This window comes from Rhizobium sp. UFLA01-1127, assembly GCF_059803845.1.
The window spans coordinates 1-46,316 of the sequence record NZ_JAUQTZ010000042.1; the positions used below are offsets into that span (position 1 = coordinate 1).

A 46,316-nucleotide genomic window follows, 5' to 3' on the forward strand; every position below is an offset into this window, starting at 1 on the left:
CTTGATCTCGTCGGTCGAAAAAAGATCGCGGTCGCCGGCCAGCGAGACCGCGCCACGAAGGCCAGAGGCATCATGGGTCGGCAAATAGATGAAACGCGTCATGCGAAAGCGTTCGAACAGAGCTACGACGAGCTGCGACTTGCTCTCCTCGCGATTGGGATTTGCCGCCACCTCATAAAGAAAGGGCAGCGTGGAACCGCGCAGACGCTGCAAGACGGGGCTGGTCGACAGCAGGCTTTCCTGATCGTAGATCGATAGAAGTTCGGCCGGCCAATTGTTGATCACCGAGTTGCTCTGCAGGTCGTGGGACGTGATCGGCGGCAGGTTGAGTACCATGAAGGCCCGGCAACGATAGACCTCCGTTACGCCCTTCATGAAGCGAAACACATCGAACTGCGTTTTAAGTCTGCTGATTTCCTCGATAAAATCCTCGCCACGAGGGGACATTCCCGCTTGTATCAATGCCGCCATCACCAGTCTTCTTTATGTAAAAGAGGGAGAAAATACGAAACTTCCGTCTCTTGCCCCTCACGATTATCGTACCGGCGCCGATACAAGGCGCTCGATAAAATATAATTTTTTCAAAATCGTGACCGCAATAACGCTCGTTACTATCATGTCCTCTCGCAACTCGCCGAATCCTGCAGGATTCCAATAATCACCGGGAGATAATGGCAGCTCTTGCGCATATCTCAACAGTAAAATTCCAGATGAACGAGCAATTTGGCCAAGGCCCGGCGCTGGCTTCAGAATCAAGGAGGCAGGCGGGTTTCGAAGAGCCGGCGCGAGAGATTTATCGGATCAACGCTTTGGCCCCATGCGATTGCGCATGTCCATCATGATCGAATCGGCCGCCGCAACCACCAACGGCGCCCATGCCTGCAACTTCTGGGGCGTGACGCGATAGGCCGGCCCGGTCACCGAGACGCCGGCCAGCATGTCACCATCATCCGAGCGGATCGGGGCGGCCACGCAGCATATGCCGCTTTCGTGCTCTTCGAGATCGAAGGCATGGCCCCGCGCCCTGATTGCAGCGATATCGGAGAGTAATTCGGCAGGACCGCGGAGTGTATGCTCGGTATAGAGGCGAAATTCGAAGCCCGAGATCCTCGCTGCAAGCTCTGCTTCGTCGAGCGCGGAGAGAGCGGCCTTGCCGACACCGGTGCAGTAGGCAGGGGATGCATTGCCGATCTGGGAATACATCCGCACGGACTGGCGGCCTTCCACCTTGTCGAGATAGATGACCTCAGCGCCGCGCAGGACGCCGAGATGGACGGTTTCACCGGTATATTCCTGCAGGCGATGCAAATGCGGTTCGGCAACGGCGCGAAACTCGTTGCGCGCCCAGCTGCGCGATGCGAATGTCAGGAGTCTGAGGCCGATCAGATAACGCCCATCGCGATCGACCTCCAGAAGCCCTTCTTCGACGAGGTGCGACAATTGCCGATGCAGCGTGCCCCGCGGCTGATCCGAGGACGTGAGAATGTCGGTGAAACGCATCGGACCGTCGGCGAGCGCTACGAGATCGAGCAGGGAGACGAGTTTTCCCAGCGTTCCGGTTTGCCGATCGCGGCGGACTTTATTTTTTCCGCCCTCTGAACCCATATCCTCGTTCATTCATTTCTCTCTGGCAGAGCGGCGCTAGAGCCGGATGGTTTTGGATCGAAGAAGTAGTGCATGATGTCGTGCGAAAACCGATCACACTTTTCGGCACCATGTTCTATCCTTGACACGACGAGACGGTAGTCCGATAATTCCATATAGTCAAATTATGTTCCAAATAATGGAACTTTCTATGAGTCCGGGAGGAGACACCTTGGCCGATATTCAGGCGCAATTTCCCGATCTGAAAGGCCGCACCGTCCTCGTCACCGGCGGCGGTTCCGGCATCGGTGCAAGCCTCGTGGAAGCCTTCGCGAAACAGGGCGCAAAGGTCGCCTTCATCGATATCGCCGAGGAGCCCAGCAAGGCATTGGCAGCTAAGCTTTCAGACCAATCGGCCCATCCCGTTACCTTTTACCATGCCGATCTGCGTGATGTCGGCGCGATCAAAAGCACTGTTGCGGCGATCGAGTCCGATCTCGGGGCGATCCGCGTGCTCATCAACAACGCGGCCTGGGACGACCGACACGATATCGATAGCACGACCGAAGAATATTGGGACAATAACCAGGCGATCAATCTGAAACAGGTCTTCTTCGTCTCGCAGGCGGCTGCACCCGGCATGCGGGCGGCCGGCGGCGGCGCGATCATCAATTTCTCCTCCATCGCTTTCAAGATGAATCCGCCGCTGCTGTCCTCCTACGCCAGCGCGAAGTCCGGCGTCATCGGGCTGACCAAGAGCTTTGCCGGGCGCTTCGGGCCTGAGAATATCCGCGTCAACGCCGTTCTGCCCGGCATGATCGTGACGCAGCGGCAGCTCGATCTGTGGCTAACCGAGGATGGCATGGACAAGATGATCGACCGGCAATGTCTGAAACGCGTGCTGAACGCCGACGATCTGGTCGGGCCGGTGCTGTTCCTGGCCTCGGACTGCTCGGGCGCTATGACTGGACAGGCCATCACTGTCGATGGCGGCATCTTCTGACCTTGAGATTTCTGACCTAAGACTTGGAGCATTTCTCATGACGAAACCCGCATATGTCGCGGTGGACTGGGGCACCAGCAGTTTCCGGCTGTGGCTGATCGGTGAAGACGGCAGTATTGTTTCGGAGCGCCGCAGCGGCGAAGGCATGACCACGGCCGCCCAAACCGGCTTCGCCAGGGTTCTGCAGACGCATCTCGACGCCGTATCGGCGCCGGATACCCTTCCCGTCATCGTCTGCGGTATGGCCGGAGCGCGCCAGGGCTGGGTGGAAGCCGGATATATCGATACGCCGACCTCGCTCGCCGCCATTCTGACGGCCGCCGTCACCGTGCCGGAACAGACGCGCGACGTTCGCATCCTGCCGGGTCTGGCGCAGCGCAGCCAGCAAGCGCCTGACGTCATGCGCGGCGAGGAAACGCAGTTGCTCGGCGCGATTGCCGCCGATGCCAAGGGCGAACAACTCGTCTGCATGCCAGGAACACATTCGAAATGGGTGCGCGTACTTGACGGCCAGGTGACGGGCTTCTCCACCTTCATGACCGGCGAGCTCTTCGATGTCATTACCAAGCACAGCATTCTGTCGCACGCCGTTGCCGGCGCTGCCGACATGCCCGCCGATGTGAAGGCATTCGAAGCCGCCCTCAAGGCGGCTCTGGACAAGCCGGCCCTCGTTACCAATCTGCTGTTCACGGCCCGCTCCGGCCAGCTTCTGAACGGGTTGACTGCGGCCGGCGCGCAGGCGCTGATATCAGGCACATTGATCGGCGCGGAAATCGCCGGCGCGCTTGCTTCTGCCGGGCAGAATGCGGCCATCACACTCGTCGCCTCCGGCCGCCTGCGGGCTCTCTACGAGGATGCGTTCCGCGCCCTATCCCTCACCTGCAAGACCATCGACGCCGATGCCGCCGTCCGCCGCGGACTTTCCGCCGCGGCCGAAGCGATCTGGTTCAAGAAAGAAGGCAAGAACTGATGACGACCCGCATCCCCTTCCCGCCCATGGAGCGCCCGCTCATTGCCATTCTTCGCGGCATCAAGCCGGAGGAAACGGCCGATATCGTCGGCGCGCTGATCGAGAACGGCTTCACGGCAATCGAGATCCCGCTGAATTCGCCGGATCCGTTCCGCTCCATCGAGATCGCTGCCAGGATGGCGCCGGCAAATTGCCTGATCGGCGCCGGCACCGTGCTGACGGTCGAAGACGTCGACAGGCTCGATGGCGCCGGCGGCAAGCTGCTGGTGACGCCGAATGTGGAGCCTGCGGTGATCAGCCGCGCGCGTGACAAAGGCATGGTGACGATGCCGGGCGTGTTTACCGCCACGGAAGCGCTTTCGGCCGCCCGTGCGGGTGCCACCGGCCTCAAATTCTTCCCCGCCGGTGTGCTCGGCGCTTCCGGCATTACAGCCATCCGCGCGGTGCTGCCGCCGGAACTTGTCGTCGCGGCGGTCGGCGGGGTTTCGGACCAGAATTTCGCCGACTACACCAAGGCAGGCATCCTCGCCTTCGGTCTCGGCACCAGCCTCTACAAGCCGGGAATGACGGCGGCCGAGGTTGCCGAACGCGCCAAGGTCACCATTTATGCCTATGATGCAGCCAGAGGAGCCTGATCTATGACGGATATTCATGATTTTCAGGGGAATATTCTCTGCAACACCTCGTCCGTCCTGGGAGAAGGCCCGACTTACGACCCGGATACGGACACCGTCTGGTGGTTCAATATCCTCGGCAAGGAACTGCACGAATTGCATCTGCCGTCCGGCAAGAAACAGGTTCACGAGCTGCCGATGATGGCAAGCGTGCTGGCCCGCGTCGATGCGGAACGGCAGATGCTCGCCACCGAACAGGGCCTGTTCCTTCGCGACGTCGCGACCGGCGAGCTGAGCTTCTATACGGCCATCGAAGCCGACAGGCCCGAGAACCGCTCCAATGACGGGCGCACGCATATTTCCGGATCGCTTTGGATCGGCACCATGGGCAAGCGCGCCGAGATGCAGGCAGGCGCGATCTATCATGTCGCCGGCGGCAAGGTCACCAAGATCTTCGATCAGATCAGCATCCCGAATTCCATCTGCTTCTCGCCCGACGGCACGATCGGATACTTCACCGACACCCGCGTCAGCCAGCTCATGCGCGTGCTCGTCGACCCCCAGACGGGGCTTCCGACCGGCGAGCCGATCGTCATGGTCGACAGCATGGAAGATCCCGGCGGCCTCGACGGCTCGGTCTGCGACGCGGACGGCTATATCTGGAACGCCCGCTGGGGCTCCGGCTTCGTCGACAAATACAGCCCGGACGGCCTGCGCATCGAGCGCTTTCGCGTGCCCGCCATGCAGCCTTCCTGCCCGGCCTTCATCGGCAAGAATGCGGACCGGCTGGCCGTGACGACCGCCTGGGAAGGGCTGGATGAGGAAGCCCGGTCCATGCAGCCGCAGGCCGGCGCTCTTCTGGAACTCGGCTTGACGGTGAAAGGCGTTTTCGACCCTCCATACAAGCTTTGATTGAATGCCGCCTTCAGACGACAGACGCTGAAGGCGGCATTGTTTTCGGCGGATAATGCAAGCTCGGAAGACATCCGGCCGCGCGGGAAATTGAAACCCGCATTGAATTGCCGTCGTTATCCCAGCAATCTTTCCGGTTGTTTCGCGAAGCGCTAATTCTCTGACTTCACGCGGCATTCCGTCATCTTCCGCGCCATGCGACGCGACTTTCTGCAACTTTTGACGGAACCAAAACCTACCTGAGCCATTGCTCCTACGACCGATACGATAACGGTCGGCACCACAAGGTTCCACTCGCGCTGGTAAGCATGCGCGTGTGATTAAGTGTGCCCATCAGAATGAAAGGTAGGTTCACGATGACTGGGAAACTCTTCACCTCCGTCGCCGCAGGCGCAATCTTCGCAACTGCATCCGTGCTTTCGCCCATGGCCTTCGCGCAGGCGCAGCAGCCGTCGAACGGGGGTACAGGCAACAACAATGCACCGCTGACGCAGTCTGCTCCGGCAACACCGGGCGCTGCGAAGCCGGATAATTCCACGCCCCAGAAAAACGCTCAGGCACCCGCCCCAGCGACGGGGTCGCAGCCATCCGGCGGCTATCTGACCATGCAGTCGGCCGATCAGATCAGCGCCAAGACCTATATGGGCCAATCGGTATATAACGGTCAGAACGAAAGCATCGGCAGCATTAACGACCTGATCCTGCAGAAGCAGGGCGGTGTTATCGCCGCAGTCGTCGGTGTCGGCGGCTTCCTTGGCATGGGTCAGAAGAATGTCGCCGTTCCCTTCGACAAGATCAGCGCCGCCCAGAATCCCCAGGATGGCACCATCAAGCTGACGACCACCGAGACGGCAGACGCGCTGAAGGCCGCGCCGGAGTTCAAGACGCTTGCGATGCAGGCGTCCGACAAGGCGGCAAGCTCGGCCGGCACATCGACCACGCCGGCAACGGACAGCACGACAACGTCGTCGACCAACAAATAAGCTATTGGTCAGGCGAAATGCAGAAGCTGCGGCCTTTACAGGCCGCGGCATTCGCGATTTCAAAATGACGGAGCGGTTCAGCTCTTCGTGGGGCCTGGGAGCCGCTCTATCTCGTTGTTTTCAGGTAATCCGCAGCGGAAAACCGCGCGCTTTTCCTGAAGGTAGCTAAGCGATCTCGCGTTCGTTGCCGGCTTCGAAATAGTGTGCCTGCAGATAGCGAAGCGTTGCAGCGCCATCTGCGGGTTTTCCGAAATAATACCCCTGTCCCATGGCGCAACCCAGCGCCTTCAGCTTCGCCGCTTCGGCACGTTCCTCGATGCCTTCCGCGACGACGCGTAGCTCCAGCCCCTCGCACATGGCGAGAACCGCCTTGATGATGTGCTCGGACGTCCGATCCGAATTCATGCGCGAGACGAAGGCGCGGTCGATCTTCACCTTGTCGAAACTGAACTCGCGCAGGCGCCCGAGACTGGATTGGCCAGTGCCGAAATCATCAAGGGAAATGCGAACGCCGGCCGCGCGCAGGTCCGCAATGATGCGCTGGGCAGTATCGGCCGAGCTCACGACCGCAGTTTCGGTGATTTCGAGTTCGAGACGATGCGGGTCCAGGCCGGCACGCGCGAGAATGGCGAGAACGCTGCTGCTGGTACCGGGATCCATCAGCTGCGCGGAGGACAGATTGAAGGACAGGAAAAGCTCGCGCGGCCAAGAGAGCGCCGCCTCCGCCGCTTTGCGCAGAAGCGTTTCGGAAAGTGCGTCGATGAAGCCGCGCTCCTCGGCAAGCGGTACGAAAACGGCTGGCGAAACGAAGCCGAGATCCGGATCGCTCCAACGCGCCAGGGCCTCGAAGCCGAGAACCATGTTATTGGAGAGCGAGACGATCGGCTGGAAATGCACGTCGATGGCATCGGAAATGATGGCATTGCGCAGTGCCTGTTCAAGCTGCGTCGCACGCTTCATCTCCTGCGCGATCTCCCTCGAATAGACGGTGATCTGGCCCCGGCCGCGGCGCTTCGAGCGATAGAGCGCAGTATCCGCACTCTTGAGGAGGTCCTCGAACTTCTCCCCGGCGAACGGGTGGATGGCAAAACCGAAGGATGCGGAAAGGCGAACGTTGCGATCGCCGAGATCGTAGGGCGCGGACAGTACTTCGCGGATCATCTGCCCGAATTTTTCTGCGCCGACGCGTTCGAAAACCAGCGGCAGGACGAAGGCAAATTCGTCGCCGTCATGACGCGTCACCATCGCGCCATCCGGAATGCAGGCCTTGAGACGATGTGCGACCTGGCAGAGTATTTCGTCGCCGGCATCGACGCCGAACAGGTCATTGATCGGCTTGAAGGCATCAAGATTGACAATCCCGATCGTAAAAGGCGCAGGATCTCCGGCGCGCTCGAGCGAAAGCGCGCGCGCCCGTTCGCGCATGCGATGGCGATTGCCCAATCCGGTGAGCGGATCCGTGTAAGCGATTGCTCGCGGCTCCTGATTGGCTGGCCCCGGCAGCGTTTCAGTCGATTTCATATTTGTTTCCGACCTTTTCTCCACCCGGGAAAAAGCATGACGGGGAAGTCTTAACAAAAAATGGCGGGGCGACAGTCAATCAATGCCAGCAATAACTTACGGTCGGAACTGTTGTGATTATAATATCTATCTGTTTTGCGCCTTCAGAGCGTTGCGCATGAATTTCTGGAATACCGTCTCGATGATATCGGGACTGACCGGCTTCAGGATGACGTCGTCCATGCCGACCTCGGTGCATTCCTTGCGATCCCGCTCGAAGGCCTGCGTCAGAACGCCGATGATCGGTGTGTGGGAGCCGCTGCCCATTTCCGCGCCGCGGATCAGCCGGGCGGCTTCGAATCCGTTCAGACCCGGCAGCGAAATGTCCATCAGGATCAATTCAGGACGGTGCTCCTGCCACAGCCGCACGGCTTCGTCGCCGCTTGCAGCGATGGCATAGCTGTATCCCAATCCCTCAAGGATCTGCGAGAAGACGATCTGGTTGATGTCATTGTCCTCGGCAACCAGGACCTGCGCGCGGCGTTCCTCCCCGGTTGCGCGCCGCCATTCGGACACGAGCCCCTGCTCCATGATATCGCCGAGTTCACCGCGGATATTTCGGTTGAAATGGCGCGCGATCAGGAAGGGAAGCTCCGTAGCAAGCTGCGAACCATCCAGCGACAGCGCGCCGAGGTTCTGCCGCTCGGCCAGCTCTATTCCGCGCTTGCCGAGCTGGTTGTCGACGATGACAAGATCGATCTTGACGCCATGCGCGCTTGCCACATCCAGAAACGCCGCCTCTTCGTTCTCGTTGTGAACGACGCAGGCCTCGAAACCGTATTTCCTGAGCGTCTTCAAGGCTGCGGTTTCGGCGGCAAAATCGGCAGTGACGACCAGAACCTTACGGCCGCTGAAATTCTCCGGGACGAAGGTTTCCATGGCGGCCGGGCGGCGCGAAATGGTCTGCAGGGCGGCTAGGGGAACATAGGCCCGGCGATAGGAGCGATCGCTGTTTTCCTTGATGTTCGATGCGAGGGCGAACTCGTCGAAATCGCTGCCATCCTTGGGCAGATCCTGCATGGTGCAGATCAGGAAATAGCGGCCGGGTTTGCCGATGCGCTGCTTGCGGGTGACGATATCGCGTTCGATGCCGTCGCGGGCGATCTGGCGCTGCCGCGTGATCGACATCTCGCCGGTTTCCATGACATGCAGGTCGCTCTCGTGAAAGCGATGGGCAAGGTCGGTGGAGAAGATATCGATGCTCTTGCGACCGCGCACTTCATCCGCCGCAGTCTGATACTTGTCGCAGAATGCCCTGTTGACAGCAACATAGACGAGGTTCTGGTCCTTGACGAAAACCGGGAAGGGCAGGTTGTCGAGGATATCCTCGGTGAGCTGTGCGCGCTCCATGTCGACGCGCCACTGCTCCTCCCGCTTCTTCACTTCGGAAACGTCTGACATGATGCAGAAGCCGATGCCCGACGGCAGCCGCCGCTTGATGATGCGCACCCAGCGGTCGTCCGCAAAATGTTCCGTCGTCTCGAAACGTTCGCGCCAATGCGAGGCTATGCGCTGCGAGACCCAGTCGTCACGGTTGGCGGCCGTCTTGCTCTGGTGTCTCTGATAGCGCACGCCCGTGTCGAAGACGGCGCCCAGAAAATCGCGAAGCCTCGTCGCGGGTTGCAGGAAGTCCTGCTGGATCGGGAAGAAATTCAAAATCTGGCGGCTGGCGAACAGCAGCTGATCATTCTTGTCATAGGCAAGGAATGCACTGGAAAGACTATCGCAGAAAGCGTCGAAGAACATCGCCTGCAGATTGCCGCCAAAAGGCGCATCAGCAGTCATCATTGCCAAAGCTGCCTTGTCAATCTCGGCAGTCATTCGTCCGATTCCTACACTCAACCAGTTTCACAACACGATAAGCAGACAGCGCAACATTCGTTCTGCGCGGCAAATTCGTGAAAATTGCATGCTGGCCTTGATACTTGAAGCAGATGGCGCCTGGCTCCTTGTAGATTGATGGCCACCAACCTGCCATCAAGAGCCGTCAGCATGCACGAAACGCGCCACTCGCGGTCATTTCAAGTTTCTCTGCCCGCAACCTGTCATTATTCCCTTAAACATTGATTAAATTTCTTAAACGGAGCACCGGACGGAAACGGGTGGATCACGGCCGGAGAATCGCCTTTCCTCTTTCCACACCGCCACGAATCCACGACAATGATGCCATGGCCATCAAGCAACTCTCCGAAACATTGATCAACCAGATCGCCGCCGGCGAAGTCATCGAGCGCCCGGCAAGCGCTGCCAAGGAGTTGATCGAAAACGCGCTCGACGCCGGCGCCACGCGCATCGAGATTGCCACGGCAGGCGGCGGCAAGGCGCTGCTGCGTGTAACGGACAACGGCTCCGGCATGGAAGAGGCGGATCTGGAGCTTGCCGTCCGGCGCCACTGCACCTCGAAGATCAACGAAACGCTGGAAGACATTCGCACCCTCGGCTTCCGCGGCGAAGCCCTGCCCTCCATCGGCTCCGTGGCGAAGCTTTCGATCGCAAGCCGCCGGGCAGGTGCCGCCGGCGGCGCCGAGATCTCGGTTGCCGGCGGCAAGGTTCTGCATCTGCGCCCGGCGGCTGCCAATCCCGGCACGATCGTGGAGGTGCGCGACCTGTTCTTTGCGACGCCCGCCCGCCTGAAGTTCCTGAAGACCGAGAAGGCGGAAGCTGCCGCGATCACCGAGGTCGTCAAGCGGATGGCGATCGCCTTTCCGCGCGTGCGCTTCGTTCTGTCGGGAACCGACCGCTCGACGCTCGAATTTCCCGCAACCGGCGACGATCATCTCGCCCGCATGGCGCAGGTGCTCGGGGCTGAATTCAAGGACAACGCCATTGCGCTCGATGCCGTGCGCGAGGATGTCGGTCTCACCGGTTTTGCCGGTGTGCCGACCTTCAATCGCGGCAATTCCGCCCATCAATATGCCTTCGTCAACGGCCGGCCGGTGCAGGACAAGCTGATCCTGTCGGCGATCCGCGGCGCCTATGCCGAGACCATTCCCTCCGGCCGCTATCCTGTCGCCGTGCTTTCCCTGACACTCGATCCGGCGCTGGTCGACGTCAACGTGCATCCGGCAAAATCCGATGTGCGCTTCCGAGATCCTGGTCTCGTGCGCGGCCTGATCGTCGGCGCGGTCCGCGAAGCCCTGTCGCGCGAAGGCGACCGGGCCGCAACGACCGGAGCGGATGGCATGCTGCGCGCCTTCACCGCCGGGCGTTCGGGATTCCAACCCGGCTGGCGCCCTTCGCCGGCAACTGCTCCCTGGATGCCGGAGACTTCGCCATCCCTGCCCTATGAGAGAACGCCGGCAACGGCGGGCTACGGATTTGCGGAAAGACCGCAGGCCGCCTTCGACGGGCTTGCCGTACCCACGGCACGTGCGGAACCGCCGGGAGAACCGATGCGAGCCGAGGAACCCTCTCGTTTTCCGCTGGGTGCCGCCCGCGCTCAATTGCATGAGAACTATATCGTCGCCCAGACGGAAAACGGGCTTGTCATCGTCGATCAGCATGCCGCACATGAACGACTGGTTTTCGAGGCCATGCGCAAGGCCCTGCACTCGAAACGCCTGTCCTCGCAGGTCCTGCTCATTCCGGAGATCATCGACCTGTCGGAGGAAGATTGCGACCGGCTGATGGCGTTTGCCGAAGAGCTCGGCGAGCTTGGCCTCGCCATCGAGCGCTTCGGCCCCGGTGCCGTTGCCGTGCGGGAGACGCCGGCCTTGCTCGGCGAGGTGGATGCGCAAGGTCTTGTCCGGCAACTCGCGGACGAGATCGCCGAATGGGACACGGCCTCGGGTCTTGCCGCCAAGCTGGAATATGTCGCGGCGACCATGGCCTGCCACGGTTCGGTGCGCTCTGGCCGGCGTCTGCGCTCGGAAGAGATGAATGCACTGTTGCGGCAAATGGAGGCGACGCCCGGCTCCGGCCAGTGCAATCACGGCAGGCCGACCTATATAGAGTTGAAGCTTGCGGACATCGAGCGGCTGTTCGGACGCAGCTGAAGCGAACCGGCTTCGAAATGCCGCTGCAGCGATCTTTGCGCGTCATATTTGACGCGCGCCGCTGTAGTGCGGTATGGCAAACAGATGACAGAGATCAAGGACGGCATCAGATGAATCTTTTTGAAGGACATGGAAACCGCGAGGCGAAGATTCGCTATCTCGACGGCGATTTCCAGATCCTGATGCCTGGCTCCTATGTCGTCTGCGCCATGACCGGCAAGCATATCGCGCTCGATGAGCTGCGCTACTGGAGCGTTGCCCGGCAAGAGCCATACGCCGACGTGATCACCTCGCTCGAAGCTGAAAAGCGCGCCGGCGCGCTTCCCAATCAGAAGCGCTGATTTTCTCGCCGAATAGCCTGCAGTATTTCAACCGGCCTTGCCGCCGCGCTTTTCCCGCAAGCAACGCTCGCGGGCTGCCGCAATCGCCCTGTCGATGATCAATCCCGGCGCCTGCGGATCGGCAAAGACCATGTCGATCTCGATCACCCTGCAACGCTGCAGCAATTCGTCGGCGCGGCCATGATGTCCGATGAGACGGACATAATCTTTCGACGTGGTGACGATCTCCAGCCCTTCACGCGAGGCTATGTCGAGCATGTCGGAAACCTCGTCGTCGCCGGGATGTTCATGATCTCCAAAGCTGCGTCGGACGGCAATATTCGCTCCGAGGGCTTCCACCGTGCGGAAAAACTTGGCCGGATCGGCGATGCCGGCGAAGGCAAGCACGTTGAGGCCGCGCAAATCTTCCTGTCCGCGCACTCTGACGCCTGCAGAAAAGAAAGGCTTTCCGGCCCTTGCCGCCAGGCGAACAACGCGATCAGCGGCATTGCCCTCGCCGACCTTCAAAAGAGCGGAGGCATAGATAAGCTGGGTGCGCAGCGGCGCACGCACCGGACCGCCTGGAACGAGATGGCCGTTGCCGATGCCCCGACCGGCATCGATCACAACCAGGGCATAGTCGATGGCAAGATGCGCGCTCTGGAATCCGTCATCCATGATGATGATGTCGGCGCCCTCGCGCACGAGCCTCTGCGCACCATCGGCCCGGCGGCGGGCAATGACGGTCAGCGCCTCGCGGGCCAGCAGAAGCGGCTCGTCGCCGACGGCTGTGGCATGATGATGCGCGGGATCGACGACTGTCGTAACATCGAGCGAGCCGCCATAGCCGCGGCTCAGAAAACCCGGCTTCAGCCCCTTGGCCTTGGCGGCTTGGGCGAGCGCAAGTGCCGTCGGCGTCTTTCCGGCTCCGCCGACTGTGAAGTTGCCGACACAGATGACCGGCACGGGCACGGAGGCACGCTTGCCATGCACCATGCGATATCCTGCGATACGGCCGTACAGGAAAGAGAAGGGTGAGAGCCCCCAGGCACGCCAATCCGGTTTTCGCCACCAGAAAGGTGGGGCTTCCGATACCATGCGTCTAACTCAGCCTTCTGCTTGTGCCGACAATAAGGCGGCAAGAAAGGTCAGATTGCGTGAAAAAGCAAGCCACTACCGGGATCAGGCCAATTGGGCGACCGGCATGAGCAGGCCTTCCAGCTCGGTAATGTCGTTGAGACAATAGTCGGATGCGGCCGTCAGCGTCTCGCGCGAGCCGGTGCCCGTCAGCACGCCGACGGTCACGCCGACGCCGGCGTTGCGGCCCATATGGAGATCGTGATTGTTGTCGCCGACGACGGCGACCTGCGCCGGCGAAAGACCCGTTGCCGCATAGAAGCCGAGTACCATGCCCGGCTCCGGCTTGATGCCGAAGCCGCTATCGTAGCCGGCGATGTAATCGACGTAGTCGATGAAGCCGAAGCGGCGCGCCGTCTGCCGGATGGAGCGCTCATTGTCGCTGGAGGCAACGCCGAGCTTGTAGCCGCGCTGATGCAGGCGCTGGAAGAAAGCGGAGAGATCTGTGACGGGCGAGGAAAAATCGGCCGCATGCGCGAAGAGCGCATCGAGTTTTTCCACCAGCTCCGCGATATCCATTTTCGAGCCGGCGGCCACCAGCCCCTCGGAAATCTGCCTTGTGTTGCCGGCAGCAAGCAGGCTGTCGGGCACGATATGGCCGGTGATCGGGTCCATGCCACAGGAGAATAGAAGATGATCGGCGAGTATCGGATCGTCCTGAGCGGCGATGCGCGCGAGCTCGCGATTGACCGGCAGCCAGCTCTGATCATAGTCGAGCAGCGTGCCGTCCTTGTCGAAGAGAATGCCTGCAATCGCTCCCAGCTTGGCCGCCGTCATGCCTTTCCCTTCTAGAGCATCTCCGCTTTTCTTCGAATCGCGAAAACGCTCTATCCTCTTGTTTCTCCAACGCATTCCGGACGGAAAACCGCTACGCACTTTTCCTGGGAATGCTCTATCCGTTCGCCATCGTCTTCGGCATCAGCCGCGCCTTCACCGAAAGCGGATTGATATAGGGCTCCAAGCCCCTGACCGTCGCGGCCAATGCTCCGCGCATTTCATGCACGGCAGTGAAACCGGCATCGATCATGCCGCGACGTGCCGTGTCGTTGGTCAGCAAATAATGGACGCCGCGCGCCAGCATCTCCGTGTCACGCACCATGCGGGCACTGCCGCGGCGGGCAAGCAACTGATAGGAATCGCGGAAATTCTGGACATGGCCGCCGGTCAGGATCGCGCAGCCGAGCATGGCCGGCTCCAGCGGATTCTGGCCCCCTTCGTTGAAGAGCGACTTGCCCATGAAGGCGACTTCGGTCATCCGCAGATAAAGCCCCATTTCGCCGATCGTATCGCCAAGGAAGACATCCACATCCGGCGAGAGAATATCGTTGCGGGTGCGGCGCGCCACTTTCAGGCCCTGCTCGACGAGCATCGCCTCGATCGCGTCGCAGCGCTCGGGGTGGCGCGGCACGATGATGGTGAGCTGGTCGTTATGCTGCTTGAGCATCGAATGGACGGAGGCCGCAGCCCCCTCTTCGCCCTCGAACGTGGAGACGGCGGCCCAGGTCTTGCGGTTACCGATCTGCTTCAGGTAGGCGGCAAGCGTCGGCGCATCGTGAGATGGCGCGTCCGTATCCACTTTGAGATTGCCTGATTTGAGAACCTGCAAGGCGCCGAGATCGCGGAAGCGTTCGGCATCGAGATCGGACTGGGCCACGACCAGCGCCAGATTTTCGAACAGCGCCTCGGCAAGCGAGAGATGCCGGCTCCAGCGGGCAAAGGAGCGATCCGACATGCGGGCATTGACGAGGATCTGCGGAATGCGCTTGCGGCCGAGTTCCATGATGGTCGTCGGCCAGATCTCGGATTCGGCGAAAATGGCGCAATCGGGCTGCCAATAATCGAGGAAGCGCTTGATAGCAGGCTTGAGATCGAGCGGCACGTATTGATGAATGACCTCTTCGCCAAGGCGCTGATGCGCGACCTTGGCTGATGTCATCGTTCCCGTCGTCAGCATGACATGGATATCGCGGCGACGGATTTCGCGGATGAGCGGAATGACGGCCGAGGTTTCACCCACGCTTGCGGCATGAAACCAAATCAGCGGTCCCTGAGGACGGTTGGCGCTCGCATAGCCCGAGCGCTCCAGTTTGCGGGAACTGTCTTCCTTGCCCTTTGCCGCACGAACGGCGAGATAAGGCCCGATGAACGGATAGATGGCGATTCCGCCGAGACGATAGGCGCTCAAGGCAAGACGCGCCCTGAGACTGCTCATTTCGATCGCCTCCTATCCCAGCTGATCACCATCAATGCCAAATCCCGATTATCATGCGGCCGAATAAGCAGCCGAATTTTCGTTCTTATTGTGTCAAAGATACTGCTTCATGCCCGGATTTAAAGCGATAACGCCTTGCCGGACGGAGATATCAAATGCAAAATTCGGTGGGAGGCGACCTCAGGATGCCGCATTTTCCTGCGGATCGAGCAAGCGATGCAGATGGACGATGAAATAACGCATATGGGCGTTGTCCACAGTCTGCTGCGCCTTGGACTTCCACGCCGTCAGCGCACTCGCATAATCGGGATACATGCCGACGATATCGAGCTCGTTGAGATTACGGAATTGAACTTCTTCGAGGTTCTCCAGTTCACCGCCGAAGACTAGGTGCAGGAGCTGCTTTTTTCCGCTGGTATTGGTCATTTTCGTCTCTTTCTGCTGTCATCCCCCTCTATCCTTCATCTGAGGGATTTTGACCGAAAGGTCAACCGTCTCGTCGGTACGAGAGCTGACGGAGAAACTCCGGCAACTGCGAGGCCGACGCCCCGCAGAGCTCGTCATGGGACACCTCGGCGCGATTGTAGCGCAGAGCATTGCCCGAGAGATCCACAAGAGCGCCGCCGGCGCGCTCCAGAATGAGATCGGCGGCGGCCAGATCCCAGTCGTGGGAGTTGCGCTTGACGATCGTTCCCTCCAGGCGGCCATCCGCCACCATGGCCAGACGATAGGCGAGCGACGGAACGTGCTTCACCCGCTCGACCGTCTTGCGGAAATCCGGATCGAAGCCTTTGAGCATATCCTCGCCGGTCGCCAGCCGATGCACATCCTCGCCGACCCTCTCGGAAACGCTGATCGGCCGGCCGTTCTTCAACGCCTGTCCGCCAACCGTCGCCACGAAAAGTTCGTCTAGCGCCGGCGCGTAGAGAACGCCCGCTACAGGTCGGCCGTCAGTGACGATGGCGACGCTGACGCACCATAGATCCGAGCCTGAGAGAAAACCCCTCGTGCCATCGATCGGATCGACGACGAAGACCGTTGCCTGCGACAGCCGCGCAGCGTCGTCATCGGTCTCCTCGGAAAGCCAGCCATAATCCGGACGCGCCGAGCGCAGAGTGGCGGCAAGACTTTCGTTGGCGGCAAAATCGGCGGCGCTGACCGGAGACTGACCGTTGTTCTTCCACCAGACTTCCGGCGATTGCCGGAAGAAACCGAGAGCGATCTTGCCCGCCTCGAGCGCGGCACCCACGATCAGGTCCGTATCGCTCAAACGGCCGGCCTTCTGGCTATCGATCATTCAATAATTCCAATCTCCGCTCGTTTCTCAGCGGCCAGCCAGCGTCATGCCTTCGATGGCAAGCGTCGGAGCGGCAACGCCGAAACCGCGATCGATATCGCTTGCAGGCGTTACGCGCATGAACATGTCCTTCAGGTTGGAGGCGATGGTCACCTCGGAAACCGGGAAGGTCAATTCGCCGTTTTCGATCCAGAAGCCGGTGGCCCCCCGGCTGTATTCGCCGGTGATCATGTTGACGCCCTGGCCGATCAGTTCGGTGACATAGAAACCCGTTCCGACATTGCGGATCAGTTCCTTCGATGAAATATCGCCCGGCTCCAGCGCGAGGTTGGTGGACGCGGGCGATACCGTCGTGCCGCCGCGCACGCCGCGGCCATTGGTCTTCAGGCCGCCGCCGATTTCGCGCGCCGTCGCCGTGGAGAGAAACCAGGATTTCAGCACGCCGTCCTCGATCATGACCAGCCGCTTGCCGGACACGCCTTCGCCGTCGAAGGGGCGAGAAGCCGGACCGCGCACGATCAGCGGATCGTCGGTGACCGAAAGGCCCGATTTCAACACCTGCTGGCCCATCTTGTCGCGCAGGAAACTGGTCTTGCGGGCGACGGAAGCGCCGTTGATGGCGCCGGCGATATGGCCGACGAAGCCGCGGGCGACGCGCGGATCGAAAACGACGGTGACGTTCTTGTCCGTCGGAACCTGCCGCGGATTGATGCGCTTGACGACGCGTTCGCCGGCACGGCGGCCGATCTCCTCGGCAGCATCGAGATCGGCGAAATAGAGGCGGCTGTCAAAATCATAGTCGCGCTCCATGCCGGTGCCATCGCCGGCAATGACGCTGACGGAGCGCCCGAAACGCGAACCCATATAGTGGCCGGCAAAACCATGCGATGTCACAAGCACAAGGCCGCCCATGCCGGCAGAAGCGCCGGCGCCGGAGGAATTGGTGACACCCGGAACGGCGAGAGCCGCCGCCTCGGTCGCAAGGGCCGCTTCGCGAAGCTGCTCCGTGGAAACCTCGGTCGAATCGAACAGATCGAGATCCGGATAGCTCCTGGCGAGATCCGCCTCATCGGCCAGACAGGCGAAGGGATCTTCCGGCGAAACCTTGGCCATGGCCACGGCACGCTCGGCAAGTGCGTTCAGATCAAAGCCGGGATTGGCCGAAACGCTCGCCACGCGATTGCCGACGAAGACCCTGAGCGAGAAGTCGTCGCTCTCGGAGGATTCGGTGCCCTCGACCTTGCCGAGGCGCACGCTGACGGAATGGGCACGCGACCGCACGACAACGGCATCGGCCGCATCCGCTCCGGCTTTGCGGGCGAGATCGATCAATTGGCTGGCACGGGAAAGCAGGGTGGCGGAATCGATTTCAGAGGTCATGACTTGGCCTTTCCTTCGCGTTCCATTTATTGTGCACTAGATAAAGCATCAAGGGCGGCAAAGCCGATTCTTGTTCTAATCTCTTCACGCATGGTTGTTTATCACGACCATGTGCCGCAACACCGCCTGCGCCACGGAAAGAAACAGACGATGTCCGCCGCCAATAGTCTCTTCACTGAAACCCTGATGCTGCTCGGAGGTGCCGTCGTTACGGCGCCGATCTTCAAGAAACTCGGATTGGGGACAGTGCTTGGCTATCTGGCGGCCGGTGTGGTGATCGGCCCGATCCTGCACGGCATCGGCGACAGCGAAGCCGTGCTTGCCGTGGCGGAGCTGGGCGTCGTCTTTCTGTTGTTCATCATCGGCCTGGAATTGAAGCCCTCGCGCCTCTGGCAGATGCGGCGGGATATTTTCGGTCTCGGTTCAACGCAGGTGATTTTGAGCGGCCTCGCCCTGATGCTTGCCGCCTATTTCGGCGGCATTGCCGGATGGAAGGGCAGTATCATCATCGGCTTCGGCCTGGCGCTCTCCTCGACCGCCTTTGCCATGCAGATCCTGGAACAGCAAGGCGACGTCAATACGAAATACGGGCAACGTTCCTTCTCGATGCTGCTGCTGCAGGATCTCGCCATCGTGCCGCTGCTGGCGCTGATCACCGTTCTCGACGGACCAAAGGAAACCGGCAATCCGCTTCCCGATCTTGCGATCGCCATCGGAGCGGTGGCGGCAATGGTTATCGCCGGCCGCTATCTGCTGACGCCGCTCTTCCAGATAATCGCCCGCACCGGCGCACGCGAGGCGATGATTGCCGCCGCCCTTTTCGTCGTCATGGGATCGGCCACGCTGATGCAGCTTGCCGGGCTCTCGATGGCGATGGGCGCCTTTCTTTCCGGCGTGATGCTGGCCGAATCTTCCTATCGCCATGAGCTGGAAGCGGATATCGAGCCTTTCCGCGGCGTGCTGCTCGCCATTTTCTTCATCGCCGTCGGCCTGTCGCTGAAACTCGAGGTAATCCTCGACAACTGGGTGCTGATCGTGCTCGCCGTCCCGGTCATGATGCTCATCAAGGCGGCCGTAATCTATGCGCTCTGCCGTGTCGCGGGTTCGCCGCACAACGATGCAGTCCGTATCGCCGGGCTGCTGCCGCAGGGCGGCGAATTCGGCTTCGTGCTCTTCAGCGCCGCCAGTGCCAGCGGCGGGCTGTTTTCCGCCAACACGGCATCGACGCTGATCGCCATCGTAACGCTGTCGATGGCGCTGACACCGCTGAGTTCCGCGCTGGCGAAGCGGCTGGTCAAGGGCGACGCGCAGGAGGAGCTGGACGAGGATTTCGAGGGCGCGGGCTCCGACGTGTTGATGATCGGCTTTTCGCGTTTCGGGCAGATTGCCGCGCAGATCCTGCTCGCCAGCGGCCGAGACGTGACCGTCATCGATTTTTCCGCCGACCGCATCCGTCAGGCATCGAGCTTCGGCTTCCGCATCTATTTCGGCGACGGAACCCGCAAGGACGTGCTGCGCTCAGCCGGCATCGATCGCGCCAAGATCGTCGTCGTCAGCACGCATCTGCGCGAGGTGACCGACAAGATCGTCGAGCTCGTGCAGACCGATTATCCGCATGCGCGCATCTTCGTCCGCTCCTACGACCGCATTCATTCGATCGAGCTGCGTCATAAGGGCGTGGATTACGAGCTGCGCGAGACGCTGGAATCCGGCCTGCTCTTCGGCCGCCGCACCTTGGAAGCACTCGGCGTTAGCGAGGCGGAAGCCTACGAGATCGGTGAGGATATCCGCAAGCGCGACGAACAGCGGCTGGTGCTGCAGGTGAGCGAGGGATTGCAGGCGGGCACCGACATGCTCTATTTCCGTCCCGTCAAGCCGGAGCCGCTGGTCAAGCCGAAGCGTACGGCCGACACCTACAGCGACGCCGACGACCTCGTTGCCCTGCCGCAGGAGGAGCCGGAGCAGGCTTAGAGCCGGATGATTTTAGGTCTGTTCGACCTAAAATCTGAATCCGTTCTGGAATCAAAGAAGTAGAGCGTGATGTCGTCCGAAAGCCGCGGCCGAATTTCGTAAGGTTGGTCTAATTCTTCGCCGTCACCACTCGGTCGAGGGCGAATTTCAGCTCGTCCTTGACGCCGGCCGACATGGCGAGAATATCGCGGGCCTTGAGGAAATCGAGGACGCCGGTGCGGCCGACCGCCGGGCGCAGGAAGATCTGCGGTGCCTGCAGCCGCAGCTTCAGCGCGATGTTGGACTGCATGGTGAGCTGACCGGCGCCAAACAAGCTCTCGATGCGGTTCGGGATATGCCGGCTGCCGCCTTCCGGGCCGCCGACGACATCGATGCCGATGATGATATCGGCAAGGCCGGCCAGATGTTCGTAGGGAACGGGATTCATGATGCCGCCGTCGATCATCACGCGGTCGCCGAGCCTGACCGGCATGAAGACGGCGGGGATGGCGGCGGAGGCTGCAAGAACGGGAAAGAGCTCACCTTTCTCGATGACGACTTCGGCCTGCCCATAATAATCCGTCGTCACCACCTTCAATGGAATATGCAGATCGGAAAAATTCTCAGGAATGGCCGCGGGCAGGAAGGTACGCAGGATGCGTTCGAGATTGAACTGGCCGAAGCGGATGCTGCGCATGTTGACCGGCCGCAGGCTCCAGATCTTGTTGAGAACGGCCGGGCGATTGCCGACGGTCGCCAGCGTATAGTCCCGGATTTCCGCACCGCTCATGCCGACGGCCATGGCGGCCCCCATGATGGAGCCGAAGGAGGCGCCCGCTATCGCGACCGGACGGATGCCGAGTTCGTCCAGCGCCTCGATGATATGGATATGGGCGAGCCCGCGCGCGCCGCCGCAGCCGAAGGCAACCGCGACGCTCGGCGTGCCGGAAGCGGCGAGCGGATAGTCGCTGCCAACGAAATCAGCATAATCGCCCATATCCTTCTCCTTCCTCCGTTACGCCGTCTGCGGCTGATAACGGAAGAAATGCATCTTGCTGTCGCCGAAGGTTCGTTCCTCCAGAAACAGGAAATCCGAGGGCGCGGCAACGGTGACGTCGGCTCGCTCCTCAAGGATCGCCAGGGCGCCCGACACCAGCCAGCCTCCGGCGGCAGCCGCCGCAAAGGCCTTCTCGCCGAGCCCCTTGCCATAGGGCGGGTCGGCGAAGAGAAAATCGAAGGGCTCGAGATTGCCGACGCTGCCGAGATCCGTCGCGTCGCGCCGCAGCATGCGCGTGCGGCCATGCAGGCCGAGCGCGTCGATGTTTTCCCAGAGAAGTCCCCTGCCCTCGACGCTGCTTTCCACGAAGAGCACATGACGGCAGCCGCGCGAGGCCGCCTCCAGTCCAACGGCGCCGGTGCCGGCGAACACGTCCATCATCCGTGTGCCGTCGATGGCCTCCGGATAGGCGTGGCTCAGGATGTTAAACAGGCTCTCGCGCGTGCGATCCGCCGTCGGACGAATGTCGTTCGACTTCGGCGTTGCAAGCGAACGACCGCGAAACTCACCGCCGACGATCCTCACCGCGCGTCAGCCCCTGCCGCCCTTGGGACCGCCCCTGCCGGGGCCGCCCCGACCGGAGCCGCCACGCGGGCCGCCCGAGGGACGATTTGCGCCACCGGGTTTGCCGCCAAAGCCGCGCGAGCCACCGGGCTTCCCGCCCGGTTTGCCGCCAAAGGATTTTCCGCCGCCCGGCTTCTTGCCGAAGGGCTTGCCGGCCGGCCGATCACCGAAAGAGCGCTCGCCCTGGGGGCGATCTCCAGACAGGCGACCGCGCGGCGGACGATCACCCTGGGGGCGATCGCCGCGGGGACGTTCCGAGTGCTGTTCGCCGCCGAAAGACCTGCCACGCGGACGCTCGTCTCCTTCGGCACGCGGAGGCCGGTTGCCACGAGGCTTGTCGCCGAATGGACGATCGCTGCGCGGCGGACGATCCCCGAAGGAACGTTCGGAGCGGGCTTCGCCCTGGAAGGATTTTGCGCGTGGGCGGTCGCCGCCTTCAGGACGCGAGCCGCGTTCACCACGCGGACGATCGCCAAATGCTCGATCACCCCTGGGGCGATCACCAAACGGACGGTCCCCACGAGCGGGGCGATCGCCCTGCGGGCGGTCGCCGCGGGAACGCTTGCGATCGAAACCTTCATCATCGCCGCGCGATTTGCGCGGAGCTTCCTCGCTCGAACGGATCCATTCGCCATCGCCTTCGTCGATGCGATTGATGCGAACGCGAGGACCTTCGTCCGGACGATCGAAGCCGCTGCGCTGCGAACGTTCAGTTTCGCCGCGCTTTGTGGCGGTCCTTGCATTCTTCGCAGCCTTTGCCGCTGCCTTTTCGCCGAGCGGACGGGCGCCGGGTGCCATCCAGACATTGGCGTTGCGGCGCGAGCCCAGCGGCTGGCGCTTCGGCCGGTCATCGTCCTTGTGGCCGCCGTCACGGCGATCGTCGCGCTTCGTGTCGAGGCGGCTGAGCGCCCTTTCGCGCTTATCCTCGGGGCGCTCGCGGCGCGGACGCTCTTCCTTTGCCGTCCGAGCCGGCTTGGCATCCGCCTCTTCGGGCTCTGCAACGGCCGGGGCGTTATAGAGCGGCGCATCGAAATTCGCCTTGGCATCCTCGACCAAGCGAGGCCCGAGCTGATCGCGCAGCGTGCGGCCGCGCACCTCGAGCACATGGCCTTCCGGCAGCTCGCCGAGCTGGAACGGGCCGTAGGAAATGCGGATCAGACGGTTGACCTCGAGCCCCAGCGCGCCGAGCACGTTCTTGATTTCACGGTTCTTGCCTTCGCGCAGGCCCATGGTGATCCAGACGTTGGATCCTTGGGTGCGGTCGAGCGTCGCGTCGATCGAGCCGTACAGCACGCCATCGACGGCAATGCCTTCCTTCAGCTTGTCGAGCGCTTCCTGATCGATCTCGCCATGCGCGCGGACGCGGTAGCGGCGCAGCCAGCCCGTGGTCGGCAATTCCAGAACACGGGCGAGACCGCCATCATTGGTCAGCAGCAGCAAACCTTCGGTATTGATGTCGAGGCGGCCGATCGACATGACGCGCGGCAGCTCTTCCGGCAGGTTGTCGAAAACGGTCGGGCGCCCCTCAGGATCGGCATTGGTGGTCACCAGTCCGGCCGGCTTGTGATAGAGCCAGAGGCGCGTGCGCTCGATGCCGCGGATCGGCACGCCGTCGACCTCGATCTTGTCGGAAAGGGTCACGTTGACCACCGGCGTATCGAGCAGCACGCCGTTCAGCTTGACGCGGCCATCCAGGATCATGCGCTCGATATCGCGACGCGAAGCCACGCCGGCGCGCGCCATCACCTTGGAAATGCGCTCGGCCTTTCCATCCTCGATCGCGGTTTCGTCCGCAGCTATGGCAGCCGCGGCCTTTGCCGGCTTCGCGCCATCCCGTTTCGTCGTCTGCTTGTCGCGAGCAAAGGGTTTAGACCCAGGCCGCTTGGGCTTGTCATTCATCGTCATTTGTTGTTTGCCTGAATTTTTAACGCGTGTTCCTATCAGGTCACGCCCTTGCGGTTAAGTGGAAAAACTTGAATGGCGGCTACAAATCGATTCATGGAGCTTGCTTTGGCTGAAGCGCGCCGCGCCGGAGAGCGCGGCGAAGTGCCGATCGGCGCCGTTCTCGTGCTCGACAACAGGGTCATCGCCACAGCCGGCAACCGTACCCGCGAACTCAACGATGTCACTGCCCATGCCGAAATCGTCGCCATCCGCCTGGCCTGCGAGGAGCTGGGCCAGGAGCGTCTTGCGGGCGCCGATCTCTACGTGACGCTGGAACCCTGCACCATGTGCGCCGCGGCCATTTCCTTCGCGCGCATCCGCCGTCTCTATTATGGCGCCGAAGACCCGAAGGGCGGCGGTATCGACAATGGCGTGCGCTTCTATCGCCAGCCGACCTGCCACCATGCGCCGGAAGTCTATTCCGGTCTCGGCGAAACCGCATCCGCCGACATCCTCAGAGGTTTCTTTCAGGCGAAACGGTCCGAAGACTGAAAAGCGGCCGGTTTACAGCGCCCTTGCGCGCCTTGAAAGACGCGCGGCGCTGTAAACCGGCCGCTTTGGAAACTTCTTATTGGAAGGGCTTCCACCAGCTGCTGTTGCTGGACTGCTGCGCGGCCTCCGCATCCTTCTTGCGCTTCTTTTCCTTCTTCGACTCGGGCGTGCCGAGATCGCTCAAGGCATTCGGATCGGATACCTGGCGATATTCCTGCGGCGGGTCGATCAGATAGCGGCGCTGATTGATATAGGTGCCGGCCTGATCCTGGCGGGCGGCGCGATAGGCAGCCGTCTGCTGCGCCTCGGTCAGGCGGTTCCTGCTGCTGTCGGCCTGAGCCAGAGGCGAACGATAATTGACGTCGTTCTTCTTCTCGTCGGCTTCTGCAGCGAGGCGCTTGCGGGCGTCCTCCGGCGATTCGAGCCATGCCGGATTGTCCTTGCTTGCCAAAGACTGCTGCGGCGCGGTCAGCGTGTCCTTATTGCCACCTACAACCAGACCGGGGCGGTTCGGATATTTCACACCCTTGTCCTTCGGCGTCGCGGCCGAGACGGAAGCGATATCGCCAAGATCGTCCAAGAGCTGTGCGCCGGCCGTCTTGTCGGTGCCGTAAGTCGGGCTGCTGAGGCAACCGGACATTGCGCCGCAGCCAACCAGAAGTGCCGCCAAGCTGACGCCGACACGAACCTTATGCATCGCTCTCATGAAAACCCTTCCCAGCCATGCCGGAATGAACGTAACAGGACCCCATTCGACGGCAACTGCCGTAAAAATCAGGCCATTTTCAGGCAGCTTTTACCGGATGAACGCCGCAAAGGCAATTCACCCGGCAATTTTCTTCAGTTGACAGCCATCAGCTCGCGTAGCGCCGCGGCATCGCGAGCCGAGACATCCGGATATTCCGGATCGGAGCCGACATCCGTTGTGATGCGCCAGGAACGGGCGCACTTGCGCCCCTCGGCAAGCTTCGGAACGACGCTCACCTTGGCTGCATCGTCGAGACGGAACGCATCCGCCGGGCCTTCTCCGCCCTCGATGCTGATGCCGGACGTGATGCAGATCTCGGAGAAGTCCTGCCCTTCAAGCACCTTCAGCAACTCCGGATCGGCGACATAGACCACCGGGGCGGCTTCAAGCGAGGAGCCGATGCGCTTGTCCTTGCGTTCGATTTCCAGCGCGCCGGTAACAACGCTGCGCACGGCGCGGATCTTCTTCCACTTCTCGGCCAAGGCTTCGTTCTTCCACTCGGCTGATATGGTGATGAATTGCTCGAGATGTACCGAGACCGCCGACGGATTGCGGGAGAGCCACGCCTCTTCCATGGTGAAGGGCAGCATCGGCGCCAGCCACGTCACCATGCAGTCGAAGATCGTACGGATAACGGCGAGCGAGGCGCGGCGGCGCAGGCTCGACGGCGCATCGCAGTAGAGCGCGTCCTTGCGAACGTCGAAATAGAAAGCCGACAGCTCGACATTGGCGAAATCGATCAGAGCGCGAGCAATGCGCTTGAAGTCGAAGGCGTCGTAGCTTTCGCGCACCAGTTCGTCGAGTTCGGCGAGACGGTGCAGCATCAGCTGCTCCAGCTCCGGCATGTCGGCATAGGCAATGACTTCGCCCTTGTCATGCGCCAGCGTACCCAGCATCCAGCGGATTGTGTTGCGCAGCTTGCGATAGGCATCGACATTGGTCTGAATGATGGCCTTGCCCAGACGCTGATCTTCCCAATAGTCCGTGGTCATGACCCACAGGCGCAGGATATCGGCGCCGGCGTCCTTCATCACGTCCTGCGGGGCAACGACATTGCCGAGCGATTTCGACTGCTTTCGCCCCTGCTCGTCCATGGTGAAGCCGTGGGTAACGACGGTATCGTAGGGCGCGCGGCCACGGGTCGCGGCACTTTCGAGCAGCGACGAATGGAACCAGCCGCGATGCTGGTCGGAGCCTTCGAGATAGACATCCGCCGGCCACTTCAGGTCCGGGCGGTCCTCCAGCGTGAAGGAGTGGGTCGAACCGGAATCGAACCACACGTCGAGGATATCCATGACCTGGGTCCAGGGCTCGTTGGCCTTCTCGCCGAGGAAGCGCCCGCGCGCGCCTTCTGCGAACCAGGCATCGGCGCCTTCCCGCTCGAATGCTTCGAGGATGCGGGCGTTGACGCCGTCGTCCTGCAGGATGCTGCCGTGCTCGTCGACGAAGATGCAGATCGGCACGCCCCAGGCACGCTGGCGCGACAGGACCCAATCCGGGCGCTGCTCGATCATGGCGCGCAGACGGTTCTGGCCGGCAGCCGGCACGAAGCGGGTATCGTCGATCGCCTTCAGGGCACGCGAACGCAGCGTCGACCCGTCGGCGAAGTCCTTGTCCATATAGACGAACCATTGCGGCGTGTTGCGGAAGATCACCGGCTTTTTCGAGCGCCAGGAATGCGGATAGGAATGCTTCAGCCTGCCGCGTGCAAACAGCGTGTTCGTCTCGATCAGCGCCTTGATGACGAGATCGTTGGCATTGCCCTTTTTGCCGTTGTCGTCCATGACGCGACCGCCTTCGAAGCCGGGGGCATCCGCGGTATAGAAGCCGGCGTCATCGACCGGGAACGGGATGGCGGAGGAGATGCCGCGCTTTTCGAGATCGCGGGCATGCGACATCCAGGCGTCAAAGTCCTCGCGGCCGTGGCTGGGTGCGGTGTGCACGAAGCCCGTACCGGCGTCGTCGGTAACATGGTCACCGTCAAGCAACGGCACCGTGAAGCCGTAGCCGAGGGCTGCCAGCGGGTGGGCGCAGGCGAGCGCGGCCAGATCGGTAGCGGTCACATCGCCGAGACGCTTGTACTGCAGCTTGGCCTTGGCGAAGGATTCCTCGGCCAGCTTGTCGGCGAAAACAAGCTTCTCGCCGGGACGCGGGCCGAAATCATTCGCGGCTTCTGTGACTTCGTAAAGCCCGTAGGACACGCGCGAGGAATAGGCGATCGCGCGGTTGCCGGGGATCGTCCAGGGCGTCGTCGTCCAGATGACGATAAAGGCGCCGGCGAGATGGGACGGGCCTTCGGCCACCGGGAACTTCACCCAGATCATGTCGCTCTCGACGTCGGCATATTCGACTTCGGCTTCGGCAAGCGCCGTGCGCTCGACCACCGACCACATGACCGGCTTGGAGCCGCGATAGAGCTGGCCCGTGCGGGCGATCTTCAGAAGCTCGCCGGCGATGCGGGATTCCGCATGGAAGTTCATGGTCAGATAGGGTTTGTCGAAATCGCCCGTGATGCCCAGGCGCTTGAACTCTTCGGACTGGATCTTGATCCAGCCGGCGGCAAAGTCGCGGCATTCCTGGCGAAACTCGTTCACCGGAACCTCGTCCTTGTTCTTGCCCTTCTCGCGATACTTCTCCTCGATCTTCCATTCGATCGGCAGACCGTGGCAATCCCAGCCCGGGACGTAGTTGCTGTCATAGCCGCGCATCTGGAACGAGCGGGTGATGACGTCCTTGAGGATCTTGTTCAGCGCATGGCCGATATGGATGTGGCCATTGGCGTAGGGAGGGCCGTCATGCAGCACGAATTTTTCGCGGCCTGCAGCAGAAGCGCGCAGTTGTCTGTAGAGGTTCATCTCCTCCCAGCGCTTCACCAGCTCCGGCTCCTTCTGCGGCAGCCCGGCACGCATCGGAAAATCGGTTTCCGGCAGGTAAAGGGTTTTGGAATAGTCCATCTTTTCAGCGGTATCGGTCATAGTCGTGACAATTGCCTCGGTGTCTCGGGCGTCTTGCGCCTCAACTGGCGCAGCCATACGGGGATTTTTCGGCGGCGGAAAGCGCCTCTTGAACGAGACGCCAAAAACCCGGACCTTCCGGCAGCTTACAGCGCGCGGAAGGCCGGGCCAATAATTCGTATCGCGTGGCTCAGCCGAAATTGGGTCATGGTCGCCGGTTCATAGGCGTTTTTTCCAAGGAAAGGAAGAGGAAACAACGCCGGCGACGCACAGAAAGGCCGCGGACGTTCCCGCCCGCGGCCGATCGAGGCTCGATCCGATCAGGCCCGTGCTTCTGCCCGCGCCGGCATAACCGCGTTGACGACGACAGCCACGACGATATTGGCGAGAAGCGCCAGCAGGCCCGTGTAAACGGTGAAGCCTGCTTCTCCGAGGGGGATCATATGCAATGGTTTCCAGCCGGCATCCCATACGAGATAGGTGCCGCCAAAGAAGCCGACGAACCAGCCGGCGAGCAGACCGGGCGCGCGGAACCACTTGGTATAGAGGCCGAAGACCAGGGCCGGCAGCGTCTGCAGGATCCAGATGCCGCCCAAGAGCTGGAGATCGAGCGCGAACTGCGTCGGCAGGAAAATGATGACGAGAAGCGCGCCGACCTTGACGACGAGCGAGGTCATCTTGGCGACCTTCGCCTCGCCGGCATCGGAAACCTGCGGATCGACATAGGCCTTCCAGAAGTTGCGGGTGAAGAGGTTGGCGGCGCCAATGCTCATCACGGCGGCGGGAACCAGCGCGCCGATGGCGATGGCCGCGAAGGCGAAGCCCGCAAACCAGCTCGAGAACAGGGTCTGGAACAGCGCCGGCACCACGTCGTTGGCGCTGTCCAGCTTCAGATTTGCCGCGTGGCCCATATAGCCGAGCAGCGCCAGCAGACCGAGCAGCAGCGTATAGGCCGGCAGCAGCACCGCATTCTTGCGGATGGTGTTGCCGCTGTTGGAGGCGAAGATGCCGGTCAAGGTATGCGGATACATGAAAGCCGCCAGCGCCGAGCCGAGCGCCAGCGTCGCATAGGCGACATACTGGTTGCCGCCGAGCAGCAGGCTGCCCGCCCCCTTGGCTTTGAAATCCGCATCGGCGGCCGCAAAGACATTGGCATAGCCGCCGAGTTTCGCCGGAATGAGCGCGATGGCTGCAATCACCACGATGTAGATCATGATGTCCTTGACGAAGGCGATCAGCGCGGGAGCGCGAAGGCCGGCCGAATAGGTGTAGAGCGCCAAGATGATGAAGGCGACGGCGAGCGGCAGTTCGCCATGAAGTCCCAGCGCCTTGAATACCGCGGTCATGCCGACGAGCTGCAGAGCGATGTAGGGCATCGTCGCGATAACACCAGTCAGAGCGACCGCCAGTTCCAGCGCCCGCGAGCCATATTGGCCATGGACGACATCGCCCGCCGTGACATAGCCGTAGTCCTTCGCACGCCTCCAGAGAAGCGGCATGACCATGAAGACGAAGGGGTAGACGACGATCGTATAGGGCAGCGCGAAGAAGCCGTAGGCGCCGACGGTATAGACCAGCGCCGGGACGGCGATAACGGTGTAGGCGGTGTAGAAATCGCCGCCGACGAGGAACCACGTTATCCAGGTGCCGAAGGTGCGGCCGCCGAGGCCCCATTCGTCGATATGGGCAAGGGTCTTCGGCCTGCGCCAGCGGGCGGCCACGAAGCCCATGACGGTCACCAGCGCCAAAAAGAAGATGAAGACGGCGAGAGCTGTCGGATCGATATCAGTCATCATGGTGCATGCTCCGGTAGGCGATCCATGTCAGGACAGCAGTGATCGGCACCCAGGCCAGCTGATACCAGTAGAAGAACGGGAAACCGAACAGCACCGGATCGTGGCTGTTATAGAAGGGAACCCAAAGCAACCCTATGTAGGGAATGACGAGCAGCCAGCAGGCCGCCGTTCCAAAGCGTTTGTCCATATCCGATACCTCTCACGCGGTGCCTGCGCGCCACCTTGTTGCAGTTGTCAGAGCGGAAGGGATGCATCAGTCTGCGATTGCAATGTGCGCTCAAAGGCCGAAGCCGAAGAGCTTTGGTTATGCAGAGCCAGACTAACGGATGTGAATTCCTCCCAACGGCCCGCCTGAGGCCAGCCGCTGGTAAAGTCCTACGGCGAGTCTGCCGCCCGAACAAGATATTAGCCGATGCGAAATCTTCGAAGCTACCCAGAAGTGGGTAGACGGGCGTTACAGCGCCGTTGCGATGCCGTGGTCAAGGGCGTAGCGGATCAGCCCGGCCGTCGTTGCGATGCCAAGCTTCTTCTTCAAGTTCTTGCGATGCGTTTCCGCCGTCGCGGGGGTGATTTCAAGCTCCTCGGCAATCTCGCGATTGCTCCTGCCTGTAACGATCAAGCCGAGAATATGACGCTCACGCGGTGTCAGAGGGTCGGCCTCTTTTTGTATCTTGTCCGCCACCAGTATGTCGCGCACACCGGACGAAAAATAAGTTCCACCGGCGGCCACGGTTTCGATAGCGCAGACGACTTCGTCGGTCGAAACGTCCTTGAGAATATATCCGACCGCACCGCGCATGATCGACGAGGAGATGTATTCGCGGCTGTCATGCATGGAAAGCATTACGATCCGCGTCTCCGGAAGCTCCCGGCGAAAGAGCTCGATCGCATCAATGCCGCTCAGCTTCGGCATGTTGATATCCATCAGGGTAACTTGCGGCAGCGTTCGCCGACCGACCTCCAGGCCGGTTTGCGCAAGGCTTGCCGTCCCAACCACTTCTATGTGGTCGAAAGTCTCCAGCACGGCTTTCAGCCCGTCCAGCACCACGGGATGATTGTCGATCAGCAGAACGCTGATCCTGTCTCTTTTCATGCCGCATCCACCCTTGCTCTTGGCGAAGCATTGGCCGATTTCGGCAGCATCGCAATCAGTGTCGTGCCACCAGCCGTGCTTTCAACGAGAAGCAGGCCGCGGAAATGCGCCATCCGTTCCTGCATGTTTCTAAGCCCGAGCCCACCCTTGCCGTCGCCTGCGCCCTCAAAACCAACGCCATTGTCCGAAATTCTCAAGCGCGCACGCCCCCGATCGCTCCAAAGTTTGATCGTAAGACGCGTCGCATCGGAATGACGTTCGACGTTGTTCAAGGCCTCCTGGGCGACACGATAGAGCGCTGTGCTGGCTTCGGGCTTCAGCTGGCTGGTGAAGCCGGAAGCCTCGATCTCGGTTGCGATCTCGGTCCGCTCGGCGAAATTATTCGCGAGTGCGGTCAGCGCAGCCGTCAAGCCGAGATCATCGAGCACGCGGGGACGCAGATCATGCGAAAGCCGTCTGATGTCCTTGATCGCGCTGTTAAGGGTATCGATACCCTTCTCAATCGTCGTGGCGGCATCATCGACCTGGTTTCGTACCTTGCGGTTGGCGAGATCCATGACGTAGCGAACGCCGAGGAGATTCTGCGAGATGCCATCGTGCAATTCGCGGGCAAGACGGGCGCGTTCCTCCTCCTGCGTATCGATCACCCTTTGCGTCAGCTCCTTGAGCCGACCATCGGCCATCCGTCGCTCGCGAAAGGTCAACAGCATACAGGTCGTGAAAACGACCAGAACGGCAGGAACGGCGATGAGTGTGACGACGATGAAGGTTCCTTTTATGTTTGCCCGCATGGCGGCATTGGCGGCCGCAGTCTGGGTGAAAATATCGTCCAGATAGACACCGGTCCCGACGACCCAGTGCCATTTATCAAGGCCGACGACGAATGAGAGCTTATCGGCGATGCGGCCGGTAGAGGGCTTCTCCCATTTGTACTGGTGCAGGCCCCCGCCGGCTTTTGCCGTCTTGATGAGCTCTGCTATGACCCTGTCACCATCCGGATCGGTCAAATCGAGCCAATTAAGCCCGTTACGAAATCCCTCACGCGGATGGACAATGTTGTTTCCATCATAGTCATAGACGAAAAAGTATCCGTCAGGGCCATATTCGAGTGACGTCAGGATCGCTGCTACCTTGTCCTTCGCGACTTGGTCGTCCGGCGTTGCGTCCCGATAGATCACCTGAATGGCCGACACGGCGAGGTCTGTAAGGTTGACTATTTCCGTTTCCTTCGCCTTCAGCATGTTTTGTTCGAAAGTCTCGATATTGCTTTTGGCGAGGTTGGCCGACTGCCAGGTAATGAAGGCGGTAATCGCCAGGATCGAAATCACGAGAGGCACGAGCGCGAGCGCAATAATCTGGTTGCGTAATGTCAACGATTGCTCCTCCCAAGAACCGGCGCGGCACAATGCCCTTTGTCGGACATGAATTCAACGGCTTGTCCGCGGCGTTAGCGCTTGCCTGAAATCGAGATTATTGCTTCAAAACCGCAAGATGCCATGTTCGAATAGCGTCTTTTCCACCAGCCAGCGCTATGGGCTCAGGGGAAATCGGGCGTGGTGTCAAACAACATGGACCGCGACAAAGGCGGAAAACGATGATGTTGGTGACTGATAGCAGCTCACATAATGCCTATCACATGGCGGCCGCTTCACCGGACCGACGACGTCACCGGATTACCCCATCGGGTGGTTGGCAAAGGCAAGAGCATGCTGCCACGCAGCAAACCTCACCTACCCAATCCCTTACGGTCATATTAGTCGAACGCGATGATCCCGTCGAGTTCGCTGAGCGGCCGGACGCCCGCAAGCAGCGCCCTCGCCTCGTCCTCATCCTTGCGGATCTGCGCGACCAGCGGGTCCAGGCCGTCGAACTTCAGTTCGGGGCGCAGATAACCGAAGAAGGACACCGAGCAGATCTGACCATAGAGATCGCCGCTGAAATCGAAGACGAACGTTTCGAGCAGCGGCGCGCCGTTGTCCGTCACTGTCGGGCGGCGGCCATAGCTGGCAACGGCATCGCGGATAATGCCATCGGCGGTGCGGAAGCGGGCGGCATAGATGCCTGACCTCAAAGATATCTCGGGCGGCAGCTGCATGTTGGCCGTGGGGAAGCCGAGGGTACGGCCGAGCTTCTCACCGCCGATGATGGGCGCCTCGACGGTATAGCGATAGCCGAGCAGGCCGGCGGCCTGCGACACATCGCCTTCGGCCAGCAGAGCGCGGATGCGGCTCGACGAGATGACCTCGGTGTTTTCGTCGCGGAAGGCATCGATCAGCGTCACGCCGAAACCGTGGCGGCTGCCGGCGTTCATGAGGAAGGCAGGACCGCCCTGGCGATCGTGGCCGAAATGAAAATCGAACCCAGTGACGACTTCGGAGGCATGCAGCGAGTCGATCAGGATCGAGTGGACGAACTCATCCGCCGAACGCTGCGAGAAGGCGCGATCGAAGGGATATTCGATGACGGCGTTGAAGCCGAGCGCTTCCAGCAGGCGCGCTCTCATCGGCGCAGGGGTCAGCCGGAAGACCGGCTGATCGGGCCTGAAGACGGTGCGCGGATGCGGCTCGAAGGTCAGCACCAGAGCGGGTATGCCGCGCTCCCGGGCGATCTCCAATGCGCGATTCAGCACAGACTGATGGCCGCGATGCACGCCGTCGAAATTGCCGATGGCGACCACCCCGCCCTTCAGGGCACCGGGAAGCGGCTCGCGGGTTTCGTTGCGATGAAAAACGGTCATCGACTGCCACTCTCCTCAGACAAGGCGCGGCATCCACCACTTCGGCGAAGCCTGTTCGCGCGCCAGGAAGGCGCCGAGAGCGGCTTCATCCGTATGCCCTTCGACGACATATTCGCGGGCGTGGATGCCATGGCTGATATAAAGGAGATCGAGGCCGTAATCGAGTGCGCCGCGCACGTCGGTCGGCATGCCGTCACCGATCGCCACCACGCGCGACAACGGGAACTCGCTCTTGACCTCGCGAGCTGCAGAGATTGCAGCGTCATAGATCGGCTGATGCGGCTTGCCGGCGATACGCGTCCGGCCGCCGAGGCGCTCGTAGTAGGCGGCCATGGCGCCGGCGCAGGGGATCATGCGATGCCCGCGCTCGACGACCAGATCCGGATTGGCGCAGATAAGCGGCACGTTGCGCGCGGACCACGCCGTCAGCACGTCCGTATAGTCGTCCGGCGTTTCCGTCTCGTCGTCGAAAAAGCCCGTGCAGACGATACTCTCGGCCTCGCTGGCATCGACACGCTGCACATCCAAGCCTTCGAGGATGCCGGTATCCCGCTCGGGACCGAGGAGGAATACCTTCTTCGAGCCTTCGGCGATCAGTTTGCGCGTCACGTCGCCCGACGTAATGATGCGGTCGTAGACGCTGTCGGGTACGCCGATCGCCCGCAGCTGCTCGACCACCTTCGGAGCGACGCGCGGGGAGTTGGTGATGAGGACGACGGTCAGCCCTTCGGCGCGGGCGGCCTGGAGCGCGATCGAGGCTTCCTTGTAGGCGGTGACGCCATTATGAAGCACGCCCCATACATCGCAGAGCGCAACGTCATAAAGTCCGCCGATATCGCGAAAGCTTTCGATCCGTTTGCCCATGCCGTCCTCGCATCAAATAAATCACGGGCTGACATCGCAAACCGGCCGGCAAATTACAAGAGCGGCACTTAAGGTTTTTGCGTCGCACAAGGCGCGAGGGACAAGGGAAAGCCGCGGCGGCAAGTGGCAAAAATGGCAGGTAGAGACCTCGGCGGAGCGAGCGAAAAAGCGTGTCGCCATGCGCTACCGTGTCAGATCCAAAAGGGGGAATCGCGGCAACGGCATGCTACACAGGACGGCCCCGGCCGTTAATCATCCTCGAGACAAGCCGAACGGCGCCGCAAAAATTTCACAGTGCTGTTCTTGACTCACCCTGTAGCCACCCCTAAATCACCGTCGCTAGCACTCGCCGATGCTGAGTGCTAACAAAGCCCATACGGATCCCCCGCTGATCCGTGAATGTCATTTGATCGAGGGATTAGACAATGGCAAGCACCAATTTCCGCCCCCTTCATGACCGTGTCGTCGTTCGTCGCGTCGAGTCGGAAGAAAAGACCAAGGGTGGCATCATCATTCCCGATACCGCCAAGGAAAAGCCGCAGGAAGGCGAAATCGTCGCCGTCGGTTCCGGCGCTCGCGATGAATCCGGCAAGGTCGTAGCACTCGACGTCAAGGTTGGCGATCGCGTTCTGTTCGGCAAGTGGTCCGGCACCGAAGTAAAGCTCAACGGCGAAGATCTTCTGATCATGAAGGAAGCCGACATCATGGGCATCATCGGCTGATTTAGCCGGTTCCCTTTTCCGATAAAGCTGACGGGTCCTAAACCCGGAAAACGCGAATTCAGGAGTTTCAAACATGGCAGCTAAAGAAGTAAAATTCGGCCGCAGCGCCCGCGAAAAGATGCTTCGTGGCGTCGATATCCTCGCTGACGCAGTGAAGGTCACGCTCGGCCCGAAGGGTCGCAACGTCGTTATTGACAAGTCCTTCGGCGCTCCGCGCATCACCAAGGACGGCGTCACCGTCGCCAAGGAAATCGAACTCGAAGACAAGTTCGAAAACATGGGCGCACAGATGGTCCGCGAAGTTGCTTCGAAGACCAACGACATCGCCGGCGACGGCACCACGACTGCAACCGTTCTCGCCCAGGCCATCGTTCGCGAAGGCGCCAAGGCTGTTGCAGCCGGCATGAACCCGATGGACCTCAAGCGCGGCATCGACCTTGCTGTTGCCGAAGTCGTCAAGGATCTCCAGGCCAAGGCCAAGAAGATCAACACTTCGGAAGAAGTCGCTCAGGTCGGCACGATCTCGGCAAACGGCGAAAAGCAGATCGGTCTCGATATTGCCGAAGCCATGCAGAAGGTCGGCAACGAAGGCGTCATTACGGTTGAAGAAGCCAAGACCGCCGAAACCGAACTCGAAGTCGTCGAAGGCATGCAGTTCGACCGCGGCTACCTCAGCCCCTACTTCGTGACCAACCCGGAGAAGATGATCGCCGACCTCGAAGACGCCTTCATCCTCCTGCACGAGAAGAAGCTCTCGAACCTGCAGGCCATGCTCCCGGTTCTCGAAGCCGTCGTTCAGACCGGCAAGCCGCTCCTCATCATCGCTGAAGACGTCGAAGGCGAAGCTCTCGCAACGCTCGTCGTCAACAAGCTGCGCGGTGGTCTGAAGATTGCTGCTGTCAAGGCTCCCGGCTTCGGCGATCGCCGCAAGGCCATGCTGGAAGACATCGCCATCCTGACGGGCGGCACTGTCATCTCCGAAGACCTCGGCATCAAGCTCGAGTCGGTTACGCTCGACATGCTCGGCCGTTCCAAGAAGGTTTCGATCTCCAAGGAAAACACCACGATCGTCGACGGCGCTGGCGCCAAGTCCGACATCGAAGGCCGCGTTGCCCAGATCAAGGCTCAGATCGAAGAAACCACCTCCGACTACGACCGCGAAAAGCTGCAGGAACGTCTTGCCAAGCTCGCCGGTGGCGTTGCCGTTATCCGCGTTGGCGGCTCGACGGAAATCGAAGTGAAGGAAAAGAAGGACCGCATCGACGACGCTCTCAACGCGACGCGCGCTGCCGTTCAGGAAGGCATCGTACCGGGCGGCGGTACCGCTCTGCTGCGTTCTTCCACGAAGATCTCGGCCAAGGGCGAAAACGACGACCAGGAAGCCGGCATCAACATCGTTCGCCGCGCTCTGCAGGCTCCTTGCCGCCAGATCGCTGAAAACGCTGGTGACGAAGCCTCCATCGTTGTCGGCAAGATCCTCGACAAGAACGAAGACAACTTCGGCTACAACGCTCAGACGGGCGTCTACGGCGACATGATCGCCATGGGCATCGTCGACCCGGTCAAGGTCGTTCGCACGGCTCTGCAGGACGCAGCTTCGGTTGCTTCGCTGCTGATCACCACCGAAGCCATGATCGCCGAGCTGCCGAAGAAGGATGCACCTGCCGGCATGCCGGGCGGTATGGGCGGCATGGGCGGCATGGACATGATGTGATAGGCCAGCGGCCGATCGCAGAAATGTCCATAAAGCTTCGCCCATGCATCTTTGATGCTTCAGGCCGTCAAGCGGCCTGAAGTGGCGGCATGGACATGATGTGATAGGCCAGCGGCCGATCGCAGAAATGTCCATGAAGCTTCGCCCAGGCATCTTTGATGCTTCAGGCCGTCAAGCGGCCTGAAGTGGCGGCATGGACATGATGTGATAGGCCAGCGGCCAAATCACGATTGTTCAATCCGACATCCGGAATTGACGAAGGGCGGCTCTCGGGCCGCCCTTTTTAATTGCGCTGAAATGGTATGATCACAATCCCAGCAAGTTCTTGCCGAGTTGCAGATTTTGCAGCATGCCCATTGCTGTTTTCAAAAAAGCCCCTATAACTCGCAGCGCAGCGATTTTGGGGATTAGCTGCGATACACGTAATCTTTACTTCTTTTGGACAGGATTAACCTGCGGCTTGGCATGCCTATGCCCTCGGAAACCAGCGCTGCCCCGATTTATTACTTGAAATGACTTAATAGATCGGAGCGCCATTTCCGAGAAGCATTGTCGACAGCGGGTTTACGGATATACATCCCTGCCCTCGCACGACAACGCGAAATGCAGGGGATTTTCCATCCGAAGAGATAAGGAAACCAAGTGAAGCGCGGGAGGGACCATGCGCTCTTGTGGGGATCATCTTGTTCAAGATTGCCAAGGCTAATTTTTCCTCGCCATTCGCGCCCGGCTCGCTGGAGTTCGACGGCCATGACCCCGATCTCCTGGCGCAGTTCTGTGTTTCCGAGGGATGGATGGGCGATCTTTCAAGCGGCATCATCAAGCTCGGCCAATGGAGCACGATGCTGCATGGCCTCAGCTCTTCGGAATGCGGTCTCTTGAGCCTGATGCATTGCTATGATCCGCAGGATCGGGTGCGCATCCTCGATCTTTTCGAACAGGCCGCAACGACCATGTCCAGCTTCTGCTACTCCAGTACAACGCTCGGCGCGGGCGGTCATCGCCAGCCGGTCTTCTGCGTCGGTGAATCCGTCGCTGCGGACAGGCAACATGCCGGCAGCATGGTCGGCGTCTTCCTGTTTCCGCGCTTCAAGCTGGAGCCAGGCAGCCAGTTGGCAACCCGGCAGTAAGCGATTGCCGGTGTGCCCGGCCAGCTACCGACTCAACCCAGTCAATCCCGCTTCGGAATACTCAAGCCACGCTGGCTCGCGGGGCGCGCAAGGGCACGGTCCAGCCAGGCCATGACCGAGGGGAAGCTTTCGAACTCCAGTACCTCGCGGCCGCCATAGAAGACGTCGACGCCGCGAACCCATGGGAAAGTCGTGATGTCGGCAATGGTATATTCATCGCCCATGATCCATTCGCGCCCCTGCAGACGGTTCTCCAGCACGCCAAGGAGTCGCTTGGCCTCATCGCGATAACGTTCGACCGGATAGGGGTTGTTGGCGACCTTCTCGGCTGCGAATTTGAAGAAATGGCCGAACTGACCGAACATCGGGCCGATGCCGGCCATCTGGAAGAAGACCCATTCCAAGGTCTCGTAGCGCCTCGCAGCATCGCTCGGAATGAGCTTGCCGGTCTTTTCCGCCAGATAGACCAGGATCGCGCCCGATTCGAACAAGCCGATCGGCTTGCCGTCGGGACCATCGGGATCAATGATTGCAGGGATGCGGCCATTCGGATTCAGCGACAGGAATTCCGCAGACTTCTGGTCGTTGGTGCCGAAGGAGATCAGATGGGGTTCATAAGCCAGGCCGAGTTCCTCCAGCGCGATCGACACTTTGACGCCGTTCGGCGTCGGCAGCGAATAAAGCTGGATGATATCCGGATTACCGGCAGGCCAGCGTTTCGTGATCGGAAAGGACGACAGATCAGCCATGGGCTTGCTCCTGAAAACTATGATTTGACGAGTGAATCGGCGTCACCATAACCGATAGGACCCATATGGGAAGAGCGATCGCCGAATGTCACTGTTCAATGATTGTGAACTAATTGTACGCAGTTGTTTATCTTTTCAATTCACTGGAAATCACGAATATCTGTCTCCAGAAATTATCGCTACCCGGTCCAAACCCAATTCACTGGAGACTGTCATGTCCAATACCAACAACATCATCATTCTTGCGGCGCGCATCCTGCTTGCCTTCATGTTCATCTTTGCCGGCTTCGGCAAGCTGACCGATCCGTCGGGTACCGCAGGCATGATCGCCGGCGCCGGCATGCCGGCCGCAACACTGCTCACCTATCTTGCCGGCGCGTTTGAATTCATCACCGGTGTCTGCGTGCTGATCGGCTTCCAGGTCCGCATCGTCGGCTGGCTGCTCGCCCTCTTCTGCGTCTTCACCGGCATTGTCTTCCACCTGCCGACCGTCAACGTTCCCGACTTCCCGGCTGCCGCAAACGGCTGGATCAACGGCCTGAACTTCGTGAACTTCCTGAAGAACATTACGCTCGCCGGCGCCTATGTCATGCTCGCCACCAACGGTGCAGGCGTCTACTCGCTCGACGCACGCCGCGGTGTCTATGCGGCCGCTTAAGCGCCGCATATCTCCCAAGACAAAGGGCCTGCCGGAATTCCGGCGGGCCTTTTTGCGTGAAGAGGAAACTAGGCGATCAGAGCGCGCTGCGCACGGCTGAAATGATGCGCTCAACCATCGGATCGCCTTCATGGCTCGGCTTGCGCGCGCGCACCAGAAAAGCCTCCGAGCGCAGAATGATACCGTCCGACAAGACCTTCAGGTGGTTCGCCCTGAGTGTCGATCCGGTGGAGGTGATGTCGACGATGATATCGGCCGAGCCGGCAGCCGGCGCGCCTTCGGTCGCGCCGAGACTTTCGACGATGCGATAGAGCTGGATGCCGTGCTGACTCGAAAAGAACTGCTGCGTCAGCCGCCAATATTTCGTCGCAACCGTGAGCCTATGGCCATGACGTGCGCGGAAATCGGCGGCGACATCGCCGAGATCGGCCATGGTATCGACATCGAGCCAGATTTCCGGCACCGCGACGACGACGTCGGCATGGCCGAAACCAAGCCTTGCGCAGAATTCGACGCGGCGGTCGGCCTCCGCCATGCCTTCGCGCACGAGATCCTCACCTGTGATGCCGAAATCGACGCTGCCGTTGCCGATCTCGCGGGAGATTTCGGACGCCGACAGGAAAGCGATCTCAACGCCGTCCAAGCCCTCGACACGGCCGCGATAGGAACGGTCATTGCCGACGGCGACGATGGGCAGGCCGGCGCGTTCGAAAACCGCCGAACAATCGTCCTTCATCCGGCCCTTGGAGGGGAGCGCAATCGTGATGGTCATCAGGCTGCCCTCGCAGTTTCGATACGATCAAGCCAGAGCGCGAAGCCGACGGCCGGGATACGATCCTTGGCACCGAGCAGGGTCATCAGCCGGTCAAAACGGCCGCCGCCGGCAAGCACTGCGCTCGATCCTTCCACCGTCACTTCGAAAACGAGGCCCGTATAGTAATCAAGGGGGCGGCCGAAGGCCGCGCGATAGTCTATCTTCGAGGCGTCGACGCCGGCCTTGGCCAATGCTTTGACGCGCGCATCGAAGCTCTTCAATGCATTCCCTAGGTTCAGTCCCGCCGCATCGGCGAAACCGGCCAATACAGCCGAGGCATCCGCCAGAGGCACGCTCAAGGACAGAAATTCCTCCAATACGAGGAATGCGGCGTCGTCGAGCCGCGTTTCCGACAGCACCAGCTTCTCGCGGAGGCGACGGGCGATTTCCTGCGGCGAGCGGCTGGCATTGGTGGAATAGCCCGTTGCCTGCATGGTCGCGTCTATATGCTTGACCAGTCCCTGCTCGTCGCCGCGATTGAGGAAATCGAGCACATGCACATCGAGCCCGGTGACCGGCTGCGGGCTTGCGAGCCGCGCCAGCAGGGTTTCGAGCTGTATCATGTTGCCGAAGGCATGGATGAGCCGCTTCTGCCAGCCGGATGGCAGCCCGAGCGCCTGCACCACGGCCTCGAACACGGCCTGATCGCCAAGCGTCACCGAGAGCGGCTGGCCGGCGACAAGCCGGTTCAGAATACCGATAGCATCGCCAATGGCGCGGGCATCCGCGCTGGCCGTGTCGCCATCGCCCAGATCCTCGATGCCGGCCTGGTAGAACTCATGACCGCCTTCGCGGCGCTGGCGGAAAATCTCGCCGAGATAGGAATAGCGCTTCGGCGTGCCGGTGGCGGTTTCGATATGGCGCAGACAGACCGGGATGGTGAACTCGGGGCGCAGGCAGAGACTGGCGCCGGTTTCGCTTTCGGTCATGAAGATGCGCCGGCGAAGGTCCTCGCCGGCCATATCGAGAAAGGGCTCGGCCGGCTGGATGATGGGCGTATCCACCCTCTCCGTCCCGCGGACGGTAAACTCATCGAGCAAATCGCCGGCAAAATCCGGAAGGTTGATCAGAGGCATGGGACTGTCCTCCCCTTCTCCCCAGCGGGGAGAAGGTGCCCGACAGGGCGGATGAGGGGGCCAAGAAGCGAAGTGACGAGGATAGCAAGCGCCAAACGATGAATAGCTCGCGCGGGCCGAGAGCCCCCCTCATCCGACCCTTCGGGCCGCCTTCTCCCCGAGGGGAGAAGGAGAAAACGAGACTGCACGACCCACTCAGACATTGCCGAGCGCCCTCTTCCGGTCTTCCGCCTGTGCCGCCAGCATTGCCCTGACCTTCTCGACCAGCTCCGCTTCCGGCACGGTTTCCTGCGCCACACGGGCCTCGCGCCAGCTGGCATTGTCCTCGATCTCGCCAGAGAGGCGCTTGCCCTCGATAAGGTCCTTGATCTGCACGACGCCCTCTGCCCGCTCGTCGCCGCCCTGGATGATGGCGATGGGGCAGCCGCGACGGTCGGCATATTTCAGCTGGTTGCCGAACTTCTTCCAGTTGCCCTGGAACATCTCGGCACGGATGCCGGCGGCGCGCAACTGCTGCGTGAAGCGCTGGTAACGCCCCATGGCATTGATATCGCCATCCATCACGGTGACGAGCACCGGCTCGATCACCTCTTCGGTGCCGAGCTTGCCGAGGTTCTTCAGCGCCGTCATCAGGCGTGACACGCCGATGGAGAAGCCGGTGGCAGGCACCGGCTGGCCCATAAAGCGCGAGACGAGTCCGTCATAACGGCCGCCGCCGCCGACCGAGCCGAAGACGACCTTTTCGCCCTTCTCGTTGGTGACGTCGAAGGTAAGTTCGGCCTCGTAGACCGGGCCGGTATAATATTCGAGGCCGCGCACGACCGATGGGTCGATCTTGATCCGATCAGCCTGGTAGCCGGCGCTGGTGACGAGGCTGCCGATGAAATTCAGCTCCTCGACGCCTTCGCCGCCGTGGGATGTGGTAGCGACAAGCTCGGCAAGTTGGGCAGCACTTTCGGCGTAGTCCTTGATGCCGACGAAGAAGAGCACCTTCTCGATCTGATCCACATTGAGGCCGGCACCCTTGGTGAAGTCGCCGGACTCGTCCTTGCGGCCGGCACCGAGCAGCAGCGCCACGCCTTCCGGGCCAAACTTGTCGAGCTTATCGATGGCGCGCAGCACGTTGAGCCGCTGGGCGGCCTTGTCGTCGCCGCCGAGGCCGATCGCTTCCAGCACGCCGTCGAGAACCTTGCGATTATTGACGCGGATCACATAGTCGCCGCGCTTGATGCCCAAAGCTTCCAGCGTGTCGGCCATCATCATGCACATCTCGGCATCCGCCTGCACGCCCGGCGCGCCGACGGTATCGGCATCGAACTGCATGAACTGGCGGAAGCGGCCGGGACCCGGCTTCTCGTTGCGGAAGACATAGCCGGCGCGATAGGTACGGTAGGGAAGCTGGATCTCGTTGAAATTCTCGGCAACGTGACGGGCAAGCGGCGCCGTCAGATCGTAGCGCAACGACATCCACTGCTCGTCGTCGTCCTGAAGCGAGAACACGCCCTCGTTCGGCCGATCGCTGTCGGGCAGGAACTTGCCGAGCGCATCGGTATATTCGAACAGCGGCGTTTCGACCGGATCGAAACCATAATGCTCGTAAACCCTACGGATCTTGGAGGTCATCTCGTTGACGGCGCGAATGTCGCTGGCCGAACGATCGACAAAGCCACGCGGCAGGCGGGCCTTGAGCTTTTGCGGTTTCTTCTGTTTATCGCTCATATCTAGGGTAATCCGGTACGGGAACAGTCGCGGTTAACTAGCGGATTGGGCTGTGTGCGGCAAGGATTGTTCTATGCTAACGACGGACAAACGGGCAAAAAGCCAGACAAGGCGACATAGATACCATGCCACACGCGATCGTTCTGAAGTGTGCCAATGACAGCGCCGCCCCGGTTTTGGATCTCTGGCGGGAAGCGAGCCGGTTCGAAACCTCGCCGTCGATGGAGGCGCTGAACTATTCGCCGCATCTCACTCTCGCCGTCTATGCGGATGTCGCTCCGTCGCTGCTGTTTGCGACCGCCGAAAAAGTCTTCGGCGCGATGCCGTCGCTATCGATAGAATTTTCCGGCATCGACCATTTCGCAAACGAGACGCTGGTGCTCTGGATGCGCCCCACAGACGATCTAATCCTGCGGGACATACATGCCGCCATTCACGACGAGATCGACCCTGCCCTTTGCCACGAGCATTCCCGTCCGGATCGTTGGCAGCCACACTGCACCATTGCGATGAAGATCCCAGCAAACTCGAGGGAGCGGGCGCTGGCATGGGCGAAGGCGACGCCAGCCAAATTTGCGCTCACTTTCGATGTGGTGGATTGCATAAGCTTCCCGCCGGTGGAAATCTTGAGAGAAGTCAAACTGCTGCCTTGATCGACCTTCAGTGTCCGGACGATACAATTTGCGCTTGCCTTCGCGGCGGACGCAGCTAGGTTCGTGTTCATGCGCTTCTTCGCGACCCTGATGATGGTGATTGCCTGGCTGTTCTACGGTGCCATGCCGGCACTGGCGAACTGCCCTATCTGCGATTCCGTGTCCGCAATGCCCGCGGCGGTGATCATGAGCATGCATGGGGATATGGCCGATATGCCTGGCATGGCCGGTCATGGCGCCATGGTGCAGCATCAGGAGAAGAAACCGGAGAACCCATGCGCCGGCGGCATGGGGCATGTGGCATCCTGTGCCGCCTGTCTTGCCGTGACGCCGATGTTTGCGGCGGCAGGCGGCAAGCATCTGTCTTCCTACCCCGCACCTGCGCCGGGCCAACGCCTTGCCGACTCGCGGCCGCAGCCGACGCCGCCGCCTCCCCGCTTCGCCTGACGATCATCTGCTTTCATTCAACGAGCGGCGGTCCGCTCGAACTCAGATACCGTCCAGAAACGGAAAGGACACCTATGTCTACGTCAAAATCGCTGATCCTCGCCGGCGTATTCGCCTTTGCCCTCACCATTCCCGCCTTTGCCGATGATATGCCGGGCATGGACATGGGCAAGCCGATGGGTAATCAGGGTGCATCGAGCAAGGCTTACAACGATGCCATGGGCAAGATGCACAAGGACATGATGATCAATTACAGCGGCGATGCGGACGCGGATTTCGTCCGCGGCATGATCCCGCATCATCAAGGCGCGATCGACATGGCCAAGATCGAGCTGAAGTACGGAAAGGACCCCGAGCTGCGCAAGCTGGCGCAAGGCGTCATTACCGCGCAGGAAGCCGAAATCAAGGAAATGAAAGCCTGGCTGAAGAAGCACGGCAAGTAATTCATCGGTCAAATGGGAGGCGGCACCCGTGCCGCCTCTTTCACCGTTCGGCAAGTGGGCGGCGGAATACGCCGTCTAACCAATCGGCAACTGTACGGATACGAACAAGCTGGCGAAGCTCGGCGTGGATGAGCAGCCATATCTCGCGTACTGGCGGGTTTTTGTCGCCGCTATCGACCCGGCAAAGACCGCCGGCATTCTCGGCCAGAATTTTTGGCAGAAGCACACGCCCCAGTCCCGCAACCGCGGCCTGCAGTAGAGCTTCGGCGTCATTGACCGCAAGCTGGCTGGAGCGACCCGATATTTCTGCCTGTGCGGCAATCCAGCGGGCGTGCGGCAGATGCGCCATGGCCTCCTCATAGACAATCCACGGCAAGCTCTTCGCCTGCCTTTCCCGCCCAGCGGCAACGTAGATGGCATAGTCCAGCGTCGCGATCCGTTTAGCGACCACCTTGCTGTTTGCCGCATCGGCCGGCCTTGCCAGGCGCAGGGCCATATCAGCCTCACGCCGTGTCAGGTTTAAATTTCTGGAATCGCCGATGAGTTCCAGTTGCAGGCCGGTGTGCCGGGCCAACAGACCGGGCATGGCCGGTATGAGTAGCCGATTGATGAAGGACGGCGCCGCCGTGAGGCGTACCTTGCCGAGGGTCATGGGATCGGCCGCATCCAATGCGCCTGACAGCGCCATGACTTCGGCCTCGATCGTTTCGGCTTTCGCCACTGCGATCTCACCCGTCGGCGTCGGCGACATGGCGCCGCGGGCATCGCGCGAAAACAGCGGCGTACCGAGGTGGCTTTCCAGAATGCGAAGACGGCGGCCGACCGTCGTTGCATCCGTCCCAAGCGCCCTGCCGGCGGTGGCAAAGGAGCCGCCCCGCGCAAGTGCCAGAACATATCGCAGATCGTTCCAGTCGATATCGTGCAATTTTGCAGCTCCTGACGGCAAACTTACCGCGTGTGCCAGCATTATTGCAGTCATAAACTGCAAACGTCCAGCAAGGAGGCAACGATGACACTGTTCGCAGTTCTGTTCGAGGATGACCGGCAAAATGCCGCTGCCATCCGCAAGGAAAATCTGCAGCACCACTTCACTTTTCTGAAGGCGAATGCCGCTTCCATCCGAACGGCCGGACCGCTCAGCAGGGAGGGCGATACTCTCGCCGGTGGTCTATGGCTTGTCGAGGCGGATACGGCTGAGGACGTCGATCGGCTTGTGAAGGAAGATCCCTTCTGGCCAGCCGGCTTGCGCAAGTCCGTACAGATCCTGAGATGGAACCGGGTGTTTGCCGACGGCACCTTCCTCCAGCGCGAGGGCAATTCCCGTATAGTCAATCCATGACGTCAGGCAGGCGCGCGGCCAATTGGTCGATGACCGCACGTGTCTTCAATGAAAGCTGCGGCACCTGCGGCCAGACGGCATAGACGTTGACGGGCCGGCTGGAGACATTGAGCACCGGCATGAGCTTGCCGGCGTGCACATAGTCGCGCACCAGCCAGCATGGCAGCCAAGCAATGCCCATACTCGCTGCCGCGGCATCGGCAAGGACCTCCAGATCGTCAAGGCGCAACCGTGTTTCCGGATAATAGTCGACGGCCGTTCCGTCATCCTGCAAGAAAGTCCACTTCTTCGTCTGGCCCGATCTCGCATAGACGACGAGATCATGGTTATCGAGGGCGGCAATGGTCTGCGGCGTGCCTCTTGCGGCAAGATAATCCGGCGAGGCGCATAGCGTCATGCGATGGACGGCGATCTTGCGCGCGGCCAGTCCAGCCTCATCCCGCAGCACGCCGTTGCGAATGGCGAGATCGAATCCCTCGTCGAAGAGATCGACCACACGGTCGCTGAAGGAAAGATCCAGTTCGAGCTTGGGGTGAATGCGGGCCAGCTCCAGCAGCAGCGGCACGGCGCAGCGGCGGCCGAAGAGCACGGGCATGGAGATGCGCAAACGTCCCGTGACCTCGCGCTTGCCCGATTCCAGCATGGCTTCGCCCGATTGTATTTCGTCCAGCGCCCGGCGGCAGCGC

44 protein-coding genes are annotated in these 46,316 nt (G+C 61.0%); 17 read left to right on the forward strand and 27 right to left on the reverse strand.

Annotated features, from left to right (window positions below; genetic code table 11):
- The coding region (locus Q4Q11_RS12955; protein ID WP_498569714.1) for an autoinducer binding domain-containing protein at positions 1–471 on the reverse strand (471 nt) is incomplete at its 3' end.
- A 330-nt stretch (positions 472–801) separates the two neighbouring features.
- A complete protein-coding gene (locus Q4Q11_RS12960) occupies positions 802–1,617 on the reverse strand; it encodes an IclR family transcriptional regulator (RefSeq protein WP_498569715.1) in 816 nt (271 codons plus the stop codon).
- A gap of 199 nt (positions 1,618–1,816) precedes the next feature.
- Between Q4Q11_RS12960 and Q4Q11_RS12965 the strand changes: the two genes are divergently transcribed.
- The 5 genes from Q4Q11_RS12965 (at position 1,817) to Q4Q11_RS12985 (ending at position 6,066) form a co-directional block, all read left to right on the forward strand.
- The gene (locus Q4Q11_RS12965) at positions 1,817–2,587 is read left to right on the forward strand and encodes an SDR family NAD(P)-dependent oxidoreductase (RefSeq protein ID WP_498569716.1); all 771 of its coding nucleotides are present in this window, start codon (positions 1,817–1,819) and stop codon (positions 2,585–2,587) included.
- Positions 2,588–2,624: 37 nt separating this feature from the next.
- A complete protein-coding gene (locus Q4Q11_RS12970) occupies positions 2,625–3,557 on the forward strand; it encodes a 2-dehydro-3-deoxygalactonokinase (RefSeq protein WP_498569717.1) in 933 nt (310 codons plus the stop codon).
- Complete coding sequence (locus Q4Q11_RS12975) at positions 3,557–4,192, forward strand: 2-dehydro-3-deoxy-6-phosphogalactonate aldolase (protein WP_113213804.1); 636 nt, start codon at positions 3,557–3,559, stop codon at positions 4,190–4,192. The genes Q4Q11_RS12970 and Q4Q11_RS12975 overlap by 1 nt, the downstream gene beginning before the upstream one ends.
- A 3-nt stretch (positions 4,193–4,195) precedes the next feature.
- Positions 4,196–5,083, forward strand: coding sequence for an SMP-30/gluconolactonase/LRE family protein (locus tag Q4Q11_RS12980; RefSeq protein WP_113222363.1), 888 nt, complete (start codon positions 4,196–4,198; stop codon positions 5,081–5,083).
- Positions 5,084–5,439: 356 nt separating this feature from the next.
- The gene (locus Q4Q11_RS12985; RefSeq protein ID WP_112513176.1) at positions 5,440–6,066 is read left to right on the forward strand and encodes a PRC-barrel domain-containing protein; all 627 of its coding nucleotides are present in this window, start codon (positions 5,440–5,442) and stop codon (positions 6,064–6,066) included.
- A gap of 165 nt (positions 6,067–6,231) precedes the next feature.
- Here the strand turns inward: Q4Q11_RS12985 and Q4Q11_RS12990 are convergent, their stop codons facing one another.
- Positions 6,232–7,587, reverse strand: a complete 1,356-nt coding sequence (locus Q4Q11_RS12990; RefSeq protein WP_498569718.1) for a putative bifunctional diguanylate cyclase/phosphodiesterase — start codon at positions 7,585–7,587, stop codon at positions 6,232–6,234.
- A 126-nt stretch (positions 7,588–7,713) separates the two neighbouring features.
- The gene (locus Q4Q11_RS12995) at positions 7,714–9,447 is read right to left on the reverse strand and encodes a response regulator (protein WP_498569719.1); all 1,734 of its coding nucleotides are present in this window, start codon (positions 9,445–9,447) and stop codon (positions 7,714–7,716) included.
- A gap of 347 nt (positions 9,448–9,794) precedes the next feature.
- Here Q4Q11_RS12995 and mutL point away from each other — a divergent pair, with 347 nt between their 5' ends.
- Both mutL and Q4Q11_RS13005 read left to right on the forward strand, forming a co-directional pair.
- Positions 9,795–11,621: a DNA mismatch repair endonuclease MutL gene (gene mutL / locus Q4Q11_RS13000; RefSeq protein ID WP_113213807.1), complete on the forward strand. Its 1,827-nt coding sequence runs from the start codon at positions 9,795–9,797 to the stop codon at positions 11,619–11,621.
- A 110-nt stretch (positions 11,622–11,731) separates the two neighbouring features.
- Positions 11,732–11,962 (forward strand): DUF2093 domain-containing protein, encoded by a 231-nt coding sequence (locus Q4Q11_RS13005; RefSeq protein WP_015338954.1) that lies wholly within the window; start codon positions 11,732–11,734, stop codon positions 11,960–11,962.
- A gap of 27 nt (positions 11,963–11,989) precedes the next feature.
- Here the strand turns inward: Q4Q11_RS13005 and lpxK are convergent, their stop codons facing one another.
- From lpxK to Q4Q11_RS13035, 6 genes are all read right to left on the reverse strand, one after another.
- On the reverse strand, positions 11,990–13,039 hold the full coding sequence (lpxK, locus tag Q4Q11_RS13010; protein ID WP_498569720.1) for a tetraacyldisaccharide 4'-kinase: 1,050 nt from the start codon (positions 13,037–13,039) through the stop codon (positions 11,990–11,992).
- 84 nt (positions 13,040–13,123) lie between these two features.
- Positions 13,124–13,855 carry an HAD family hydrolase gene (locus Q4Q11_RS13015; protein ID WP_112513181.1) on the reverse strand — a complete coding sequence of 244 codons (732 nt, stop codon included), beginning with the start codon at positions 13,853–13,855 and terminating at the stop codon, positions 13,124–13,126.
- 115 nt (positions 13,856–13,970) lie between these two features.
- Entirely contained in the window at positions 13,971–15,290 is a 1,320-nt protein-coding gene (waaA, locus tag Q4Q11_RS13020) for a lipid IV(A) 3-deoxy-D-manno-octulosonic acid transferase (RefSeq protein ID WP_498569721.1), read from the reverse strand.
- A gap of 180 nt (positions 15,291–15,470) precedes the next feature.
- The gene (locus Q4Q11_RS13025) at positions 15,471–15,716 is read right to left on the reverse strand and encodes a DUF4170 domain-containing protein (protein ID WP_113213811.1); all 246 of its coding nucleotides are present in this window, start codon (positions 15,714–15,716) and stop codon (positions 15,471–15,473) included.
- Positions 15,717–15,777: 61 nt separating this feature from the next.
- Positions 15,778–16,587, reverse strand: a complete 810-nt coding sequence (locus Q4Q11_RS13030) for a 3'(2'),5'-bisphosphate nucleotidase CysQ (RefSeq protein ID WP_113222370.1) — start codon at positions 16,585–16,587, stop codon at positions 15,778–15,780.
- A 27-nt stretch (positions 16,588–16,614) separates the two neighbouring features.
- A complete protein-coding gene (locus Q4Q11_RS13035) occupies positions 16,615–17,967 on the reverse strand; it encodes a TldD/PmbA family protein (protein WP_498569722.1) in 1,353 nt (450 codons plus the stop codon).
- A 150-nt stretch (positions 17,968–18,117) separates the two neighbouring features.
- Between Q4Q11_RS13035 and Q4Q11_RS13040 the strand changes: the two genes are divergently transcribed.
- Positions 18,118–19,938 (forward strand): monovalent cation:proton antiporter-2 (CPA2) family protein, encoded by a 1,821-nt coding sequence (locus tag Q4Q11_RS13040; protein WP_498569723.1) that lies wholly within the window; start codon positions 18,118–18,120, stop codon positions 19,936–19,938.
- A gap of 109 nt (positions 19,939–20,047) precedes the next feature.
- Here the strand turns inward: Q4Q11_RS13040 and Q4Q11_RS13045 are convergent, their stop codons facing one another.
- Genes Q4Q11_RS13045 through Q4Q11_RS13055 form a run of 3 tightly spaced genes read right to left on the reverse strand, consistent with a single transcriptional unit; the run spans position 20,048 to position 23,443 of the window.
- Complete coding sequence (locus Q4Q11_RS13045) at positions 20,048–20,914, reverse strand: patatin-like phospholipase family protein (RefSeq protein ID WP_112513186.1); 867 nt, start codon at positions 20,912–20,914, stop codon at positions 20,048–20,050.
- Between the two features lie 18 nt (positions 20,915–20,932).
- On the reverse strand, positions 20,933–21,499 hold the full coding sequence (gene rsmD, locus Q4Q11_RS13050) for a 16S rRNA (guanine(966)-N(2))-methyltransferase RsmD (RefSeq protein ID WP_113213814.1): 567 nt from the start codon (positions 21,497–21,499) through the stop codon (positions 20,933–20,935).
- Between the two features lie 6 nt (positions 21,500–21,505).
- Positions 21,506–23,443 carry a pseudouridine synthase gene (locus Q4Q11_RS13055; protein WP_498569724.1) on the reverse strand — a complete coding sequence of 646 codons (1,938 nt, stop codon included), beginning with the start codon at positions 23,441–23,443 and terminating at the stop codon, positions 21,506–21,508.
- Positions 23,444–23,515: 72 nt separating this feature from the next.
- Here Q4Q11_RS13055 and Q4Q11_RS13060 point away from each other — a divergent pair, with 72 nt between their 5' ends.
- On the forward strand, positions 23,516–23,974 hold the full coding sequence (locus Q4Q11_RS13060) for a nucleoside deaminase (RefSeq protein ID WP_112513189.1): 459 nt from the start codon (positions 23,516–23,518) through the stop codon (positions 23,972–23,974).
- Positions 23,975–24,050: 76 nt separating this feature from the next.
- Here the strand turns inward: Q4Q11_RS13060 and Q4Q11_RS13065 are convergent, their stop codons facing one another.
- The 8 genes from Q4Q11_RS13065 to Q4Q11_RS13100 all read right to left on the reverse strand — a co-directional run bounded on the left by Q4Q11_RS13065 (position 24,051) and on the right by Q4Q11_RS13100 (position 34,166).
- Positions 24,051–24,680: a hypothetical protein gene (locus Q4Q11_RS13065; RefSeq protein WP_112513190.1), complete on the reverse strand. Its 630-nt coding sequence runs from the start codon at positions 24,678–24,680 to the stop codon at positions 24,051–24,053.
- 134 nt (positions 24,681–24,814) lie between these two features.
- Entirely contained in the window at positions 24,815–27,697 is a 2,883-nt protein-coding gene (gene ileS, locus Q4Q11_RS13070) for an isoleucine--tRNA ligase (RefSeq protein ID WP_498569725.1), read from the reverse strand.
- 299 nt (positions 27,698–27,996) lie between these two features.
- On the reverse strand, positions 27,997–29,472 hold the full coding sequence (gene mctP, locus Q4Q11_RS13075) for a monocarboxylate uptake permease MctP (protein ID WP_112513192.1): 1,476 nt from the start codon (positions 29,470–29,472) through the stop codon (positions 27,997–27,999).
- A complete protein-coding gene (locus Q4Q11_RS13080; RefSeq protein WP_112513193.1) occupies positions 29,462–29,659 on the reverse strand; it encodes a DUF3311 domain-containing protein in 198 nt (65 codons plus the stop codon). Before Q4Q11_RS13080 ends, mctP begins: the two co-directional genes overlap by 11 nt.
- 267 nt (positions 29,660–29,926) lie before the next feature.
- Complete coding sequence (mctR, locus tag Q4Q11_RS13085; RefSeq protein ID WP_498569726.1) at positions 29,927–30,565, reverse strand: two-component system response regulator MctR; 639 nt, start codon at positions 30,563–30,565, stop codon at positions 29,927–29,929.
- Positions 30,562–31,938, reverse strand: coding sequence for a two-component system sensor histidine kinase MctS (gene mctS / locus Q4Q11_RS13090; RefSeq protein WP_498569727.1), 1,377 nt, complete (start codon positions 31,936–31,938; stop codon positions 30,562–30,564). The genes mctR and mctS overlap by 4 nt, the downstream gene beginning before the upstream one ends.
- Before the next feature lie 380 nt (positions 31,939–32,318).
- Positions 32,319–33,302, reverse strand: a complete 984-nt coding sequence (locus Q4Q11_RS13095) for a bifunctional riboflavin kinase/FAD synthetase (RefSeq protein WP_498569728.1) — start codon at positions 33,300–33,302, stop codon at positions 32,319–32,321.
- A gap of 15 nt (positions 33,303–33,317) precedes the next feature.
- On the reverse strand, positions 33,318–34,166 hold the full coding sequence (locus Q4Q11_RS13100; RefSeq protein ID WP_498569729.1) for a TIGR01459 family HAD-type hydrolase: 849 nt from the start codon (positions 34,164–34,166) through the stop codon (positions 33,318–33,320).
- Between the two features lie 425 nt (positions 34,167–34,591).
- Between Q4Q11_RS13100 and groES the strand changes: the two genes are divergently transcribed.
- The 3 genes from groES (at position 34,592) to Q4Q11_RS13115 (ending at position 37,732) form a co-directional block, all read left to right on the forward strand.
- Complete coding sequence (groES, locus tag Q4Q11_RS13105; RefSeq protein ID WP_004109735.1) at positions 34,592–34,888, forward strand: co-chaperone GroES; 297 nt, start codon at positions 34,592–34,594, stop codon at positions 34,886–34,888.
- A 73-nt stretch (positions 34,889–34,961) separates the two neighbouring features.
- The gene (gene groL / locus Q4Q11_RS13110; protein ID WP_092709440.1) at positions 34,962–36,602 is read left to right on the forward strand and encodes a chaperonin GroEL; all 1,641 of its coding nucleotides are present in this window, start codon (positions 34,962–34,964) and stop codon (positions 36,600–36,602) included.
- Positions 36,603–37,285: 683 nt separating this feature from the next.
- Positions 37,286–37,732 (forward strand): hypothetical protein, encoded by a 447-nt coding sequence (locus tag Q4Q11_RS13115; RefSeq protein WP_498569730.1) that lies wholly within the window; start codon positions 37,286–37,288, stop codon positions 37,730–37,732.
- A 41-nt stretch (positions 37,733–37,773) separates the two neighbouring features.
- Here Q4Q11_RS13115 and Q4Q11_RS13120 read toward each other — a convergent pair whose 3' ends face one another.
- Positions 37,774–38,481 carry a glutathione binding-like protein gene (locus Q4Q11_RS13120; protein ID WP_113213820.1) on the reverse strand — a complete coding sequence of 236 codons (708 nt, stop codon included), beginning with the start codon at positions 38,479–38,481 and terminating at the stop codon, positions 37,774–37,776.
- A gap of 214 nt (positions 38,482–38,695) precedes the next feature.
- Between Q4Q11_RS13120 and Q4Q11_RS13125 the strand changes: the two genes are divergently transcribed.
- Positions 38,696–39,139 (forward strand): DoxX family protein, encoded by a 444-nt coding sequence (locus tag Q4Q11_RS13125; protein ID WP_113213821.1) that lies wholly within the window; start codon positions 38,696–38,698, stop codon positions 39,137–39,139.
- 76 nt (positions 39,140–39,215) lie between these two features.
- On the opposite strand, the gene hisG is transcribed toward Q4Q11_RS13125, so the two are convergent.
- The 3 genes from hisG to hisS all read right to left on the reverse strand — a co-directional run bounded on the left by hisG (position 39,216) and on the right by hisS (position 42,748).
- Entirely contained in the window at positions 39,216–39,911 is a 696-nt protein-coding gene (hisG, locus tag Q4Q11_RS13130; RefSeq protein ID WP_112511321.1) for an ATP phosphoribosyltransferase, read from the reverse strand.
- Positions 39,911–41,029 carry an ATP phosphoribosyltransferase regulatory subunit gene (locus Q4Q11_RS13135; protein ID WP_113222383.1) on the reverse strand — a complete coding sequence of 373 codons (1,119 nt, stop codon included), beginning with the start codon at positions 41,027–41,029 and terminating at the stop codon, positions 39,911–39,913. Before Q4Q11_RS13135 ends, hisG begins: the two co-directional genes overlap by 1 nt.
- A 195-nt stretch (positions 41,030–41,224) precedes the next feature.
- The gene (hisS, locus tag Q4Q11_RS13140; protein ID WP_113337115.1) at positions 41,225–42,748 is read right to left on the reverse strand and encodes a histidine--tRNA ligase; all 1,524 of its coding nucleotides are present in this window, start codon (positions 42,746–42,748) and stop codon (positions 41,225–41,227) included.
- Between the two features lie 125 nt (positions 42,749–42,873).
- Between hisS and Q4Q11_RS13145 the strand changes: the two genes are divergently transcribed.
- The 3 genes from Q4Q11_RS13145 (at position 42,874) to copM (ending at position 44,291) form a co-directional block, all read left to right on the forward strand.
- Positions 42,874–43,401, forward strand: coding sequence for a 2'-5' RNA ligase family protein (locus Q4Q11_RS13145; protein WP_113224128.1), 528 nt, complete (start codon positions 42,874–42,876; stop codon positions 43,399–43,401).
- 69 nt (positions 43,402–43,470) lie between these two features.
- Positions 43,471–43,848, forward strand: a complete 378-nt coding sequence (locus tag Q4Q11_RS13150; protein WP_498569731.1) for a hypothetical protein — start codon at positions 43,471–43,473, stop codon at positions 43,846–43,848.
- Positions 43,849–43,922: 74 nt separating this feature from the next.
- Positions 43,923–44,291, forward strand: coding sequence for a CopM family metallochaperone (copM, locus tag Q4Q11_RS13155; RefSeq protein WP_112511311.1), 369 nt, complete (start codon positions 43,923–43,925; stop codon positions 44,289–44,291).
- Positions 44,292–44,331: 40 nt separating this feature from the next.
- On the opposite strand, the gene Q4Q11_RS13160 is transcribed toward copM, so the two are convergent.
- Positions 44,332–45,216: a LysR family transcriptional regulator gene (locus Q4Q11_RS13160; protein WP_498569732.1), complete on the reverse strand. Its 885-nt coding sequence runs from the start codon at positions 45,214–45,216 to the stop codon at positions 44,332–44,334.
- Positions 45,217–45,300: 84 nt separating this feature from the next.
- Between Q4Q11_RS13160 and Q4Q11_RS13165 the strand changes: the two genes are divergently transcribed.
- Positions 45,301–45,630 carry a YciI family protein gene (locus tag Q4Q11_RS13165; RefSeq protein WP_112511309.1) on the forward strand — a complete coding sequence of 110 codons (330 nt, stop codon included), beginning with the start codon at positions 45,301–45,303 and terminating at the stop codon, positions 45,628–45,630.
- On the opposite strand, the gene Q4Q11_RS13170 is transcribed toward Q4Q11_RS13165, so the two are convergent.
- A partial coding sequence (locus Q4Q11_RS13170) for a LysR substrate-binding domain-containing protein (RefSeq protein WP_498569733.1) occupies positions 45,620–46,316 on the reverse strand: 697 nt, incomplete at its 5' end. The genes Q4Q11_RS13165 and Q4Q11_RS13170 overlap by 11 nt on opposite strands.

Excerpts from the sequence above, each read along its gene's own strand:
- Q4Q11_RS12975 (WP_113213804.1), top strand. The coding sequence starts at position 3,557 with ATGACGACCCGCATCCCCTTCCCGCCCATGGAGCGCCCGCTCATTGCC.
- hisG (WP_112511321.1), bottom strand. The coding sequence starts at position 39,911 with ATGACCATCACGATTGCGCTCCCCTCCAAGGGCCGGATGAAGGACGAT.
- Q4Q11_RS13145 (WP_113224128.1), top strand. The coding sequence starts at position 42,874 with ATGCCACACGCGATCGTTCTGAAGTGTGCCAATGACAGCGCCGCCCCG.
- Q4Q11_RS13045 (WP_112513186.1), bottom strand. The coding sequence starts at position 20,914 with ATGGGCGATTATGCTGATTTCGTTGGCAGCGACTATCCGCTCGCCGCT.
- Q4Q11_RS13120 (WP_113213820.1), bottom strand. The coding sequence starts at position 38,481 with ATGGCTGATCTGTCGTCCTTTCCGATCACGAAACGCTGGCCTGCCGGT.
- Q4Q11_RS13095 (WP_498569728.1), bottom strand. The coding sequence starts at position 33,302 with ATGACCGTTTTTCATCGCAACGAAACCCGCGAGCCGCTTCCCGGTGCC.
- groES (WP_004109735.1), top strand. The coding sequence starts at position 34,592 with ATGGCAAGCACCAATTTCCGCCCCCTTCATGACCGTGTCGTCGTTCGT.
- mutL (WP_113213807.1), top strand. The coding sequence starts at position 9,795 with ATGGCCATCAAGCAACTCTCCGAAACATTGATCAACCAGATCGCCGCC.
- Q4Q11_RS12960 (WP_498569715.1), bottom strand. The coding sequence starts at position 1,617 with ATGAACGAGGATATGGGTTCAGAGGGCGGAAAAAATAAAGTCCGCCGC.
- copM (WP_112511311.1), top strand. The coding sequence starts at position 43,923 with ATGTCTACGTCAAAATCGCTGATCCTCGCCGGCGTATTCGCCTTTGCC.
- Q4Q11_RS12995 (WP_498569719.1), bottom strand. The coding sequence starts at position 9,447 with ATGACTGCCGAGATTGACAAGGCAGCTTTGGCAATGATGACTGCTGAT.
- Q4Q11_RS13015 (WP_112513181.1), bottom strand. The coding sequence starts at position 13,855 with ATGACGGCGGCCAAGCTGGGAGCGATTGCAGGCATTCTCTTCGACAAG.
- Q4Q11_RS13040 (WP_498569723.1), top strand. The coding sequence starts at position 18,118 with ATGTCCGCCGCCAATAGTCTCTTCACTGAAACCCTGATGCTGCTCGGA.
- Q4Q11_RS13060 (WP_112513189.1), top strand. The coding sequence starts at position 23,516 with ATGGCGGCTACAAATCGATTCATGGAGCTTGCTTTGGCTGAAGCGCGC.
- Q4Q11_RS13135 (WP_113222383.1), bottom strand. The coding sequence starts at position 41,029 with ATGCCTCTGATCAACCTTCCGGATTTTGCCGGCGATTTGCTCGATGAG.
- Q4Q11_RS13025 (WP_113213811.1), bottom strand. The coding sequence starts at position 15,716 with ATGACCAATACCAGCGGAAAAAAGCAGCTCCTGCACCTAGTCTTCGGC.
- groL (WP_092709440.1), top strand. The coding sequence starts at position 34,962 with ATGGCAGCTAAAGAAGTAAAATTCGGCCGCAGCGCCCGCGAAAAGATG.
- lpxK (WP_498569720.1), bottom strand. The coding sequence starts at position 13,039 with ATGGTATCGGAAGCCCCACCTTTCTGGTGGCGAAAACCGGATTGGCGT.
- mctR (WP_498569726.1), bottom strand. The coding sequence starts at position 30,565 with ATGAAAAGAGACAGGATCAGCGTTCTGCTGATCGACAATCATCCCGTG.
- Q4Q11_RS13150 (WP_498569731.1), top strand. The coding sequence starts at position 43,471 with ATGCGCTTCTTCGCGACCCTGATGATGGTGATTGCCTGGCTGTTCTAC.
- Q4Q11_RS13165 (WP_112511309.1), top strand. The coding sequence starts at position 45,301 with ATGACACTGTTCGCAGTTCTGTTCGAGGATGACCGGCAAAATGCCGCT.
- hisS (WP_113337115.1), bottom strand. The coding sequence starts at position 42,748 with ATGAGCGATAAACAGAAGAAACCGCAAAAGCTCAAGGCCCGCCTGCCG.
- waaA (WP_498569721.1), bottom strand. The coding sequence starts at position 15,290 with ATGAGCAGTCTCAGGGCGCGTCTTGCCTTGAGCGCCTATCGTCTCGGC.
- mctP (WP_112513192.1), bottom strand. The coding sequence starts at position 29,472 with ATGATGACTGATATCGATCCGACAGCTCTCGCCGTCTTCATCTTCTTT.
- Q4Q11_RS13125 (WP_113213821.1), top strand. The coding sequence starts at position 38,696 with ATGTCCAATACCAACAACATCATCATTCTTGCGGCGCGCATCCTGCTT.
- Q4Q11_RS13065 (WP_112513190.1), bottom strand. The coding sequence starts at position 24,680 with ATGAGAGCGATGCATAAGGTTCGTGTCGGCGTCAGCTTGGCGGCACTT.
- Q4Q11_RS13055 (WP_498569724.1), bottom strand. The coding sequence starts at position 23,443 with ATGACGATGAATGACAAGCCCAAGCGGCCTGGGTCTAAACCCTTTGCT.
- Q4Q11_RS12980 (WP_113222363.1), top strand. The coding sequence starts at position 4,196 with ATGACGGATATTCATGATTTTCAGGGGAATATTCTCTGCAACACCTCG.
- Q4Q11_RS12985 (WP_112513176.1), top strand. The coding sequence starts at position 5,440 with ATGACTGGGAAACTCTTCACCTCCGTCGCCGCAGGCGCAATCTTCGCA.
- Q4Q11_RS13030 (WP_113222370.1), bottom strand. The coding sequence starts at position 16,587 with ATGATCGATAGCCAGAAGGCCGGCCGTTTGAGCGATACGGACCTGATC.
- Q4Q11_RS13005 (WP_015338954.1), top strand. The coding sequence starts at position 11,732 with ATGAATCTTTTTGAAGGACATGGAAACCGCGAGGCGAAGATTCGCTAT.
- ileS (WP_498569725.1), bottom strand. The coding sequence starts at position 27,697 with ATGACCGATACCGCTGAAAAGATGGACTATTCCAAAACCCTTTACCTG.
- Q4Q11_RS12990 (WP_498569718.1), bottom strand. The coding sequence starts at position 7,587 with ATGAAATCGACTGAAACGCTGCCGGGGCCAGCCAATCAGGAGCCGCGA.
- Q4Q11_RS13080 (WP_112513193.1), bottom strand. The coding sequence starts at position 29,659 with ATGGACAAACGCTTTGGAACGGCGGCCTGCTGGCTGCTCGTCATTCCC.
- Q4Q11_RS12970 (WP_498569717.1), top strand. The coding sequence starts at position 2,625 with ATGACGAAACCCGCATATGTCGCGGTGGACTGGGGCACCAGCAGTTTC.
- Q4Q11_RS13100 (WP_498569729.1), bottom strand. The coding sequence starts at position 34,166 with ATGGGCAAACGGATCGAAAGCTTTCGCGATATCGGCGGACTTTATGAC.
- Q4Q11_RS13035 (WP_498569722.1), bottom strand. The coding sequence starts at position 17,967 with ATGACCTCTGAAATCGATTCCGCCACCCTGCTTTCCCGTGCCAGCCAA.